The sequence below is a fragment of the Amycolatopsis sp. NPDC051903 genome, from assembly GCF_044452505.1.
Classification (GTDB): domain Bacteria; phylum Actinomycetota; class Actinomycetes; order Mycobacteriales; family Pseudonocardiaceae; genus Amycolatopsis.
Window position 1 is genome coordinate 1 of record NZ_JBITBT010000049.1, and the last position, 57350, is coordinate 57350.

50 protein-coding genes, 1 pseudogene and 1 riboswitch (1 of these 52 running past the window's edge) are annotated in these 57350 nt (G+C 71.7%); of the genes and pseudogenes, 27 read left to right on the forward strand and 24 right to left on the reverse strand.

The features are described from left to right. Positions 1 to 236 precede the first annotated feature (236 nt). From ACIA77_RS46870 to ACIA77_RS46895, 6 genes are all read right to left on the reverse strand, one after another. The gene (locus tag ACIA77_RS46870; protein WP_395892679.1) at positions 237 to 992 is read right to left on the reverse strand and encodes a S1 family peptidase; all 756 of its coding nucleotides are present in this window, start codon (positions 990 to 992) and stop codon (positions 237 to 239) included. 16 nt (positions 993 to 1008) lie between these two features. Further along, a complete protein-coding gene (gene glpX / locus ACIA77_RS46875) occupies positions 1009 to 2064 on the reverse strand; it encodes a class II fructose-bisphosphatase (protein WP_395892680.1) in 1056 nt (351 codons plus the stop codon). Between the two features lie 88 nt (positions 2065 to 2152). Beyond that, positions 2153 to 2383, reverse strand: a complete 231-nt coding sequence (locus ACIA77_RS46880) for an exodeoxyribonuclease VII small subunit (RefSeq protein WP_395892681.1) — start codon at positions 2381 to 2383, stop codon at positions 2153 to 2155. A gap of 73 nt (positions 2384 to 2456) precedes the next feature. Then, positions 2457 to 2921, reverse strand: a complete 465-nt coding sequence (locus ACIA77_RS46885) for a hypothetical protein (protein WP_395892682.1) — start codon at positions 2919 to 2921, stop codon at positions 2457 to 2459. Beyond that, the gene (xseA, locus tag ACIA77_RS46890; protein WP_395892683.1) at positions 2918 to 4177 is read right to left on the reverse strand and encodes an exodeoxyribonuclease VII large subunit; all 1260 of its coding nucleotides are present in this window, start codon (positions 4175 to 4177) and stop codon (positions 2918 to 2920) included. Before xseA ends, ACIA77_RS46885 begins: the two co-directional genes overlap by 4 nt. Then, positions 4174 to 4842, reverse strand: coding sequence for a lipid droplet-associated protein (locus tag ACIA77_RS46895; RefSeq protein ID WP_395892684.1), 669 nt, complete (start codon positions 4840 to 4842; stop codon positions 4174 to 4176). The genes xseA and ACIA77_RS46895 overlap by 4 nt, the downstream gene beginning before the upstream one ends. 151 nt (positions 4843 to 4993) lie before the next feature. Here ACIA77_RS46895 and ACIA77_RS46900 point away from each other — a divergent pair, with 151 nt between their 5' ends. Then, entirely contained in the window at positions 4994 to 6004 is a 1011-nt protein-coding gene (locus tag ACIA77_RS46900) for a 4-hydroxy-3-methylbut-2-enyl diphosphate reductase (protein ID WP_395892685.1), read from the forward strand. A 1128-nt stretch (positions 6005 to 7132) separates the two neighbouring features. Here ACIA77_RS46900 and ACIA77_RS46905 read toward each other — a convergent pair. Together ACIA77_RS46905 and rmuC are read right to left on the reverse strand one after the other, a co-directional pair. After that, a pseudogene (locus ACIA77_RS46905) lies at positions 7133 to 7726 on the reverse strand (DUF6542 domain-containing protein); the annotation flags it as partial. 700 nt (positions 7727 to 8426) lie between these two features. Continuing rightward, positions 8427 to 9341 (reverse strand): DNA recombination protein RmuC, encoded by a 915-nt coding sequence (gene rmuC / locus ACIA77_RS46910; protein WP_395892686.1) that lies wholly within the window; start codon positions 9339 to 9341, stop codon positions 8427 to 8429. 249 nt (positions 9342 to 9590) lie between these two features. Between rmuC and ACIA77_RS46915 the strand changes: the two genes are divergently transcribed. Both ACIA77_RS46915 and ACIA77_RS46920 read left to right on the forward strand, forming a co-directional pair. After that, positions 9591 to 10745, forward strand: coding sequence for an exonuclease SbcCD subunit D (locus tag ACIA77_RS46915; protein WP_395892687.1), 1155 nt, complete (start codon positions 9591 to 9593; stop codon positions 10743 to 10745). Then, complete coding sequence (locus ACIA77_RS46920) at positions 10742 to 13705, forward strand: AAA family ATPase (protein WP_395892688.1); 2964 nt, start codon at positions 10742 to 10744, stop codon at positions 13703 to 13705. Before ACIA77_RS46915 ends, ACIA77_RS46920 begins: the two co-directional genes overlap by 4 nt. Here the strand turns inward: ACIA77_RS46920 and ACIA77_RS46925 are convergent. Further along, positions 13702 to 15120, reverse strand: coding sequence for a DNA-3-methyladenine glycosylase 2 family protein (locus ACIA77_RS46925; protein ID WP_395892689.1), 1419 nt, complete (start codon positions 15118 to 15120; stop codon positions 13702 to 13704). The genes ACIA77_RS46920 and ACIA77_RS46925 overlap by 4 nt on opposite strands. 102 nt (positions 15121 to 15222) lie before the next feature. On the opposite strand from ACIA77_RS46925, the gene ychF reads away from it, so the two are divergent. After that, on the forward strand, positions 15223 to 16305 hold the full coding sequence (gene ychF / locus ACIA77_RS46930) for a redox-regulated ATPase YchF (RefSeq protein ID WP_395892690.1): 1083 nt from the start codon (positions 15223 to 15225) through the stop codon (positions 16303 to 16305). 135 nt (positions 16306 to 16440) lie between these two features. Next, positions 16441 to 17370: a class I SAM-dependent methyltransferase gene (locus tag ACIA77_RS46935; RefSeq protein ID WP_395892691.1), complete on the forward strand. Its 930-nt coding sequence runs from the start codon at positions 16441 to 16443 to the stop codon at positions 17368 to 17370. Between the two features lie 14 nt (positions 17371 to 17384). Here ACIA77_RS46935 and ACIA77_RS46940 read toward each other — a convergent pair whose 3' ends face one another. Continuing rightward, complete coding sequence (locus ACIA77_RS46940) at positions 17385 to 17807, reverse strand: hypothetical protein (RefSeq protein ID WP_395892692.1); 423 nt, start codon at positions 17805 to 17807, stop codon at positions 17385 to 17387. Positions 17808 to 18360: 553 nt separating this feature from the next. After that, entirely contained in the window at positions 18361 to 18654 is a 294-nt protein-coding gene (locus ACIA77_RS46945; RefSeq protein ID WP_395892693.1) for a 4a-hydroxytetrahydrobiopterin dehydratase, read from the reverse strand. A gap of 32 nt (positions 18655 to 18686) precedes the next feature. Continuing rightward, a riboswitch (TPP riboswitch) is annotated at positions 18687 to 18799 on the forward strand. Between the two features lie 16 nt (positions 18800 to 18815). Between ACIA77_RS46945 and ACIA77_RS46950 the strand changes: the two genes are divergently transcribed. The 3 genes from ACIA77_RS46950 to ACIA77_RS46960 are packed head-to-tail and all read left to right on the forward strand — an operon-like array spanning position 18816 to position 22541. Next, a complete protein-coding gene (locus tag ACIA77_RS46950) occupies positions 18816 to 19874 on the forward strand; it encodes a thiamine ABC transporter substrate binding subunit (RefSeq protein WP_395892694.1) in 1059 nt (352 codons plus the stop codon). Beyond that, a complete protein-coding gene (locus ACIA77_RS46955; RefSeq protein ID WP_395892695.1) occupies positions 19850 to 21514 on the forward strand; it encodes an ABC transporter permease in 1665 nt (554 codons plus the stop codon). Before ACIA77_RS46950 ends, ACIA77_RS46955 begins: the two co-directional genes overlap by 25 nt. A 1-nt stretch (position 21515) precedes the next feature. Continuing rightward, positions 21516 to 22541, forward strand: coding sequence for an ABC transporter ATP-binding protein (locus ACIA77_RS46960; protein WP_395892696.1), 1026 nt, complete (start codon positions 21516 to 21518; stop codon positions 22539 to 22541). 7 nt (positions 22542 to 22548) lie between these two features. Here ACIA77_RS46960 and ACIA77_RS46965 read toward each other — a convergent pair whose 3' ends face one another. Genes ACIA77_RS46965 through ACIA77_RS46975 form a run of 3 tightly spaced genes read right to left on the reverse strand, consistent with a single transcriptional unit; the run spans position 22549 to position 25548 of the window. Beyond that, on the reverse strand, positions 22549 to 23427 hold the full coding sequence (locus ACIA77_RS46965) for an ABC transporter permease (RefSeq protein WP_395892697.1): 879 nt from the start codon (positions 23425 to 23427) through the stop codon (positions 22549 to 22551). Positions 23428 to 23461: 34 nt separating this feature from the next. Next, complete coding sequence (locus tag ACIA77_RS46970) at positions 23462 to 24466, reverse strand: ABC transporter ATP-binding protein (protein ID WP_395892698.1); 1005 nt, start codon at positions 24464 to 24466, stop codon at positions 23462 to 23464. Further along, on the reverse strand, positions 24463 to 25548 hold the full coding sequence (locus ACIA77_RS46975; protein WP_395892699.1) for an outer membrane lipoprotein carrier protein LolA: 1086 nt from the start codon (positions 25546 to 25548) through the stop codon (positions 24463 to 24465). The genes ACIA77_RS46970 and ACIA77_RS46975 overlap by 4 nt, the downstream gene beginning before the upstream one ends. 156 nt (positions 25549 to 25704) lie before the next feature. Between ACIA77_RS46975 and ACIA77_RS46980 the strand changes: the two genes are divergently transcribed. Genes ACIA77_RS46980 through ACIA77_RS46990 form a run of 3 tightly spaced genes read left to right on the forward strand, consistent with a single transcriptional unit; the run spans position 25705 to position 28150 of the window. Further along, positions 25705 to 26403, forward strand: a complete 699-nt coding sequence (locus tag ACIA77_RS46980; protein WP_395892700.1) for a response regulator transcription factor — start codon at positions 25705 to 25707, stop codon at positions 26401 to 26403. Continuing rightward, complete coding sequence (locus tag ACIA77_RS46985; RefSeq protein WP_395892701.1) at positions 26400 to 27734, forward strand: sensor histidine kinase; 1335 nt, start codon at positions 26400 to 26402, stop codon at positions 27732 to 27734. The genes ACIA77_RS46980 and ACIA77_RS46985 overlap by 4 nt, the downstream gene beginning before the upstream one ends. A gap of 23 nt (positions 27735 to 27757) precedes the next feature. Next, complete coding sequence (locus ACIA77_RS46990; RefSeq protein WP_395892702.1) at positions 27758 to 28150, forward strand: (deoxy)nucleoside triphosphate pyrophosphohydrolase; 393 nt, start codon at positions 27758 to 27760, stop codon at positions 28148 to 28150. Between the two features lie 65 nt (positions 28151 to 28215). On the opposite strand, the gene trpS is transcribed toward ACIA77_RS46990, so the two are convergent. After that, positions 28216 to 29181: a tryptophan--tRNA ligase gene (gene trpS / locus ACIA77_RS46995; protein WP_395892703.1), complete on the reverse strand. Its 966-nt coding sequence runs from the start codon at positions 29179 to 29181 to the stop codon at positions 28216 to 28218. A gap of 206 nt (positions 29182 to 29387) precedes the next feature. Here trpS and ACIA77_RS47000 point away from each other — a divergent pair, with 206 nt between their 5' ends. After that, on the forward strand, positions 29388 to 29699 hold the full coding sequence (locus ACIA77_RS47000) for a YciI family protein (protein ID WP_395892704.1): 312 nt from the start codon (positions 29388 to 29390) through the stop codon (positions 29697 to 29699). Positions 29700 to 29704: 5 nt separating this feature from the next. Here the strand turns inward: ACIA77_RS47000 and ACIA77_RS47005 are convergent, their stop codons facing one another. Next, positions 29705 to 30151, reverse strand: coding sequence for a hypothetical protein (locus ACIA77_RS47005; protein ID WP_395892705.1), 447 nt, complete (start codon positions 30149 to 30151; stop codon positions 29705 to 29707). A gap of 227 nt (positions 30152 to 30378) precedes the next feature. After that, on the reverse strand, positions 30379 to 30546 hold the full coding sequence (locus tag ACIA77_RS47010) for a hypothetical protein (protein WP_395892706.1): 168 nt from the start codon (positions 30544 to 30546) through the stop codon (positions 30379 to 30381). Between the two features lie 229 nt (positions 30547 to 30775). Here ACIA77_RS47010 and typA point away from each other — a divergent pair, with 229 nt between their 5' ends. Both typA and ACIA77_RS47020 read left to right on the forward strand, forming a co-directional pair. Then, complete coding sequence (typA, locus tag ACIA77_RS47015) at positions 30776 to 32704, forward strand: translational GTPase TypA (protein WP_395892707.1); 1929 nt, start codon at positions 30776 to 30778, stop codon at positions 32702 to 32704. Positions 32705 to 33011: 307 nt separating this feature from the next. Further along, a complete protein-coding gene (locus ACIA77_RS47020; protein WP_395892732.1) occupies positions 33012 to 34736 on the forward strand; it encodes an ABC transporter family substrate-binding protein in 1725 nt (574 codons plus the stop codon). Between the two features lie 61 nt (positions 34737 to 34797). Here ACIA77_RS47020 and ACIA77_RS47025 read toward each other — a convergent pair whose 3' ends face one another. The 5 genes from ACIA77_RS47025 to ACIA77_RS47045 all read right to left on the reverse strand — a co-directional run bounded on the left by ACIA77_RS47025 (position 34798) and on the right by ACIA77_RS47045 (position 40786). Further along, positions 34798 to 35829, reverse strand: coding sequence for an ABC transporter ATP-binding protein (locus ACIA77_RS47025; protein WP_395892708.1), 1032 nt, complete (start codon positions 35827 to 35829; stop codon positions 34798 to 34800). Beyond that, positions 35829 to 36920: an ABC transporter ATP-binding protein gene (locus tag ACIA77_RS47030; protein ID WP_395892709.1), complete on the reverse strand. Its 1092-nt coding sequence runs from the start codon at positions 36918 to 36920 to the stop codon at positions 35829 to 35831. Before ACIA77_RS47030 ends, ACIA77_RS47025 begins: the two co-directional genes overlap by 1 nt. Then, positions 36917 to 37876: an ABC transporter permease gene (locus ACIA77_RS47035; RefSeq protein WP_395892710.1), complete on the reverse strand. Its 960-nt coding sequence runs from the start codon at positions 37874 to 37876 to the stop codon at positions 36917 to 36919. Before ACIA77_RS47035 ends, ACIA77_RS47030 begins: the two co-directional genes overlap by 4 nt. Further along, positions 37869 to 38849, reverse strand: coding sequence for an ABC transporter permease (locus ACIA77_RS47040; protein ID WP_395892711.1), 981 nt, complete (start codon positions 38847 to 38849; stop codon positions 37869 to 37871). Before ACIA77_RS47040 ends, ACIA77_RS47035 begins: the two co-directional genes overlap by 8 nt. Before the next feature lie 188 nt (positions 38850 to 39037). Next, entirely contained in the window at positions 39038 to 40786 is a 1749-nt protein-coding gene (locus ACIA77_RS47045) for an ABC transporter family substrate-binding protein (RefSeq protein WP_395892712.1), read from the reverse strand. A 771-nt stretch (positions 40787 to 41557) separates the two neighbouring features. On the opposite strand from ACIA77_RS47045, the gene mshB reads away from it, so the two are divergent. From mshB to ACIA77_RS47060, 3 genes are read left to right on the forward strand one after another with little or no spacing between them, the layout of a single operon-like run. Then, entirely contained in the window at positions 41558 to 42400 is an 843-nt protein-coding gene (mshB, locus tag ACIA77_RS47050) for an N-acetyl-1-D-myo-inositol-2-amino-2-deoxy-alpha-D-glucopyranoside deacetylase (RefSeq protein ID WP_395892733.1), read from the forward strand. Next, a complete protein-coding gene (locus tag ACIA77_RS47055) occupies positions 42397 to 42801 on the forward strand; it encodes a hypothetical protein (RefSeq protein WP_395892713.1) in 405 nt (134 codons plus the stop codon). Before mshB ends, ACIA77_RS47055 begins: the two co-directional genes overlap by 4 nt. Then, the gene (locus ACIA77_RS47060) at positions 42794 to 43570 is read left to right on the forward strand and encodes a hypothetical protein (protein WP_395892714.1); all 777 of its coding nucleotides are present in this window, start codon (positions 42794 to 42796) and stop codon (positions 43568 to 43570) included. The genes ACIA77_RS47055 and ACIA77_RS47060 overlap by 8 nt, the downstream gene beginning before the upstream one ends. Positions 43571 to 43573: 3 nt before the next feature. Here the strand turns inward: ACIA77_RS47060 and ACIA77_RS47065 are convergent, their stop codons facing one another. Continuing rightward, the gene (locus ACIA77_RS47065; protein WP_395892734.1) at positions 43574 to 44332 is read right to left on the reverse strand and encodes a site-2 protease family protein; all 759 of its coding nucleotides are present in this window, start codon (positions 44330 to 44332) and stop codon (positions 43574 to 43576) included. A gap of 308 nt (positions 44333 to 44640) precedes the next feature. Here ACIA77_RS47065 and ACIA77_RS47070 point away from each other — a divergent pair, with 308 nt between their 5' ends. Together ACIA77_RS47070 and ACIA77_RS47075 are read left to right on the forward strand one after the other, a co-directional pair. Further along, positions 44641 to 44898: a WhiB family transcriptional regulator gene (locus ACIA77_RS47070; protein WP_395892735.1), complete on the forward strand. Its 258-nt coding sequence runs from the start codon at positions 44641 to 44643 to the stop codon at positions 44896 to 44898. A 792-nt stretch (positions 44899 to 45690) separates the two neighbouring features. Beyond that, positions 45691 to 49116 carry a glycosyltransferase gene (locus ACIA77_RS47075; RefSeq protein WP_395892715.1) on the forward strand — a complete coding sequence of 1142 codons (3426 nt, stop codon included), beginning with the start codon at positions 45691 to 45693 and terminating at the stop codon, positions 49114 to 49116. On the opposite strand, the gene ACIA77_RS47080 is transcribed toward ACIA77_RS47075, so the two are convergent. After that, positions 49077 to 49541, reverse strand: coding sequence for a metallopeptidase family protein (locus tag ACIA77_RS47080; protein ID WP_395892716.1), 465 nt, complete (start codon positions 49539 to 49541; stop codon positions 49077 to 49079). The two genes, ACIA77_RS47075 and ACIA77_RS47080, sit on opposite strands and share 40 nt — an antisense overlap. 79 nt (positions 49542 to 49620) lie before the next feature. On the opposite strand from ACIA77_RS47080, the gene ACIA77_RS47085 reads away from it, so the two are divergent. The 8 genes from ACIA77_RS47085 to ACIA77_RS47120 form a co-directional block, all read left to right on the forward strand. Further along, positions 49621 to 49974, forward strand: coding sequence for a DUF3499 domain-containing protein (locus tag ACIA77_RS47085; protein WP_204093559.1), 354 nt, complete (start codon positions 49621 to 49623; stop codon positions 49972 to 49974). Positions 49975 to 50050: 76 nt separating this feature from the next. Further along, positions 50051 to 51406, forward strand: a complete 1356-nt coding sequence (locus ACIA77_RS47090; protein ID WP_395892717.1) for a phosphomannomutase/phosphoglucomutase — start codon at positions 50051 to 50053, stop codon at positions 51404 to 51406. Positions 51407 to 51492: 86 nt separating this feature from the next. Then, entirely contained in the window at positions 51493 to 51729 is a 237-nt protein-coding gene (locus tag ACIA77_RS47095) for a Trm112 family protein (RefSeq protein WP_395892718.1), read from the forward strand. Continuing rightward, positions 51704 to 52807, forward strand: a complete 1104-nt coding sequence (locus ACIA77_RS47100; protein WP_395892719.1) for a hypothetical protein — start codon at positions 51704 to 51706, stop codon at positions 52805 to 52807. Before ACIA77_RS47095 ends, ACIA77_RS47100 begins: the two co-directional genes overlap by 26 nt. A 101-nt stretch (positions 52808 to 52908) precedes the next feature. Further along, entirely contained in the window at positions 52909 to 54138 is a 1230-nt protein-coding gene (gene manA / locus ACIA77_RS47105) for a mannose-6-phosphate isomerase, class I (RefSeq protein WP_395892736.1), read from the forward strand. Positions 54139 to 54252: 114 nt separating this feature from the next. Further along, entirely contained in the window at positions 54253 to 55167 is a 915-nt protein-coding gene (locus ACIA77_RS47110; protein ID WP_395892720.1) for a cation diffusion facilitator family transporter, read from the forward strand. A gap of 84 nt (positions 55168 to 55251) precedes the next feature. Next, positions 55252 to 56793 (forward strand): amino acid permease, encoded by a 1542-nt coding sequence (locus ACIA77_RS47115; RefSeq protein WP_395892721.1) that lies wholly within the window; start codon positions 55252 to 55254, stop codon positions 56791 to 56793. A 334-nt stretch (positions 56794 to 57127) separates the two neighbouring features. Continuing rightward, positions 57128 to 57350, forward strand: partial view of an LPXTG cell wall anchor domain-containing protein gene (locus ACIA77_RS47120; RefSeq protein WP_395892722.1) — the 5' portion only. The gene runs 482 nt beyond the window's last position; the window shows 223 of its 705 coding nt (coding positions 1–223); its start codon is at positions 57128 to 57130; its stop codon lies beyond the right edge, outside the window.

Consider the following 57350-nt stretch of genomic DNA (forward strand, 5'->3'; position numbering starts at 1 on the left):
TCTGGATCACCTTGTCAAGGCTGGAAAGCGTGCCTTGACAAGGTGATCCAGACCGCGTGGGGGCTTCGGATCGAGGTGCAGGGCGGAGTCTGGGTGCAAGTCTTGTTGGGCGTGTCCGTGGCGGTTTCGTAGTGGCGGGCCGTCGCGGGTTTGAGGGTGCGGGGCGGAGTCTGGGTGCAGGGTCCCGTGGTCGTTGCCGTGGCGGTTTCGTCGTGGGCTTCGAAAACGGGCTGGGGTCAGCCGGTTTTCGAGGCGATCCAGGGGGCGTAGGCGACGACGGACGTGTAGATGGAGGGTGCTGTGGCGCAGGTGGGTGAGGCGTTGCCGGGGCGGCTGGTCAGGCCGATGAGGGTCCAGCGGTCGCCGTCGCGGGTGAGTTCGGGGGAGCCGGAGTCGCCGTAGCAGGAGCCGGCTGTGCCGTGGGGGTTGTCGGTGCAGAGTTCGGCGGTGCCGTCGAAGTTGGTGGTGCAGCGGGAGCCCTCGACGAGTTGCGTGTCGAGTTGCTGCAAGGACTTCGACGGGTCGCCGCAGCCGGGAGTGGGGCAGGTTTGGCCCCAGCCCAGGACGCGGGTGGCGGTGCCGGGCGCGGCGGCGCCGCCGAGGGCGATGGGGGCTTCCTTGGCGGGGGCGGACAAGCGAACCAGCGCGAGGTCGCCCGTTTGCGTCGAGGAGTTGAAGTGCGGGTTGAGCACGATCTCCGCGGGCTGGGCCGTCTCGCCGCCCGAGTCGCTTTCGTTGGTGCCCAAGCGGAACGCGAGCGTCGCGGGGTCCTTTCCGGACACGCAGTGCGCGGCGGTGGCGACCCAGGTCGGCGAGATCAGCGCACCCGCGCAGAAGAGCTCACCCGACGCGGTGTGCAGGGACACCGCGAACGGGTACGGCTCGTCCGCGTCGGCGCCGCCGACGATCGCGGGCCCGGCGGTCGCGATTCCGGTGGCGAGCGCTGCGGTGGCGAAGATCGTCAGCAGCAACGCGAGCAACCGCTTGGGCACCGGATGACTCCTCGGGTCAGGGCAGGGGCGGGACGGTGTCGTCGTCCTCGCGCAGTTCGAAGTTGCCGTCGAAGTTCACGGACGAGTACGCCCGCAGCTTCTCCAGCCGGTGGTAGCCGTCGATCATTCTGACGGTCCCGGACTTGGAGCGCATCACGATCGACTGCGTGGTGGCGCCGCCGGCGCGGTAGTGCACGCCGCGCAGCAGGTCGCCGTCGGTGACACCGGTGGCGCAGAAGAACACGTTGTCACCGCGGACGAGGTCGTCGTTGGTGAGCACGCGGTCCAGGTCGTGGCCCGCGGCCAGCGCCTTCTCGCGCTCGGTCTCGTCCTTCGGCCACAGCCGGCCCTGCAGCTCACCGCCGAGGCACTTCATCGCGCACGCGGCGATGATGCCCTCGGGCGTGCCGCCGATGCCGAGCAACATGTCGACACCGGTCGACGGGCGCGCCGCCGCGATGGCGCCCGCCACGTCGCCGTCGGAGATGAACCGGATGCGGGCACCCGCCTCCCGGACCTCCTTGACCAGCTGCTCGTGGCGCGGCCGGTCGAGGATGCACACCGTCACGTCGCCCACGCTGGAGTTCTTCGCCCTCGCCACGCGCCGGATGTTCTCGTCGATCGGCGCGGCCAGGTCCACCTTGCCAGCGGCGTCGGGGCCGACGGCGAGCTTCTCCATGTAGAACACGGCTGACGGGTCGAACATCGCCCCGCGCTCGGCCACCGCCAGCACGGCCAGCGCGTTGGGCATGCCCTTGGCCATCAGGGTGGTGCCGTCGACGGGGTCGACCGCGACGTCGCAGTCGGGGCCGTCGCCGTTGCCCACCTCTTCGCCGTTGAACAGCATCGGGGCTTCGTCCTTCTCACCCTCGCCGATCACGACGACCCCGCGCATCGAGACGGTCGAGACGAGCTGGCGCATGGCGTCGACGGCCGCGCCGTCGCCCCCGATCTTGTCGCCGCGCCCGACCCAGCGGCCGGCGGCCATCGCCGCGGCTTCGGTCACGCGGACCAATTCCATGGCGAGGTTGCGGTCGGGTGCTTCGCGTCGTGGGTCACTGACGGTGCTCATGCGGGCCTCCCGGATCGCTGAACTCGGCGGGAGAACAGTCTCTCAGATGACGGCGTCACCTGACCGATTCAGTTGCGCATGGTGCACATCACTGTGCGTCGTCGTCGTTCTCCACGGATGCCAGGGCGGCCTCGATCCGCTCGCGCGCACCTTCGAGGTGGCGCTCGCAGACCTTCGCGAGCTCCTCGCCCTTCTCCCACAGCGCGAGCGACTGCTCGAGGGACAAGCCACCCGCCTCGAGCTCCTTGACCACCTCGACCAGCCGGTCGCGGGCCTGCTCGTAACCGAGTCCGGCGGTTTCGCTGCCTGCTTCGCTCACGCTCGACGCTCTCCGACCTTCCGATGCACAGGGCTGTCCGCGCACACTACCGCGCCGGGCGCTCCCGGCCCGGTCACGGCTGGTGATCGACTCGGTGGTGCCTGCCCGCTCGCGGCGGCGGGACCACGGCCCGGTCCTGGTGCGCGTCCGGCACCTGGCTCCGCGCTTGTTCCCGGCACACGAGTGCGCTGGCCATCGCGTTGTCGTAGCCCACGAACGCGAGGGCGAACTCCTGCCCATCACCGTCCGCGATCGCGTCTTCGAGGTTCTCCTGTGCGCTGGCGACCCGGCGGCGGTGGCCGGCGCCCTCGGCGAACCACCAGCGCGCGCCGACGTGCAGCGACGTCGCTTCCGACAGCCGCCGCAGCTGCGGGCTCAGGTCGCGGCGGGCGGCGGTGCCGCAGCCGGCGAGCAGGGCCGTCCAGCATTCGGCGGCGGCGCGGTCGGTGGCCAGGGCCTGGTGCACCAGGGGACCGGCGTCGAGCCGGGCGGCAGCGTCCACGGTGAGCGGGAGGAACGCCGGTGCCCGGTGTGTCACGGCCCGCCTCCTTCCGTTTCTCGCGTCTCGGTGACGGCGTGGACCGCTCCGTCGGCGACCCGAACGCGCAGGCGCGCGCCGTCCTCGATCTGGGAGACGGAGCGAAGCACCTGGAGGTTGCCTGCGTCGTCCGTGAACTGCACGACGGCGTAGCCGCGGGCCATCGTCGCGGCCGGGCCGAGCGCCGTCAGCCGGCCCCGCGCGTTCGCGATCTCGGCCTGGTCCCTCGCCAGCAGGCCGAGCATGGCGCGGCGGCCGCGTTCGCGGTGCACCTCGACGTCGTCGGAGCGGCGCTGGATCGGGCCGAGCGGGTCGGCCAGCGACGGGCGGCTGCGCAGCTGGGTGAGCAGCCGCGTTTCGCGGTCGACCCAGCCGTGCAGCGCGCGGCGGCCGCGATCGCGCATCTGGCGCACGCGGGAGGTCTCCTCGCGCACGTCGGGCACGATGCGCTTGCTCGCGTCCGTCGGCGTTGAGCAGCGCAGGTCGGCGACGTGGTCGAGCAGCGGCGTGTCCGGTTCGTGCCCGATCGCGCTGACCACGGGGGTCCCCGCGCCCGCGACGGCCCGGCACAGGGCCTCGTCGGAGAACGGCAGCAGGTCCTCGACGCTGCCGCCGCCGCGGGCGATCACGATCACGTCGACCTCCGGGTCTTTGTCCAGTGTGGACAGTGCGCGGAGGATCTGCGGCACGGCCTGCGGGCCCTGCACGGCGGTGTTGACGACCTTGAACAGCACGTGCGGCCAGCGGGCCTGCGCGTTGACGAGCACGTCGCGTTCCGCCGCCGACGCGCGGCCCGTGATGAGGCCGATTCCCTTGGGGAGGAACGGAATCGGGCGTTTGCGTTCAGGGGAGAACAGGCCTTCGGCGGCCAGCAGCTTGCGCAGCCGTTCGATGCGCGCGAGCAGCTCGCCGATGCCGACGGCGCGGATCTCGTCGGCGCGCAGGCTGAGCGTGCCGCGGCCGAAGAAGAACGACGGCTTCGCGTGCACGATCACGCGGTCGCCTTCGCGCAGCGGCGTGCCGAGCTCGCGCACGAGCCACATCGGGGCCGTCACGGACATCGACACGTCGGCCGACGGGTCGCGCAGCGTCAGGAACGCCGTCTGCGTGCCGGGGCGCGCGTTGATCTGCGTGACCTGGCCTTCGACCCACACGGCGCCGAGGCGGTGGATCCAGTCGCCGATCTTGCGCGCGACGGTGCGGACGGGCCAGGGGTGTTCGGCGGTGGTGCTGGGGGTGCCGGATTCGCTGCTCACTGGCCTTCCGCGTCGTCGCCCGGCTGCCCGGCCTCTTCTTCCGCCTTGCGCGCGTTGCCGATCCGGCGCGCGAGCATGCCGACGAACGACGCGCGGTCGGCGTTGGCCTTCTCGTACTCGAGCAGCTCCTCGAGCTGCGGCACGGTCAGCCGGCGCAGGCGGGCGCGCAGCTGCGGCAGGGTGAGCTCGTCGTAGTTGGCCAGGCTCGCGGGGCCGGCACCGGCGCTGTCGTTCTCGCCGTCGGCGTGGTCCTCGGCGAGCGCGCGCTCCTCCTGAGACCAGGGGTCGTCGATCTCCGCGGGTTCTTCGGCGTCCGGGGAGTCCGTGAGCGGCGGCAGGTTCGGCCGGTGGCCGTTGGCCTGGGGCTCGGGCAGGTCGTCCACCGGCACCAGCGTCGGGCGCGGGAGCGGCAGGTCGGGCTCCACGTCCTCGTCGAACGTCGCCCAGCTCGGGGTGTCCTCGACCGGGCGCAGGGCGGAGAGGGCGCCGTCGCCCTTGATGGCCAGCTCGGTGACCTGCTGCTGCACCCGCATCGAGAGCTGGAGCACCTGGCTGACGACGGTCACGGGCAGTCCCGTGAGCTGCTTCGGGAGCTCACGAACCCGCTCGGCGGTGGTGACGGCGAGGCCCGCGGCGACCCGGAGGGGGAGCGGGAGTGGCTTCATGCCGTCTAGCGTGCCGCATGTGGGCCATCCTGCCCAACCGAACGGGTGGGTTGGCGTACCGGACGTGACCCCCGGCACAGCCCGGACGGCCGCCGAGGTCATCCGAAAGAGGACTTCGAAGCGGGTCCGGGACAGCCCGTACCCTGGAGGCATGACTTCTGCGAGTCCCGGAACCGACCCCGCCGGTACCCCGACGATCCCCCGGTCCGGCGCAGCCAAACGCGTGCTGCTCGCGAAGCCGCGCGGCTACTGCGCCGGCGTGGACCGCGCGGTGATCGCCGTCGAGAAGGCGCTGGAGCTGTACGGCGCGCCGGTGTACGTGCGCAAGGAGATCGTGCACAACCGGCACGTGGTGGAGACCCTGCGCGAGCGCGGCGCGATCTTCGTGGACGAGACGTCGGAGGTGCCCGAGGGCGCGCTCGTCGTCTTCTCGGCCCATGGCGTGTCCCCGGCGGTCCACACCGAGGCGGCGGACCGCAACCTCCGCACGATCGACGCGACGTGCCCGCTCGTGACGAAGGTGCACAAAGAGGTCAACCGCTTCGCCAAGGACGATTACGACATCCTGCTCATCGGCCACGAAGGCCACGAGGAGGTCGAAGGCACGTCCGGCGAGGCGCCCGACAAGGTGCAGCTCGTGGACAAGGCCGAGGACGTCGACAAGGTCGAGGTGCGCGACCCGTCGAAGGTGATCTGGCTTTCGCAGACCACCCTGTCGGTCGACGAGACGATGGAACGCGTCGACCAGCTGCGCGAACGCTTCCCCGGCCTGGCCGACCCGCCCAGCGACGACATCTGCTACGCCACCACCAACCGTCAGGTGGCCGTGAAGGCCATGGCCCCCGAGTGCGACCTCGTCCTGGTGGTCGGCTCGAAGAACTCGTCGAACTCGAAGCGCCTCGTGGAGGTAGCCCTGAAGGCCGGCGCCCGCGACTCGCACCTGGTCGACTTCGCGTCGGAGGTCGACGAGGCGTGGCTGTCCGGCGTGTCGACGGTGGGGGTGACCTCGGGTGCCTCCGTGCCGGACGTCCTGGTGATGGACCTGCTGTCCTGGCTCGCCGACCGCGGCTACGGCCAGGTCGACGAAGTGACGACGGCGAACGAGAAGATCGCTTTCGCGCTGCCGAAGGAACTCCGGAAGGCCACGAAGCCGGAGTCCTGACCCCACGCGTGTCCCGCGGCGGTCGCTGTTGTCCGGCGGCCGCCGCGGTTTTTTGTGTCCGGGTGGCGAGCCCGTCTGGCCGAACGCTGCGCGGCTGGGTCCGCTGGCCAGCCGCGCGCTGCGCTCGACGGATGGGGTATTGCCCTGGTCAGGCTGCCTGATCGGCGAGCGTTCCGCACCGCCTGATCGCCGGTGCGGCGTCGCCGGCCGGCATGGGTGACTGCGGGGTTCTGGTGCCACGTCGGGGAGTTGAGCTCGCGGCGCCTTCGCCAGCGGATGGTCGGTAGCGCTGTTGGCCGCGTGCTGCGCGTTCCGTTGCCCCTGGTTCGCGCGCGGCAGTTCGTTGACTGGAGCTTTGGCTTCCTGGCCGCGCGGGTTCCTGTCGTCGCCTCGTGCCTTCCCGGCTGCTCGGGCGTGGGCGGGTGGAGGTGGCGAAGGCCGCCGATCCGGGTGGGATCGGCGGCCTTCGTGGTGTCCGGGATCAGCCTTCGTCGTCCCAGGGACGGGGGCGGCGGGGTGGCTCGCGGCGCGGCGGCCGCGGGCGGCCGGGCGGTGGTTCGTCGCCGCGGGGGCGGCGGCGGGGTGGGGGCGCGGGGGCGCGGGGGTGGGCGCCGCGCCGGGGGGGGCCGGGCCCCCCGGGGGGCGGGGGGCGGCGCGCGGGGGGGGGGGGGGGGGGGGGGGGGGGGGGGGGGGGGCGGGGGGGGGGGGGGGGGCGGGGGGGGGGGGGGGGGGGGGGGGGGGGCGGGCCCGGGGGGTGCCGCCGCGCCCCCGGGGGTCGCCGTCCACCGGGGGGCGAGGGCGGCGGCCGTCGGGCGGGGGTTTGCGGGTGCCGCGTGGGTCGGCGAGGTCGCGGCGGGGGCGGCCGCCGGGGTCCGCGGGCGGGCGCGGGCGCCGCGGCGGCGGGGGGTCGAGGTCCCGGTCGCGGGGCGGGCGGCGGCCACCGGCGGGCGGCGGCGCCTGGCCCGGCCGGCCCGAACCCGGCGGGCGGGTGCGCGGGCGCGCGGGCGGTTCGTCGCCGTCTTCGCGGGGGCGCTTGCCGTCCTTGAGCTTCACGGCGGCGTTGGGGTCGCGTTCGCGGAAGATGCGGACGAAGCCGAACAGGAGCGTGACGCCGGTGGTGACCGCCATCGTCGGGAAGCCGTTGATCAGCGGTGTGCCGATGTTCAGCAGCTTCGACAGGGTGTCGCTGCCGGAGCCGGAGCCGCCGGTCACGAGGACCACGCCGGGCACCGTGACGGCCAGCACCAGCGGCGGCTGGACCATCGGCCCGAACAGTGCGCGTCTCTGCACCGCGCCGACCGCGATCACGGCCCCGAGGAAGTAGCCCGCCTTGAAGACGAAATCGAGGCTGCCCTTGGTCTTCTCGTCGATGATGGCGCCGAGCACGGCCAGGCCGAAGCCCACGAGCACGGCCGCCCACCAGGGCAGGCCGCGCCTTTCGCCGACGACGAGACGCTCGTCCCAGGGCACGGTGGCGTCTTCGGCATCAGGATCGCTCTGGCGATCGCGTATCGCGGTCACGAGGCAACACCGTAGCCCGTACTTGTCACGATCTTGCCGCCACTGCCGAAGACTGCCTTGACCTGCCACCCGGCAGCGTGACGCGGGTGGCTGCCGGGCGGAACACGGGCCGTCTCGCGGACGGCCCGGGCCCGGCCGGTGGGCCGCGAGTGGTCTGGTCACCTGACCTGCGAATACGGACCAGTGGTCTGGTCCGAGCACCCGGCCTTTGCCCGGCGGACGGCTGCGCGATCGGCAGTCAGGCGAGCCTCGCAGGCATGAATCCGGAACGTTCCCGCTCCCCGGAAGCCCTGCTGAACCTCACTCCGACCTCACCAAACCTCGGGCCTCACGGGTGCCCCAACCGCCTCACCAGTACCCCTGGCCGCACGCGCCGTGATGGTCCATACGTAGCGGCTCCCGCCGCGCTCGTGCCGTCCTGGCTGAGCGGGCCACGCCGCCGGGTGCCGACCCGGTTCGGCCGGCGAGGTTGCGCTGCTCGGCTGGGTGAAAAGAATCGGTAGGAACTCGGCGAGCGAGTAGGGCCGGTCCTGCCGAGCTGTGCCGAGGTCAGAGCATCGTGCCGCCGGTTGGCGACTGTTCACGTCGGTGCGGCCTGGCGGGTGGTGCCGGTTGGCGACTGTTCACGTCGGTGCGGCCTGGCGGATGGCGCCGGTTGCCCACCGCCCACGCCGGAGTCACGAGGGCCGAGACCCGTCGGCTGGATCGTCCGAGGCCCGGGCTTTGCGCCGGTCCCTCCAACCGGCTCGACCGCCCCGCACAGCGGGCCCCGTAGCCCGGCCCGATCACCCGGGCCTGGTGACGCGGACCGCGCCCATCCGAACCGGCCGTCGAGATCACCCGGCCCGACGGCGCCCGGCCATCAACTCCCGGCAAGCGACCGACCCCACCCAGGCCCCGCTCAGCCTGCTGCCACTTCGTCCCCCCTCCGCACCTCCGGCACGGCCGCCGGGCTGCCCGACGCGTCGGTCAGCGGCGCGACCGTCGCGCGGAAGTTCTCCATGGCTTCCAGCTCACGCCGCCGCGCGGAGACGAAACGCTGCAGGTGCGTGCTCGACAGGTTCAGCGCCTCCACGGCGTTCCCGGCCGCGCGGTGGGCTGCCGCGGCGCCCGCGCGGACCTGTTCCACGTCCTCCACCAAAGCCCGGTCGCTCGCGGCGAACAGCGCGGCCGACGCCAGGACGCCGAAGCCCGTGGGACCGCAGAGGAAGACGCGGCGGTCGATGAGCCAGCGCAGCAGCTCGGGGTCCGTGTCGAGGGCCGCGACGACCGCGGCGTCGGACGGGACGAACATGATGGTGCCGTAGATCGCGTCCGCCCAGCGCTGATAACCCTTGCCGGCCAGCTCAGCGGCGCGGGAGCGGATCTGGCGGACGTGGGCGCGCAGCGCGTCGAGCCGTTCCTCCGGGTCGTCGGTCTCCACGGATTCGGCCCAGATCGCCATCGAAGCCTTCGCGTCGACGGGCACGGTGCGGCCGCCGCCGACGCGCAGCACCATGTCCGGCTTCACACTGCCGCCGCCGGCCAGGTCGGTCTGCAGCGTGAAGTGCAGCTCCTCGCGCAAACCCAGCGCGCGGGCGGTCTCGACGAGCACCTGCTCACCGAGCTCACCGCGGCCGCTGATCGACGCGAACGCCACCTCGTACCGCCGCAGCGCCAGCTGCTGCTGGTCGTTCTTCGCGCGCTCGGCCGCCACGAGCCGCGCCGCCGCGTCGGCGCGGCGCATGCCGTCGCTGTAGAGCCGCCACAGCAGCGCCACCGCCACGCACAGGAGCAGCGCGAGGACGACAGCCGCCGTGGTGATCACCGTCTCCACCCGGTCCTCCTTCCGAAGTCCGCAGTCCAGTCCAGTCCAGCCCACAGTCCGGACCAGCAGGTGGCCATCATGGCGGACCCCACCGACAAAAACCGGCCGGGCCGGTCGCGCTGCGTAGCTGACCAGCACGTTCACCGGTTCGGCGGTCGGCGTGTCCGCCAGCGCCTCGATCGGCTTCGTACACACGTTCGAGTGGCGCTCCGGCGAGCCTCCGCGATTTCGTCGTGATCGCCTTTTAACGTGGTCGCCGTGAGAATCCTCCACACCTCCGACTGGCACGTCGGGCGCACGTTCCACGGCGCCGATCTGCTCGCCGAGCAGGAGGCCGTCCTCACCCGCGTCGCCGAACTCGTCACCGCCGAGTCCGTCGACGTCGTGGTGGTGGCGGGCGATATCTACGACCGCGCGGTCCCCTCGGCCGAAGCGGTCCGCGTCGCGACCAAGGCCATGAGCCGCATCCGCGAGGCCGGCGCGCAGCTCGTGATCACGCCCGGCAACCACGACTCCGCTGCCCGGCTGGGCGCGTTCGCGGACTTCGCGGCCGCGGGTGGTCTGCACCTGCGCGCGACCGTCGCGGGCATCGCCGAACCCGTGCTGCTGCACGACGACCACGGCGAGGTCGCGTTCTACGGCATCCCGTACCTCGAACCCGAGCCGTCCCGCCACGCGCTGGGCGTGCCCGAAGCGCGCGGGCACACCGGCGTCCTCACCGAAGCGATGCGCCGCGTCCGCGAAGACTTGGCCGCACGCACGGACACGCGGTCCGTGGTGCTGGCCCACGCGTTCGTCACCGGTGGCTCGGCCAGCGATTCCGAACGCACCATCGCGGTCGGAGGTGTCGAACAGGTCCCGGGCGACGTCTTCGACGGGGTGGACTACGTCGCGCTCGGCCACTTGCACGGCCCGCAGACCCTCGCCGAGCACCTGCGCTACTCCGGCAGTCCGCTGGCCTACTCGTTTTCCGAGGCGCGCCAACGGAAATCGGTTTGGCTGGTCGACCTCGACGCGCGGGGGCTGGCCGAGGTCCGCCGCCACGAGCTGCCCGTGCCCCGGCCGCTGGCGACACTGCGCGGCGAACTTCAAGACCTCCTCACCGTGCCGGAGCACGACGAGTGGCGCGACCACTTCCTGTCCGTCACGGTCACCGACCGCGTGCGGCCCGTCGACGCCATGCGCCGCCTGCGCGAACGTTTCCCGTACGCCGTGCACCTCGACTGGGAACCCGAAGGCGGCCACGCGGGCGCGGAGCTGAGGTACGCCGAAGCCGTGCGCGGCCGCACCGACATCGAGATCGCCCGCGGCTTCCTCGACGACTGCCGCGGCGCGCCACCCAGCGAAAGCGAGGAACGGCTGGTGTTCCTCGCGCTCGAAGCGGCCAACCGGGCGGCGGTGGCGAAACTGTGAGGCTGCACCTGCTGGAGGTCGAGGCGTTCGGTCCGTACGCGGGCCGCGAAGTGGTCGATTTCGACGCACTCGGCGCTGACGGCCTCTTCCTCCTGCACGGCGACACCGGCGCGGGCAAGACCACGCTGCTCGACGCGATCGCGTTCGCGCTGTTCGGCGTGGTCCCCGGCGCGCGCGGCGACGTCAAGCGGTTGCGCTGCGACGTTGCCCAGCCCGATCAGCTCACCGAGGTCGTGCTGGAGCTGACCGTGCAGGGCCAGCGGCTGCGCATCGTGCGCAGCCCCGAGTACCAGCGCCCCAAGAAACGGGGCGACGGCTTCACCACGCAGCAGGCCAAGGTGTCGCTGACCTGGGTCGGTGAGCCCCCGGCCGGCCTGCCGCCCGACGGGATCATCCGGATCGACGAGGTCGCGCGCACCGTCGAACGGCTGCTGGGCATGACCGCGCCGCAGTTCTTCCAGGTCGTGCTGCTGCCGCAGGGCGAGTTCGCGAAGTTCCTGCGCTCCGACACCACCGAGCGCGAGAAACTGCTCGAACGGCTCTTCGGCACCGAGCGGTTCTCCGACGTCGAGCGCTGGTTCGCCGACCTGCGCGCCGAACGTGGGCGGACGCTGGAAAAGCGGCAGCAGGAGCTGCGGGAGCTCGTGGCGCGCTACGCTCAGGAAGCGCAGCAGGAGCCGCCGGAAGAAGAGCAGGCGGAGTGGGTCGACGCCGTGCTCGCCGAGGTCGCGGCCCGCGCCGAAGCGGCGGAAACCGAAGCGGCACAAGCACGTTCGGCCGCGAAGGCGGCGGAAACCGCTCTGCGCGAAGCGGAAGAGGACGCCGACCGCATCCGGCGCGTCCGCACCGCCCACACGCGGCTCGCGCAGATCTCCGAAACCGCCGGCGAACGCGCCGAGTGGACCGAAGAGATCGCGGCCGCGCGGCGGGCGTCGGCCGTGGTGCCCGAGGTCGAGCTGCTCGAACGGCGGACCGCGGAACTCGGCGACGCGCAGGTCGCGGAGGCCGACCACACGCGCGCGCTCGCGGAGCTGGGTTTCGACTCCGTCGGCTTCGCCTCGGCGGACCTCCGGGAACGCGCCGGGTCCCTGCGGGAAGAAGCGGGCGCGCTGGCCGAACTCGTCGCGGAGGCCGAACAGCAGCGCGTCGACGAGGCCCGGCGCGACGAGCGGAAGACGGCGGCGAAGACCGCGGCCGAACGCGTCACCGAACTCGAAACGCGGCTGGCCGAGCTGCCCGAGCGGCTCACGGGGTTGCGCGGCGAAGCGGCGTCGGCCGCCGAGGCCGAGGCGAAGCTGGACGGCGCGAAGGCCCGCGTCGAGGAACTGACCACGGTCGCGCGGGCGGCGGCGGACCTGCCTGAGGCCGAAGCGAAGGTCGGGCGCGGCGAGGCGAAGCTCCGAGAGGTCGTCGACTCGCACCAAGCCGCGCGACAGCAGCGGCTCGACCTGCGCGAACGCCGGCTGGAGGGCATGGCGGCCGAACTGGCGGCGAGCCTGGCCGACGGCGCGGCGTGCCCGGTGTGCGGGTCGGCGGAGCACCCGTCGCCCGCGGAACACGGACCGGAACCCGTGGACCCCGCCGAGGAACGGGCTGCCGAGGAAGCCGAGCAAAAGGCGAGTGCCCTGCGGCAGCGGGTGGTGTCGGCGCTGGAAGAGGCGAAGGCGCGGCTGGAGTCGTTGCGGGAGCGGCTCGGTGAGCGCACTCCGGAGTCCGTGCGAGCCGAGCTGACCGAGGCGCGGGCGAGTGTCACCACGCTGTCCGAACTGGCCGCACGCAAGAACCCGCTGGCCCGACAGGTCACCGCGCTGGAACGGGAAACCGAGCAGCTGGCCGAGCACCGGCGGCGGGCCGACCAACTCGTCACGGAGGCGCACGCGGAGGTCCGCGCACTCGAAGACCGGCTGGCCGAACGCGCGAAACGGCTGCTCGAAGGCCGTGGCGAGTTCCCGGACGTCACGGCGCGCCGCCGGCACCTGCTCACGCTGGCGGGCGCGCTCGACGCCGTCGCCGAGGCGCGCACGGTCGTCACCGGGGCGGAAGCGCGGCTCAAGGAGCAGCGCGGTCTCGTCGAGATCTCCTTGCACGCCAAGGGGTTCGCCACGCTCGAAGAAATGCGCGGCGCCGTCCGTTCCGATGAGCAGGTGACCAAGCTCGAACAGGGCCTCGCCGAAGCCGAAGCGACCGCGGCCGGCGCGCGCGAGCTGCTGGCCCAGCCCGAGCTGTTCGGCATTTCGCCCGACGACGTCGTCGAGGTCGCGCCGAAGGTCGAGACCGCGAAGGGCGCCCGCGAACGGGCCGACACGGCGTTCGCGGCGCTGAAGTCCGTCTCCGCGCAGCACACCGAGCTCGCGAAGCTCGCCGGGCGGATGCGCACGGCCCTGGCGGAGTTCGCGCCGGTCGAAGCGGAGTACAACGAACTGCGCGCACTGTCCGAAGTGGTCAACGGCCGCGGCCAGAACGCGCGCAAGATGTCGTTGCGCTCGTACGTGCTGGCCGCGCGGCTGGAGGAGGTCGCGCTCGCGGCAACCGCCCGGCTGCGGACGATGAGCCAGGGCCGCTACTCGTTCGTCCACTCCGACGCGGCCGGCGCGCGTGGCACCCGCGGTGGCCTCGGCCTCGACGTGCTCGACGACTACTCCGGCGCCGTCCGGCCCGCGAAAACCCTGTCGGGCGGGGAATCCTTCCTGGCGTCGCTCTCGCTCGCGCTGGGCCTGGCCGACGTCGTCGCGGCCGAAACCGGCGGCGCGCTGCTCGACACGCTCTTCGTCGACGAGGGCTTCGGCACGCTCGACGCCGAAACCCTCGACGTCGTGATGAACATCCTCGACGAGTTGCGCGCCGGCGGCCGCGTCGTCGGCCTCGTGTCGCACGTCGAGGAGCTCCGTCAGCGCATCCCGACGCGGCTGCGGGTCCGCAAGTCCCGCACGGGTTCGCGGATCGAGCTGCGGACGGCTTAGGCCGCGAAGCTCTGGAGGTGGCGGCTGGCGTACGAACTCCACGGCTGCCAGCGCGCGGCGTCCGCGAGGTCGAGGCCGAGCGCGTCGGCGGCGCGGTGGACGGCGGGGTCGCCGGTGAGCAGCACGTCCGGGGCGCCGAGCACTCGCATCAGCACGTAGTCGGCCGTGCCCGCGTCGACCCCGCACGCGAGCAGTTCGGCTCGCAGTTCGCCGGGGTCACGGCCGACGTGCGGGTCGAGGCTGCCGTCCACGATCGCTGCCGCAACCGTCTTGACCAGCGGTTTCACGTCCGCGGCGGCCACCACCTCGGGCGCCGGGAACAGCGTTGTGAGCGCGTCCATCGGTGGTTCGGCGGGCGGCACGGGCTCGCCGAGCGCGGCGACCTCGGCCGCGGCCTCGCCGAGCAGCGTGCGCAGCACCAGCTCGGGTCCGTCGACGGCGCCCGGCACCCGCAGGCCGGGGGTGCCCGCGACCAGCGGGGCCAGCGTCGGGTCGGCCGACAGCACCCGCGCGACGGCTTCGGGGTCGGCGTCCAGGTCGAGCAGCCGCCGCACCCGGGTGACGGCGCTGCCCAGGTCACGCAGGTCCGTCAACGCCAGGTCGCAGCGGACGTGGTCGGGCTGCGGGCTCAGCCAGACGAGCCCGGGGCCGTCCGCGAGGCGCAGCGTGCGGCCGTAGCCCGTGATGCCGCCGGCGTTCTCCTCGACGGCCTCGACGCCCGGCAACGCGCGCGAAGCGTGATAGCGCAGCACGCCCTGTGCGTCGAGCGGCGCGCGGAACGGCAGCCGCAGGCTCAGCCGCGTCGAACCGCTCTCGGTGCGGCGGCCGCGTCGCAGCGAAGCCGCGCGAAGCTGCGAAGGCGTCGCCGCGAAGACTTCGCGGATCGTCTCGTTGAACTGCCGGATGCTGGAGAACCCGGCGGCGAAGGCGACGTCGGTCAGCGGCAGCGCGGACAGCTCGATCAGCAGCCGCGCGGAGTGCGCGCGGTGGGCGCGGGCCAGGGCGAGCGGACCGGCGCCGAGTTCGGTGGTGAGGACGCGGCCGAGCTGGCGTTCGGAGTAGCCGAGCCGCCGGGCCAAGCCGGGCACGCCCTCGCGTTCGACGAGGCCGTCGGCGATCAGGCGCATGGCGCGGGCGGCCAGGTCGGCGCGGACGTTCCAGTCGGGCGAACCCGGCACGGCGTCGGGCAGGCAGCGGCGGCAAGCGCGGTAGCCGCCGGCCTGCGCGGCCGCGGACGTGGGGAAGAACCGCACGTTCTGCGCCTTCGGCGTGATCGCCGGGCACGACGGGCGGCAGTAGATGCCGGTGGTGCGCACGGCCATGATGAACTGGCCGTCGAACCGCTGGTCGCGGGCGGTGACGGCGCGGTAGCAGCGCTCGGTGTCGCGCCAGATCGGCAGGGTCGCGGTGGCCATGTGTCCGATGGTGCCAGCAGGTGAGCGGCTCGACTGGCGGAAATCCGACACCGCGTTACCGGGTCGGCCGGGGTGCCGGACCGGCACGTAGACTCACCGGTCGTGAGTCTCACCCTCGGTATCGTCGGCCTGCCCAACGTCGGCAAGTCCACCCTGTTCAACGCGCTGACCCGCAACGACGTGCTCGCGGCGAACTACCCGTTCGCGACGATCGAGCCCAACGTCGGTGTCGTCCCGCTGCCGGACCCGCGGCTGGGCAAGCTCGCGGAGATGTTCAGCTCGGAGAAGGTCGTGCCGGCTGTTGTGTCCTTTGTGGACATCGCGGGCATCGTGAAGGGCGCGTCCGAGGGTGCGGGGCTGGGCAACAAGTTCCTCGCGAACATCCGTGAGGCCAATGCGATCTGCCAGGTCATCCGCGTGTTCGACGACCCGGACGTGGTGCACGTCGACGGCCGCATCGACCCGTCGAGCGACATCGAGACGATCAACACCGAGCTGATCCTCGCCGACCTGCAGACGCTCGAGAAGGCGTTGCCGCGGCTCGAGAAGGAGGCGCGCACCAAGAAGGAGGCGCGTCCGGCGCTCGAGAACGCGCAGCAGGCCAAGGAAATCCTCGACTCCGGCCGCACGCTGTTCCAGGCGCAGAAGGAAGTGGACGTCGACGCGCTGCGCGAGCTGAGCCTGCTCACGACGAAGCCGTTCCTGTACGTCTTCAACGCCGACGAGCCCGTGCTGACCGACCAGGCGCGGCGCGAAGAACTCACCAAGCTCGTCGCGCCCGCCGACGCCGTCTTCCTCGACGCGAAGGTCGAAGCGGAACTGCTCGAGCTGGACGACGAGGAGTCCGTGCGCGAGCTGCTGGAGTCCGTCGGCCAGGAGGAGCCGGGCCTCAACGCCCTCGCCCGCGCCGGTTTCCACACGCTGGGCCTGCAGACCTACCTCACGGCCGGCCCGAAGGAGTCCCGCGCCTGGACGATCCCGCAGGGCGCCACCGCCCCACAGGCCGCCGGCGTCATCCACACGGACTTCGAGCGCGGCTTCATCAAGGCCGAGATCGTCTCGTACGCCGACCTGATGGAAGCGGGCTCCATGGCCGCCGCGCGCGCCGCCGGCAAGGTCCGCATGGAGGGCAAGGACTACGTCATGTCCGACGGTGACGTGGTGGAGTTCCGCTTCAACGTCTGAGCTCGACCAGGCGGTTTCTTCGGGTGGAAGGCGGCTGAGCGCTTTCGAGAACCGGCCCTGCCCGAACGGGCTCGACAACGCCTCGCTGTTCCTCGTTCTCCCCTGTGGAGGATCACGAACAGGCGAGGAGTTCCGATGCCGATGTCACCCGAAGCCGATCCGGTGAGCGCGCTGGAAGCGGCGGCGTGGGCGTACGCCGCGGTGGTGGCGACCCAGCGCGAGGCCGCGGATCGGCCGTGGGCGGACGTGTTCGCGGCGGCGCCGGGGCGCACGGCGGTGCTCGAAGCGGCCGGCCTCGTGCGGCGGGACGGCGGCGAACTGGTGCCGCACCCGGCGCTCGGCACGGCTGAGCCGGTTGGGGCGGCCGCGGCGAAGCTGAGCTCCCTGCGTCAGGCGGTGGCCGCGGCGGCCGGCGAGGATGGCGGGCCCGTCGGCTGGTCGGCGCAGAGCGACGCGGTCCTGCTGAACCAGGGCCGCGCTTCGGCGGTCACCGGGCGCGCGCTCGCGACGAAGATCGTGCCGCGGCTGGCTGGGCTGCCACAGCGCTTGGCGGCGCCGGGCAGCCGGGTGCTCGACGTCGGCACCGGGATCGGCGCGCTGGCGCTGGCCCTCGCGCGCGAGCTGCCGCACGCCGAGATCACCGAGATCGACGTCCTGGAACGCGCGCTGGAGCTGGCCAAGACGGAGCTCGCCGACGGTGGCGCGGCGGCGGACCGCGTGACGGTCCGGCACCAGGACGTCGCCGATCTGGCCGACGCAGCCGTCTACGACCTGGTCTGGCTCCCCGCGCCATTCCTGGCCGAGGACGTCGTCCTGCGCGCGCTGCCGCGCCTGATCACCGCGCTCGCCCCCGGCGGCTGGGTCGTCGCCGGCACGAACCCGGCGCCGCAGGAGCCGCTGCGCGCCGCCGTGGGCCGCTGGACCGCCCTTCGCAACGGCGGCAACACCTACGACTCCGCCCGCATGGCGACCGCCCTCGGGACCGCGGGCCTCGGAGACGTGCAGCAATTCCCGACGGTGCCGGGCGGCCCGGTGCTGGTCGCCGGACGCCGGCCCGTCGAGTGAGGCGACGCGCGGAGTCAGCACTCGTCCTTCGGCAGGTAGCCCTGTTCGCACGCCCAGTCGTGCTGGAGGTCGCCGGAGGTTTTGCCGCGGCCGGGGCCGCCGGGGTCCAGGTAGCCCTGGTACTCCTTGCAGTTCGGGTTGAACTTGCCCTTGGTGACGGCTCGCTGTCCGCAACCAGGGCCGGTGTCGCGGGCCGCGGATTTCCGCGTGGGGGTCGGTTTGCGGCTGCTGGAGGACGCCTTGGAGCTCGGTGGTGCCTGCGTGGCGGTCCAGCTCGGCGTGGCTGACGTCGACGTGGGTGCGCTCGTGTGGACCGGCGCCGCGGGTGCGACCGAACTCGTCGGGGGAGCGGCGGGCGCCGGATCAGCGGGCCGTCCGCACGCCCCGGCGGCCACACACAGCGCGGCCGCGACGGCGACGGCCGACAGATACCTCATACCGATGGGTCGGCACGAGACGACCGGCTGTTGCGAACGGTGAAACAGCCGAGGTCGCAAGACCATCAGGTGAAAGCGCCCTTGACTTGAGATCGACGTCAGGCCAAGGGCTCACGCGCCGCGGCAACCAGGCGCAGAGTGGGTGCCGCGGCGACGGCTGGGGGTGGAGCTCAGCCGAGCAGGCCGAGGACGATCAGGGCGGCCAGGGTGAACGCCGTGGCGAACGTGGTGATCCAGGCGCGCTGGGTGGCGGAGAGGGCGGCGGACGAGTTGTTCATCGCATGTCCTAGCGGGGCGAGTGCCGAAGATTCCGCTGGGATAGCGCCTTGAGCTACGCCGGTGTTACTGCCTGTGCTCCAGATCACGCCGGCTGCGCGCGGTGTGCCACAGCACGCCGCCGGCGGCGGTCACCATCAGGCCGAACGAGATGGCCCCCACGACGATTGCCTGGGTCATTCCTTGCTCCCCTCGAAAACGCGGTACGCAAGGGGAGACGCGCGACGCCGGGAACGGTGTCGCCGGGGTTGCCGGGATCACACCGGATCACACGGGATCACACAGCGGCCGCGAGCACCCGGTCGATCTGCCCGGCCAGCGCGAAGTCCTTCGCGGTCAGCCCGCCGGCCGAGTGGGTGCTCAGCCGGAACGTGACGGTGCGCCAGCGGACGTCGATGTCCGGGTGGTGGTCCGCGGCTTCCGCGAAGAACCCCACGCGCGTGACGGCCGCGATGGCGGCCGCGAAGGACGGGAGGTCGGTCGTGCGGACGATGGAGGCGCCGTCGAGCTGCCAATCGGGCGCAGCAGACAGCGCTGAAGTGACTTCGGAGTCGCTCAGGAGTTCCGCCATGTCTCCATGGTGACGCCCGCTGGACTACGCTGCACCTTTGCCACGGGAGTCCGGTGCGGCCGGGCTGAGAGGCGGGTGTGCGACCCGCGACCGTTCGCACCTGATTCCGAATCATGCCGGCGCAGGGAGGCCCGCTCTCCCGCACGGCGACAGGAGGGCTGATGATTCCGCGGACCGCACGCACGGTGCTGGGCCTGGCCACGGTCACGGCGCTGGCGAGCGCGTGCTCGCTGTCCGGCGCCGGCACGGGTGGCGACACCCAGCAGACCCCGACCGTCACGCTCGTCACCCACGACTCGTTCGCCGCGCCGCAGGACGTGCTCGACGCGTTCCAGCGCCAGTCCGGCATCAAGCTGAAGATCCTCAAGTCCGGTGACGCCGGTGAGCTCACCAACAAGCTGGTGCTCACCAAGGCCAACCCGATCGGCGACGTCGCGTTCGGCGTCGACAACACGTTCGCCTCGCGCGCGCTGAGCGAGGGCGTCTTCCAGGCCTACACGAGCCCCGAAGCCGACCGCGGGCCGCAGCGCTACTCCTTCGACCCGCAGCACCGCGTGTCCGCCGTCGACGTCGGCGACGTGTGCGTGAACATCGACACCGGCTACTTCGCGTCCCACCACCTCCCCGAGCCGAAGAGCTACGAGGACCTCACCGACCCGAAGTACAAGGACCTCACCGTCGCCGAGAGCGCCGCGACCGCGTCGCCGGGGCTGGCGTTCCTGCTGGGCACCGTCGCGAAGTTCGGCGAGCAGGGCTGGCCGGGCTACTGGTCGAAGCTGAAGGCCAACGGCTTGAAGATCGACAGCGGCTGGGAAGAGGCCTACACGAAGGACTTCTCCGGCTCGTCGGGCAAGGGCCCGCGCCCCATCGTCGTGTCCTACGCGTCCTCGCCCGCCGCGGAACTCGGTGACGACGGCAAGCCGCGCACCAAGGCCCTGCTCGACACGTGCTTCCGCCAGATCGAGTACGCCGGCGTGCTCGCGAACGGCAAGCAGGTGCCGCAGGCGCAGAAGGTCGTCGACTTCCTGCTGTCCCAGCAGTTCCAGACGACGGTCGCGGCCAACATGTACGTCTACCCGGCCCGCGAGGGCGTCGACCTGCCCACCGGCTGGGCCACGGCCGCGCCGCTGCCGCAGGACCCGGCGACGCTGCCCGCCGACCAGATCCAGGCCGGCCGGGAGAAGTGGATCGGTGCATGGCGCTCGCTCATGGGGGCGTGACACCGGCCCGGCTGCGCACCACGGGGCTGGCGCTGCTCGGCCTGCTGCCCGTCGCGTTCCTGGTCGTCTTCTTCGCCTGGCCGGTCGTCGCGATCCTCGGCCGCGGCTTCTCCGCGGGCGGCGTCGACACGGTCCTGGCCGACGCGCAGACGTGGCAGCTCGCCGCGTTCACGCTCGTCAGCGCCGCCGCGTCGACAGTCGTTGCCCTGGTCGCGGGGCTGCCGGTCGCGTACGTGCTCGCGCGCGTGAAGCTGCCCGGCGTCGCGCTCGCGCGGACGCTGGTGCTGGTGCCGTTCGTGCTCCCGACGGTCGTCGTCGGCCTCGCGTTCCGCGCGCTGTGGCCCGACGGCGGCGTGCTGCCGCTGGTGCTGGCCAACGCGTTCTTCAACGTCGCCGTGGTCGCCCGGACCGTCGCCGGGCTGTGGGCCCACCTCGACCCGCGTGCGACAGAGGCCGCCCGGGCACTGGGCGCCTCGCCGTGGCGCGCGTTCCGCACGGTGACGCTCCCCGCGCTCGCCCCGGCCGTCACGTCGGCCGCGGCGGTCGTGTTCCTGTTCTGCGCCACCAGTTTCGGCGTGGTGCTCATCCTCGGCGGCGGCCGCTACCGCACGCTCGAGACGGAGATCTACCTGCGCACGGTCGACCTCCTCGACCTCTCCGGCGCCGCCGCGCTGTCGCTGATCCAGTTCGCCGCCGTGCTCGCCGCGCTGGCCGTCGGCGCCGTCGCGCGCCGCCGCCGGGAGAACGCCGGGAAGCTGAAGCAAGCCGCGCCCCGCCGTCCGCGAAAAGCCGAGTGGTGGACGGTCGGCGCGGCCACGCTCGTCGTCGCCCTGCTGATGACGCCGATCGTCGCGCTGCTCGTGGAGTCACTGTCCACACCGGACGGCTGGAGCCTCGCCGGCTACCGCGCGCTCGCCACGACCGGCACGAACGACGCGCTGCAGGTGTCGGGCTGGGTCGCCGCGCAGAACTCGCTCGCCGCGGCCACCGACGCGACGCTGCTGGCGATGGGCGTGGGCGTCGTCGCGAGCGTGGTCCTCGTGGCCCTGCGCCGGTCACCGGGACGGCTCGCGCGCGGGATGGGCGAGACGATGGACGCGGCGCTCATGCTGCCCCTCGGCGTCTCCGCCGTGACGGTGGGCTTCGGTTACCTCGTGACGCTCGACGCGCTGCCCGGCGACCTGCGCACGTCGCCGATGCTCGTGCCGCTCGCCCAGGCGCTCGTGATCATCCCGCTGGTCGTGCGGATGATCCTGCCGGTGCTGCGGGCCGTCGAGGTGCGGCTGCGCCAGGCCGCGGCGACGCTCGGCGCGAGCCCGGCGCGGGTGTGGCGCGAGATCGACCTGCCGCTCACCGCGCGCTCGCTCGTCGCGGCCGCCGGGTTCGGGTTCGTCGTGGCGCTCGGGGAGTTCGGTGCCACGAGCTTCCTCGCCCGGCCCGACGCGCCGACGCTGCCGGTGGCCGTCGCGACGCTCATTTCGCGTCCGGGCGAGCTCAACAACCAGATGGCGTACGCCGCGTGCACGCTGCTCATGGTCGTGACCGTGGCGGCCGTCGCGCTGATCGACCGGTTCGGGTCCGTGCGCGGACGTTTGCGGGGACACGGTTTTCGGGGACACAGCTCGGTGGGGGAGTTCTGACGTGGCTTTGACCGTCCGGGACCTGACCGTCCACTACGGTTCGTTCGCCGCGGTGCGCGAAGCGCGCCTCGACATCACCGACGGCGAGGTGCTCGCCCTGCTCGGCCCGTCCGGCTCGGGCAAGTCGACGCTGCTGCGCGCGATCACGGGCCTCGAACCCGCCACCGCCGGCTCCGTGAGCTGGGACGGCACCGACCTCGCCGACGTCCCCGTGCACCGCCGCGGCTTCGGGCTGGTGTTCCAGGACGGGCAGCTCTTCCCACACCGCGACGTCGCCGCCAACATCGCGTTCGGCTTGCGCATGCACGGCGTGTCGAAGGCCCGGCACGCAGCGCGGGTGAAGGAGCTGCTGGAGCTCGTCGGCCTGACCGGGTACGAACACCGGCGCGTCACGGAGCTCTCGGGCGGTCAGGCGCAACGCGTCGCGCTGGCGCGCGCCCTCGCGCCCGAACCACGCCTGCTGCTGCTCGACGAACCGCTCTCCGGTCTCGACGCGGGCCTGCGCGAGCAGCTGGCCATCGATCTCGCGGACCTGTTGCGGCGCAGCAAGATCACCGCGCTGCTCGTGACGCACGACCAGGAGGAGGCGTTCACGCTGGCCGACCGGGTCGCCGTGCTCGACGCCGGCGAGATCCGCCAGGAGGGCGCGGTGCGGTCGGTGTGGCGAAACCCGGCGGACGACGACGTGGCCCGGTTCCTCGGCGCCACGTCGTTCGTCTCCGGGGTCGCGGCCGGCGGCGTGGTGCACACGGGCCTCGGTGACGTCGCGCTGCCCGACGTCGAAGACGGGCCGGTCCGGCTCGGCCTGCGGCCGCACGCGTTGCGCGTGGCCGCGGCCGGCGTCGCGGGCGAAGTGACGGCCGCCGTGCACCGGCGTGAACACGTGCGGCTCGTCGTGCGGCTCGAAGAGTCCGAAAAGGACACAGTGGGCACGGTGGACGCCGTCGCGCCCGTGACCGCGGACCTGCGCGCCGGCGATCCCGTCCGGCTCGAGCTCGAGCCGGACGGGATCGCCGTCGTCGGCTGAACCCCCGTCAGCCGTCGCGCGTGGCGAGCCGTCCGTACGCGATGGACAGGCCGACCACGATGTAGCAGGCGGCGCGCAGCGCGCCTTCGCCGAGCATCGACCCCGAGATCGGGTCCATCAGGACTTCCGTCGGCGCCTCGCTCCAGTTGTGCGTCAACAGGAACGGGTGCAGCCAGTCGAGCGAGGTCAGGAAGCCGAGGATCGTGAACAGGATGTCGCCGGCCAGCACCGAGGCCACCACGAGCATCGGGTGCTCGGTGAAGCTGGACACGGCCAGCGCGACCGCTCCGACGGCCCACAGCTGCAGCACGATCCAGCCCGCCACGAGCAGGATCCGCACCAGCGCCCCGCCCAGCGACAACGTCGTGCCGGACAGCGTGAACAGCGAACCGGTGCCGTTGATGATCAGCCCGGTCACCACGCCCGTCACGCACATCGCCAGCACCGCGACCACGGACACGGTCGCGACGCCGAAGGCCTTCACCACCAGCAACCGCCCGCGGCTGACGGGCGCGACGAGCCAGCCCCGCAACGTGCCGTGGGCGGCTTCGCCCGCGATCGCGTCAGCGCCGGCCATGGCCGAAGCCAGCGGCAGCAGCAGGGCCAGCGTCATCACCAGCGCCGCGATGGGCAGCACCAGCGCGTTGTTCACGGCCGACGCGAGCAGGGCGGCGTCGCCGTCGGCCGGTCCGCCGTCGGGTCCGCCCTCGCTGACCAGCGTGAGGCCGATGCCGATCACGATGGGGATGACCGCCAGCAACCCGAGCACGGCCAGCGTGCGCGGGCGCCGGAAGATCCAGCGCAGCTCGGCCGCGAAGAGCCGTGGCATCGGCACCGCGTCGTGGCCGGTGCGGCTCACGGGAGCCGTGAGCGTCGCGGTGCTCATGCCGCCTCCCCGGGAGTGAGTACGTCGGCGGTGCTCATGCGTCCCCCTCGTCTTCGGCACCGTTCGCGCCCTCGGTGAGGCGCGCGAACAGGTCCTCCAGCCCGGTGCGGGCGCGCGTCGCCTCGTGCACCTCGACGCCGCCGCCGACGAGCACCTGCAGCACCCGCGGCGCAGGCGTGGCGGTGAGGTCCGCGCGGACGCCGTCGGGCGTCAGGCGCGCCCCGATCCGGTTCTCCCGCAGCACTTCCACGGCGTGTTCGGCGTCGGGCGTGCGCACGAGCAGCGCCGCGTTGCCCGACTCCAGCAGTTCGGCCAGCTCGCCCTGCGCCACGACGGTGCCCGCTTGCAGCACCGCGACGTGCGTGCACGTCGCCTCGACCTCGGCCAGCAGGTGCGACGACACGAGCACGGTCACGCCCTCGGCGTGCAGTTCGCCGATGATCCGGCGGATCTCGCGCGTGCCGGCGGGGTCGAGGCCGTTGGTCGGCTCGTCGAGCACCACCATCTTGCGCGGCACCAGCAGCGCGGACGCGAGCCCGAGCCGCTGCTTCATGCCGAGCGAGTAACCCTTGTACCGGCGCCGCGCGGCGACGGTGAGGCCCACGCGGTCCAGCGCCGCGTCCACGGCCTCGTCGATCGCCGACGACGCCAGGCGCGGCTCGGCGGCCGCGAAGCGCAGCAGGTTGTCGCGCCCGGAGAGGAACGGGTGGAACCCCGGGCCCTCCACCAGCGCGCCGACGTCGGGCAGCGCGTGCGCCGCGCCGTCGGGCATCGGGCGGCCGAGCAGCTCGACCTCGCCCTCCGTGGGCCGCACCAGGCCCAGCAGCATGCGGATCGTCGTGGTCTTGCCGGAGCCGTTGGGCCCGAGCATCCCGAGCACCGCGCCTTCGGGTACATCCAGGTCGACGTGGTCCACCGCGACCGTGCCGCGGTAGACCTTGCGCAGCCCGCGGGTGCGCGCGGCGAGCGGGACCGCCGGGGCGGACACCTCCTCGGAGATGCCCGCCCCGGTCAGGACCACGTCGGTCGTGTCGGTCACTTCTGGCCCAGAGCTTCGTAGAGCACCTGCTCCGGCACCGCACCGGCGGCGAACCGGCCGTCGTCGGTCAGCACGGCGCCGCCGACCTTGGTGGTGAACAGGTAGCCGCTGCCCCAGGTGCCGCTCACGCGCTTGCCGAAGCGGCTCAGCAGCTGCTGCGGGTCGACGTTGCGGCCCTCGCCGGCGTTGGCCTTCTTCGGCGCGAGCGCGTCGGCCGGTACCTTGCCCGTGATGACGGTGTCCCAGCCGTCGCCGACGAGCTTGGTGTCCTGCTTGGCCTCGTTCGCCATCGCCTTGGCCTGGTCGTCGACCTTCGCGGTCTTCTCGGTGACCTTGGCGCCCTGCGGCGGGGTGAAGCTGAACAGGTCGGCCGGCTGCTGCGCGAACCGGATGTCGCTGAACGCGACCTGCAGCGCCGGTGAGGTGGTTCCGTTGCTCAGCACGGAAAGCCGCAGCGGCATGCGCGTCTGCGAGTCGACGGCCACGCGGATCTCACGCAGCAGCGTGCGCTCCGTCGGCTTCGGCGTGAGCACGAGTTCGTACGCCGGGCGGTCGGCCACGTTGGCCGTGCCGTCGACCGACACCGTGCTGCTCTCACGCACCTTCGCGAGCAGTTCCTTCGTCGCCGTGGCCGGGTCGGCCATCTGGTCGGCGCTGAGGTCGTGCTTGGTGGCGACGTCGGCCGGGATGGTCGTCTTCGTGGCGGAGTTGGTGGCGGACTTGTAGTCCCACACCGTCGTGCCGTCGCGCACGATCGTCTCCTGCGACGCCCCGTTCGTGAGCGACACCTTGGCCTTGCCCGCGCCGTCGGTGTAGACGTGCGCGGAGTCGACGTTGAGCGCCCCCGCGCCCGGGATCGCGGAACCCACGGCAGGCAGGCCGAGGTCGTTGCTCACGCTCACCGTGCCGTCGAACGGCCCGGGGTTCGCCGTCATCACCGACTGCACGAGGTCCTCGGCGCTGATCGACGGCAGCTTCGGCGCGTCTCCCGCCGAGGCCGGCATCGCGACCACGACGAGCCCCCCGACCCCCAGCGCCGTGCCGACGACGGCCGCGGTGATGGCCTTCTTCTTCGGATCCATGTCGTCTCTCCCTGTGTTCCCGAGCCCCAGTGTGCTCGGCTCCCGGAACCGAGGCTTCACTCCCGAGGCTGAGATACCCCTGAATGCTCGGCCCCCGCGGCTGAGATCGCGCTGAGAGGCGCGGCACCACCTGCGCGAACCGGTCATGATGAACCTGTGAAACCTCGGGTGCTGGTGGTCGACGACGAGCCGGGCGTGCGCAAGGCGCTGCACCGCGGCCTGCGCGCGGAGGACATGGACGTGGTCACGGCCGCCGACGGGCCGAGCGGGCTGCAGCTCGCGCGCACCGGCGCGTTCGACGTGGTGCTGCTCGACATCATGCTGCCCGGCTTGTCGGGTTATCGCGTGTTGCAGCAGCTGCGCGCGGAGCACGTGACGACGCCGGTGCTGCTCGTGTCCGCCAAGGACGGCGAAATCGACCAGGCCGACGGCCTCGACCTCGGTGCCGACGGCTACGTCGTGAAGCCGTTCTCCTTCGTCGTGCTGGTCGCGCAGCTGCGGGCCGTGCTGCGCCGCGCCGGGCCGGACGCGTCGCGCGGCCCGCTGCGGCTGGGGGCGCTGGAGGTGGACCGCGCGCTGCGCCAGGTCCGCTGGGACGGTGCGGAGGTGCCGCTCTCGCCGCGCGAATTCGGGCTGCTGGAGGTGCTCGTGAGCCGCGCGGGCACGGTCGTCACCAAGGACGAGCTGCTTCGCGCGGTGTGGGGTGAGGAGCAGGCGGTGACGCGCAACCTCGTCGAGGTCTACGTGGGGTACGTGCGGCGCAAGCTCGACGCCGTCGGTGCCGGGTCGCTGCTGCGGACCGTGCGCGGCCACGGTTACCTCGCGTCCGATTCGCAGCTCGACGAGGTCAGGTGATCGGCTCGCCGTCGTGGTGGCGGGGCCGGTCGCTGCAGGTCCGGATCACCGTCCTGGCCACCACGATCACCCTCGCCTGTCTGCTCGGCCTCGCGGTGCTCGCCGCCAACCAGCTCGAGCCGCTGCTCGTCGACTCGGTGGACCGCGAGCTCACCTCCGCGCTCGGTCCGGCGACGGCGGACGTCACGACCGGCCGTCCGCTCGCCGCGGCCGACCCGGTTTCCGTGCGCGTGCTGGACATTTCGGGCGCGCCGGTCGACGGTCGCGCGCGGCCGCAGCTCGACGACAACGCGGTCCGGCAGCTCAAGGCCGGCGTGCCGGTGCAGGCCGACGGCTCGCGCTGGCGCGGCCAGGTCGTGAGCGCGCCGGACGGCACCCAGCGGCTCGTCGTCGCGGGTGCCGGACTGGTGGGTTTCGCGGCGGCGGTGCACTACGGCGGGTTGTGGCTGGTCGTCGTCGCGCTCGCCGGGGCGGTGGTGGCGGGACTGGCGACGTGGCTCGTGGTGCGCTTCGCGCTGCGGCCGGTGGCGCGGATGCGCGGGCTCGTGCGCTCGCTGCCGCCGGGTTCGCGGCTGCCGCTGCCGACGTCGCACGACGAACTGCGCGCGCTGGCGGAGGAGTTCAACGCGCTGCTGGTCCGCCAGGACGAGGCCAGCGGCCGCCTGCGCCGCTTCACCGGCGACGCGGCGCACGAACTGCGTTCGCCCGTCGCGTCGATCCGGGTGCAGGCCGAGGTCGCCGTCGCGAACCCGGATCCCGAGCTGGCACAGGAAACGCTGACCGACATCCTCGCCGAGGCCGAACGCCTGTCGGCGCTGCTCGACGGCCTGCTCTCGCTCGCGCGCTCCGACGCCGGCGAGGTGCCGCCCGCCGAACCGGTGGAGCTGGTCACGGAGGTGCGCGCGGCCGTCGACCGGCTGCCGGCGGGCGCGCCCGAGACGCGGGTGAGCGCGGCCGTGGCGCAGGCGTGGGCGCTCGGGAACCACTCGGAGGTCGAGCTGGTGCTGGACAACCTGCTGCGCAACGCGTGCCGGCACGCGGCCGGGCAGATCGTGGTGTCCGTGCTGGCCTCGCGTTCGCACGTGCGGGTCGTGGTGGACGACGACGGGCCCGGCATCGCCCCCGAGCACCGGGCGAAGGTGTTCGACCGCTTCTACCGCGTCGCCGACGACCGCGCGCGGTCCTCCGGCGGGACCGGGCTCGGGCTCGCCATGGTCGCCGAGACGGTGCGCCGCCGCGGCGGCCGCGTGCGCGTGGGCGAATCGCCCGAAGGCGGGGCCCGGTTCGAAGTCGCGTGGCGCGCCGCACAGGGGGATCGGGCGGAGGGCTGACCCCCGTGCGGGAGACTGGGCGGATGGACGGGGTCATCGTGGGAGCGGCGCTGGTGCGCGAAGGGAAGTTGCTCGCCCAGCAGCGGGCCTGGCCGCCGCACCACGCGGGCCAGTGGGAACTGCCCGGCGGGCGCGTCGAGGAGGGGGAGACCGACTCGTACGCGCTCGCCCGTGAGTGCCAGGAAGAGCTCGACGTGGCCGTCACGATCGGCTCCCGCGTCGGCGCCGAAGTGCCGCTGCCGGGCGGCAAGGTGCTCCGCGTGTACGCGGCCGCGCTGATCTCCCCGGGAGACGAACCGCGGGCGGTCGAGCACACCGCCCTGCGCTGGGTCGGCCCCGACGAGCTCGACGACATCGACTGGCTGCCCGCGGACCGCGGGCTGATCCCCGATCTGCGGGCCTTGCTGACGCACTGACCCTTGGTTGCGCAGGGGGTGGATCGTCCTTCTGCCCCAAGGAAAACCCACCCCCACGGCCCCCTTCAGCCGGCGCCGATCAGCCGCAGCGCGGCGGAGAGGCGGTGGTCACCGCGTTCGGCGGCTCGCACGGCACCCGCCTTGCGGACGCGTTCGAGCTCGGCGGTGTCGGCGAGCAGCGCCAGGGTGCGTTCGCGCACCGGGCGCAGCTCTTCGATCACGGCGTCGGCGACGGCGTCCTTGAGCACCCCGTACGACGGGTACGCGTCGGCCAGCTCCGCGGGGTCGCCGCCGGTGCAGGCGGCGAGGATGTCCAGCAGGTTGGCGATCCCGGGGCGCGTTTCGGGGGAGTACGCGGGGACGGAGCCGCCGTCGGTGCGAGCGCGGCGGATCTTGCGGCGCACCTGGTCCGGCTCGTCGAGCACGAACACCACCCCCGCGGCGTCGTGCGCCGACTTGGACATCTTGCGCGTCGGGTCGGCCAGGTCCTTCACGCGCGCGCCCGCCGGCGGCAGCGTGGCCTCCGGCACCGTGAAGACCTCGCCGTACGTGGTGTTGAACCGGCGTGCGAGCGCGCGGGCCAGCTCCACGTGCTGGCGCTGGTCCTCACCGACCGGCACCTTCGACGCGCCCTGCAGCAGGATGTCCGCGGCCATCAGCACCGGGTACGTCAGCAGGCTCAGGCGCACTCCGGCCTGGCCCTTGGACTTCTCCTTGAACTGGATCATCCGCGCGGCCTCGCCGTAGGAGCACGTGCACTCGAGGACCCACGTCAGCGCGCCCAGCTCCTTCGCGATGTCGGACTGCACGAACACGCGTTCCGGCGCGATGCCCGTCGCCACGAGCACGGCGAGCTGCTCCGTGGCCAGGGCGCGCAGCTTCGCGGGGTTGTGGGCGTTGGTCATCGCGTGCAGGTCGGACACGAAGAACAGGTCGTCGGGCCTGCCTTCGGCCGCCCAGCGCCGCAGGGCGCCGAGGTGGTTTCCGAGCTGGACGTGACCGGACGGCGTGATGCCGGACAACTGGACCACTGCGGGTTCCTCTCCTGGTTGTTGCCCCGGGAGGAGACCCGCCTGAGAAAGCGAGAAGGCCGCCCACCGGGGCGGCCTTCGCTGGTTTCAGCGCAGAGCTACGGGGCCGCCGGAGGGCGGCCACCACTGGGTGCTGTGCGCGTGCATGGCGGCAGTCTAGAACAGTTGCGGGTGCCGTGGGGCGGAACCGGGACTACCGTCGTGACATGTATGTCGTCTTGCTCACGTACACCGCGCCCATCGAGGAGATCGACCTGGCGCTGCCGGACCACGCCGAGTGGCTCGCGAAGCAGTACGAGCACGGGCACTTCCTGGCCTCCGGACGGCAGAAGCCCCGCACCGGCGGCGTGATCATCACGCGGCCGATGGCCCGGGGCAAGCTGGACGCCGTCCTCGCGACGGACCCGTTCGCGGTCCAGCACCTGGCGAGCTACGAGGTCATCGAGTTCTCACCGACCAGAACGGCGCCCGAGCTCAGGCTGGTCAACGAGGCGGTCGAGCACACGCACGCGTCCTGACGGGTTCAGGACAGGACGAGGGCCAGCCGGTCCGAGACCGGGTGGCACCGCGTCGTGGTCCACGCTGGTGTCGCCAGCAGTTCGGCCACCCGGGCCTGCAGGACGGACGACGTCAGGCGGTCGTCCACGTCCCATCCTGTGACATCGGTCACCGGCAAGTAGGTACGCGCCGCGGCCTCGTCCGAAGGCCACTGGAACGCCACCGCGATCGCGGAGCCGACCGCCGTCGCGCCGAGGAACCGCGTCCGGGCCCAGCCCTGGTGGTCGGTCACCACGGGCCGCGGTTCGCCCCGGGGCCAGTAGGGCACGCGGTCCTGGTGCGCATAGCGCGGGTCGATCGCGGGAGGCCCACCGGGCACCGCCTCCGCGCCCCCGCCGCCGGGCGGTTCGCGAAACCCGGCCCAGTCCTGGTTGAGGTACGTGACGGCGGTTCGCGTCTCCGTTTCGTCCACGACGTGACCGTAGGCCGGGCCGGCTCAGTGATCAATTGGTGGAGGAAGCGGCGCGCAATGGTTTTCGATCGGCGCGTTCTGATCTCCGCCGCGGCCTTCGGATCATTGCCGGCGACGATCATCGTCGTAACCGGAAATGCGATTTCCGTTTGTGGACAAGGGTTGTTCCACTGCAGGGCTCGATGATCGGAACGGCGGCGGCGATCATGAGGAAGGGGTGGAGCCGCTCAGGCCGCCTTCGCCAAATCGGTTTTCGCCCGCTTCAGCGCGAGCACCGGGCACTTCTTGCAGCGCGACGACGACCGGCAGCACTTCTTCTTGACCTTGCCCGCCTTCATCAGCTTGCGCACGACCGCGCGCGGGTCGTCGGGCTGCTTCTTGTCCTTCTTGCCCAAGGCCGGGCTCCCGGGTGACTCGACGGCGTAACCACCCTTAGGTTAGGTGAGCCTAACCGATCATGGGGCGTGGCGCTCCTCACACCGGAGCACCAGGTATTCTGGTGAGGTCCGCGTGTGGCCAAAGCCGGTCACGATGCCGGTGACGTGGCCCAGACGTATCCGCGCTGGCCACCCATCCGCCCGCGACGCGGCCACCCACCCGCCTTCGTAGTTCAGGAGTCTTCGCGTGCCCGCAGCCAGCGCCACCGCAGTCGAAACCGGCCGCGCGAGCGGCAAGACCCGGCCCGACCTGCGCAACGTCGCGATCGTCGCACACGTCGACCACGGGAAGACCACCCTGGTCGACGCCATGCTCCGGCAGTCCGGCGCCTTCGCCGAGCGCGCGGAGGTCGTCGACCGCGTCATGGACTCCGGTGAGCTCGAGCGCGAGAAGGGCATCACCATCCTCGCGAAGAACACCTCGATCCACCGCCAGACCCCCGGCGGCCAGATCACGATCAACGTGATCGACACCCCGGGCCACGCCGACTTCGGCGGCGAGGTCGAGCGCGGGCTGTCGATGGTCGACGGCGTGGTGCTGCTCGTCGACGCGAGCGAAGGCCCGCTGCCGCAGACCCGTTTCGTGCTGCGCAAGACGCTCGAAGCCGGCCTGCCCGTGATCCTGGTCGTGAACAAGGTCGACCGGCCCGACGCCCGCATCGCCGAGGTCGTCGAGGAGACCCACGACCTGCTGCTCGACCTCGCGAGCGACATCGAGGACGCCGACCTCGACGCGATCCTCGACCTGCCGGTGGTCTACGCCTCCGCGCGCGCCGGCAAGGCGAGCCTGGAGCAGCCGGCCGACGGCGGCCTGCCCGACAGCGAGAGCCTCGACCCGCTGTTCGACACGCTGCTGAGCCACGTGCCGGCGCCGGTCGCGGACCCCGACGCGCCGCTGCAGGCGCTCGTCACGAACCTCGACGCGTCCAACTTCCTCGGCCGCATCGCGCTGATCCGCATCCACGCGGGCCGGCTGCGCAAGGGCCAGACCGTCGCGTGGATGCGCGAAGACGGCTCGGTCCAGAACGTGCGCATCTCCGAGCTGCTCGTCACCGAGGCCCTCACCCGCGTGCCGGCCACCGAGGCGAGCGCCGGCGACCTGGTCGCCATCGCGGGCATCCCGGAGATCACGATCGGCGACACGCTCGCCGACGCCGAGGAGCCGACGGCGCTGCCGCGGATCACCGTCGACGAGCCGGCGATCTCCATGACCATCGGCGTGAACACCTCGCCGCTGGCCGGCCGCAACGGCGGCGACAAGGTCACCGCGCGGCTGGTGAAGGCGCGCCTCGACGCGGAGCTGATCGGCAACGTCTCGATCCGCGTGCTGCCGACCGAGCGCCCGGACACCTGGGAGGTCCAGGGCCGAGGTGAGCTGGCGCTGGCGATCCTGGTCGAGCAGATGCGCCGCGAGGGCTTCGAACTCACCGTCGGCAAGCCGCAGGTGGTGCTGCGCACGATCGACGGCAAGCTGCACGAGCCGTTCGAGCGCCTGTACATCGACTCGCCGGAGGAGCACCTCGGCGCGATCACGCAGCTGCTCGCCTCCCGCAAGGGCCGCATGGAGGACATGAGCGGCAACGGCACCGGCCGCATCAAGCTCATCTACGTGCTGCCCTCGCGCGGCCTCATCGGCTTCCGCACCGACTTCCTCACCGAGACCCGCGGCACCGGCATCGCGAACCACGTGTTCGAGGGCTACTTCCCGTGGGCCGGCGAGATCCGCACGCGGCACACCGGCTCGCTCGTCGCCGACCGCTCCGGGCCCATCACCGCGTACGCGATGATCCAGCTCCAGGACCGCGGCAGCTTCTTCGTCGAGCCCGGTGCCGAGGTCTACGAGGGCATGGTCGTGGGCGAGAACCCGCGCATGGAGGACCTCGACATCAACATCACCAAGGAGAAGAAGCTCACCAACATGCGCTCCTCCACCGGTGACGAGCTGGAGCGCCTCGCCCGCCCCCGCAAACTCAGCCTCGAAGAGGCGCTGGAGTTCTGCGCGAGCGACGAATGCGTCGAGGTCGCGCCGGAGGTTGTCCGCGTCCGCAAGGTGACGCTGGACATCGCGACCCGCGCGAAGGAGCGTTCGCGCGCGAAGAGCCGCGAGAACGGCTGACGCTTCCGATCCGAAGGGCGCCGCTCCACCCGGGGAGCGGCGCCCTTCGGCGTCTCCGGGGTTCGGCCGTGCCGCTCGCCGAACCGGGCCGGCTCCGCCACGGACCTCCACAAAACCCGCACCGCCGGAACCGGTTCCGCACACCGCCCGCGGGAACCGTGGCGGCCGCTCGCACGTCCACCGGTTGGCGGTATCCACTCCGGTGTCGGACGGCCTGGCCGGATGTGGGAATCTCGGTGCCGAGCAGGCGCCGGCATGGCAGCATGTCGGCTCGGGCCGTGGGGAAACGGGAGGGTTGCGCGTGCGGATGGGACGCAAGGCGGCGCCGGTGCTGGCGCTCGCGGGGGCGCTCCTCGCCGCGTGTTCGAACACCCCGCCGCCGCCCGTGGTGCCGTCCTCGGCGGCGACGAGCACTTCGGCGGAGCCCGCGGCGTCGCAGATCGTGGTGGGCATCGACGACGTGGTGGGCGGCTACAACCCGCACGCCATCGCCGATTCGTCCACGGTCACCACCGCCCTGTCGCAGCTGCTGCTGCCCTCGGTGTTCCGCCAGAGCGACGACGGCAAGCGCGAGCTCGACAAAACCCTCATGACCTCGGCCCAGGTCGTGTCGCAGATGCCGTTCACGGTCAAGTACGAGATCCGGCCCGACGCGTCCTGGTCCGACGGCGCGCCGGTCGCCACCGAGGACTTCATCTACCTCGCCGACGCCATGCGCACGCAGCCCGGCGTGATCGAGCCCGCCGGCTACCGGCTCATCAGCGACATCCAGCCCCGCGATGGTGGCAAGGGCGTGGAAGTCACCTTCAGCAAGCCGTACCCGGCCTGGCAGACGCTGTTCGACAACCTGCTCCCGCAGCACCTCCTGAAGGACGCTCCGGGCGGCTGGCGGGGCGCGCTGGCCACGAACTTCCCGGCCGTGGCGGGACCGTTCGCGATCAAGACCATCGACACCGCGCGCGGTGAGGTCGTGCTGCAGCGCAACGACCGCTACTGGGAGAAGCCCGCGGCCGTCGACACGCTGATCCTGCGCCGCTCCGACCCGGCCGGCATCGCGACCGCGCTGCGCAGCGGCAACGACCAGTTCTCGCTCACCCGCACCGACGCCAACGGCCTGCAGCTGCTCAACGAACTCGGCCCCGCCGTGAAGCTCACGACGGTGCCGCGGCCGGAGGCGGCCACGGTGCTGCTGCGGCCAGTCAGCGCGGCGCTGTCGGACAAGCAGGTGCGCCAGGGCGTCGCGGCCCTGCTCGACCGCGGCAAGCTCATCGCCGCGGGTGCCATGGGCGGCCCGTCGGCCGGGCTCAAGGCCGACGCGCAGGTGATCCCGCCGTCCGGCGCCGGCTACGCGCCCACGATCCCCGCGGGCCCGCCCGCCACCCCCGACCTCGCGAAGGCCGAGAGCTACTTCAAGGCCGCCGGCTACACGAAGGACGCCGGTGTGTGGCGCAAGGGCACCAAGACGCTGTCGCTGGTCATCGCGTCGCCGGGCCAGGAGGAGCCGTACGCGTCGATCGCGAAGGAGCTCTCGGACGAGCTCGTCGCCGGCGGCGTGCAGGTCAACACCATCACCCCGCAGCCGCGGGACCTGTTCTCGTCGCTGCTCGCCATGCCCGTGGTCAACGGCCAGCAGCAGGCGGGCCCGGACGCAGGAGGCAACGTCGGCGTCGACATCGCGGTGGTCCCGCAACCCGTCGGTGGCGACCCGGCGACCGCGCTCGCGTCGACCTTCGGCTGCGCGCCCGACCAGGCCACCGCGGACAAGACGAAGCCCGTCGTGCCCGCCAACTCCGCCGGCCTGTGCGACGAGAACCTCCAGGCCTCGATCGACTCGGCCCTCACCGGCACCACCCCACTGGCCGACGCGCTCAAGACCCTCGAACCCGAGCTGTGGTCGGCCAACGTCGTGATCCCGCTCTTCCAGGAAGCCGAGACCCTCGCTGTCGGCAAGGGCATCTCCGGCCTCACCCCGGGCCCGCCGATGCAGGGCCCGTTCGGCTCGGCCGTGAACTGGACCCGCGGCACGAACTGACGCCCGCAACGAGAAAGGGCTCCTCGAGCGAAATCCCCGAGGAGCCCTTTTTACGTGTCGCTCAGATCAGCTGCAGGCTCTCCGCGAAGTGGCACGCCGTCGGGTGGCCCTGACCGTGGTCGAGCAGCAGGGGTTCTTCCGTGGTGCACTTCTTGCGGCCCGCGTCGTCGAGTTCGTTCGCGAACTTCGGGCAGCGCGTGCGGAAGCGGCAGCCCGAGGGCGGGTTCGCGGGGCTCGGCACGTCGCCCGTGATCACGATGCGCTGGCGCGTGCGCTCCTTGCGCGGGTCCGGCACCGGGATCGCCGAGATCAGCGCCTGGGTGTACGGGTGGGCCGGGTTGGTGAACAGGTCCTCGGCCGGCGCGGTCTCCACGATCTTGCCGAGGTACATCACCGCGATGCGGTTGGACACGTGCCGCACCACCGAGAGGTCGTGCGAGACGAACAGGTACGACAGCCCGAGCTCCGCCTGCAGGTCCTTCAGCAGGTTGAGCACACCGGCCTGGATCGACACGTCGAGCGCCGACACCGGCTCGTCGAGCACGAGGACCTTCGGCTTGAGCGCGAGCGCGCGGGCGATGCCGATGCGCTGGCGCTGACCGCCGGAGAACTCGTGCGGGAAGCGGTTGCCGTGCTCCGGGCGCAGGCCCACGGTCTTCATCAGGTCGCGGACCTGCTGGCGGCCGCCGTTGTTGTACAGGCCGTGGATGCGCAGCGGCTCCGCGATGATCTCGTTCACCGGCAGCCGCGGGTCGACCGAGGCGTACGGGTCCTGGAACACGATCTGCATGTCGCGGCGCAGCCGCTGCAGCTCGCGCTTCGACATCTTCGCCAGGTCGCGGCCCTCGTAGGTGACCTTGCCGTCGGTGAGCGGCTGCAGCGCCAGCGCGATGCGGGCGGTGGTCGACTTGCCGCAGCCCGACTCGCCGACCAGCGCGAGCGTCTCGTGCGGGTAGATGTCGAACGACACGCCCGACACGGCCTGCACCGCACCCGTCGTGCGGCGGACGACGCCGCCGCCGCGGATGGGGAAGTGCTTGACCAGGTTCTGCGCGGAGAGGACGGGGGTCGTGCCCGCCGTGGCCTCGGTCATCAGTTCGTCTCCGTGTCGATCGCGGCGTCGACGGTGACCGGGATGGCAGCCGTGTCGGCCGAAGTGGCGCTGAACAGGTCGGCCGGGTCGTGTCCGACCACCTGCTCGGTGAAGTGGCAGGCCGCCCACTGCGTGCCGGGGCCGGCCACCAGCGGCGGCTCCTCCTCGTTGCAGATGTCCTGCGACAGCGGGCAGCGCGGGCTGAACGGGCAGCCCGGCGGCATGTTCGTGGTCGCGGGCGGCGAGCCGGTGATCGGCGTGAGCCGTTCGGTCTTCACGTCGAGCCGGGGCAGGCTGCCCAGCAGACCCAGCGTGTAGGGCATGCGCGGCGTGTAGAAGATCTCGTCGACGGTGCCGGACTCGACCACCTTGCCCGCGTACATCACGTGCACGCGGTCGGCCTGGCCGGCGATGACGCCGAGGTCGTGGGTGATCAGCACCATCGCCGCGCCCGTCTCCTTCTGAGCCGCCTGCAGCGCTTCGAGGATCTGGGCCTGCACGGTCACGTCGAGCGCCGTGGTGGGCTCGTCGGCGATGATCACGTCCGGGTTGTTCGCCATGGCGATGGCGATGACGACGCGCTGGCGCATCCCGCCCGACAGCTGGTGCGGGTACTCTTCCGCGCGCTGCTTCGGGTTCGGGATGCGGACCAGGTCCAGCAGGTCGATCGCCTGCTTCTTCGCCACGTCCTTGCGCACGTTGTGGTGCGCGGTGATCGCCTCGGCGATCTGGTCGCCCACGGTGTACACGGGGTTCAGCGAGGTCATCGGGTCCTGGAAGACCATCGAGATGCCCTTGCCGCGGACTTTGTTGAGCTCCTTCTCGCTGGCCTTCAGCAACTCGACTCCGTCGAAGCGGATCGAGCCGGAGATCTTGGCGGTGCGCGGCAGGAGACCCATCACGGCCATCGACGTCACGGACTTGCCCGAGCCGGACTCACCGACGATGCCGAGCACCTCGCCGCGCTGCAGCTGGTAGCTCACGCCGCGCACGGCGTTGACCACGCCTTCGCCGGTCGGGAACTGGACGGTCAGGTCCTCCACCACGAGGACGGGGTCGCCGCCGCGGGTGTTGGAGTCGTAGTCGGTCATGCGCGCACCTTCGTCTGCTGGGGGTCGAACGCGTCCCGCAGGCCGTCCCCGATGAAGTTGATCGTCAGCGCGATCAGGATGATGAAGACACCCGGGAAGTAGAACAGCCACGGGCGGGTGTCGACCGCCGTCTGCGCTGTGCTGACGAGCAGGCCGAGCGACGTGTCGGGCGGCTGGACACCGAAGCCGAGGAACGACAGCGCAGTCTCGAGCAGGATGCCGATCGACACCAGGATCGTCAGGTTGACGATGATCGCGCCGAGGGCGTTGGGCACCAGGTGCCGGAAGATGATCCGGGCGTCGCTCGCTCCGAGGGCCTTGGAGGCCTCGACGAACTCCTTTTCGCGCAGCGACAGCACGACACCGCGGGCGACCCGGGAGACGTACGCCCAGTACAGGCCGGCGATGACCACCGCGATCAGCCACCACGTGCCACCCACCTGGTGGGCCAGCACGGCGGCGACCGCGAGCAGCGGCAGCGTGAGCACGAGGTCGGCGATGCGCATCAGCAGCGTGTCGATCCAGCCGCGGTAGTAGCCCGCGACCGAACCCCAGATGGTGCCGACGACGGTCGCGAAGATCGCGATGAGGACCGAGATCTGCAGCGAGATCTGCGTCCCGCGCATCACCTGCGCCAGGGTGTCGTGGCCGACGGCGTCGGTGCCGAACGGGTGCGCGCCGGACGGCGGCGCCGAGTTGTCATCGGTGATGTTCCCCGGGCCGTACTTCCAGACCAGCGGGCCGACGTAGGCGAACAACACGATGAGGACGAACACCACGAGGCTGATCATGGCCAGCCGGTGCTGGAGGAAGCGGCGGAAGACCAGCTGGGCCTGGCTGCGTTCCTTGACGGTGAACTCCCGCTCGGGGGCGCCCTGCGGGGTCTGCGGGTCGTCCGGGGCGAAGCGGGAAGAGCCCAGGGTGGTGGGCGTGGCGGAGATCGCGTCGTCAGGCATAGCGGATCCTCGGGTCGAGCAGGCCGTAAAGCAGGTCGGCGATGAGGTTGAGCAGGATGATGAACGTGGCGGCGATGAGCAGCCACGCCTCCACGGCGTAGACGTCGCTCTGCTTGATCGCGTTCAGCAGGAACGCGCCCGCGCCCTGCCATTGGAACACGGTTTCGGTCACGACCGCGCCGCCGAGAATCGCGCCGATGTCCAGTGCGGTCACGGTGGTGAGCGGGATGAGTGCGTTGCGCAGCGCGTGCCGGCGGGTCACCGTCCACCGGGGCAGGCCCTTCGCGCGGGCCAGCCGCACGTAGTCGCTGTTGAGGACCTCGAGCATCGACGCGCGCTGGAAGCGGCTCCAGGCCGCGTACGAGGTCAGCGCCAGGGAGATCGTCGGCAGGATCAGGTGGCCGAAGACATCGCCGACTTGGGCCCAGAACCCGCCCGTCGTGATGATCGACGAGGACCCGATCGTGAAGAAGATCTGATCACCGACGGACGTGTTGATCCCGATGCCGATCTGCTTGAGCACGATGGCGAACCAGAACGACGGCATCGACAGGAACAGGAAGCCGAAGAAGGTCGCGGTGTAGTCGAACTTCGAGTACTGGCGGGCCGCGCTGATCACGCCGATGAGCACGGCGAGGATCAGGGCCACGATCATGGCCAGCACGATCAGCCGCAGGGTGATGCCGAAGCGGCCCCAGATCTCGTGGCCGATGTTGAGGTTCGACTGCACCGACGGGCCGAAGTCGCCGCGGAAGATGCCGACGATCCAGTTCCAGTAGCGCTCGAAGATGGGCTGGTCGAGGTGCAGCCGGATGCGCTCGAGCTCGATGACGCGCGGGGGCGGCGGCGGGTTTCTCTGGATCAGGTAGCTCAGCGGGTTGGCCGACAGGGAAACCATCACGAACACGACGAACGTCGAGACGATCAGGATCGGCACCGAGACGAGGAGCCGGCGCAGTGCGAAGGCAAGCATGGAGGTCTTCCTGCTCTGGACGGTGTTTCTGCCGGCGCCCGCCGCTGGTGGTGGCAGGGCCTGGCGACGAGACGGGGCAAATCTGGAGTTCGGGACGAAGCGGTCAATCTGACATGAACATACGGTGGGGGGCCGGCAAACCTGCCGGCCCCCCACCGGTTGTCCTGCGGGAATCTACCGGGTGGTGATCACTTCCGGATGCCCCACTCCGCCATGTTGTACACCGGCGCGTCCAGCGTCGAGTTGTTGCGGATGTTGGCGATCTTGTCCGAGGACGCGATGAAGGTCGGCTTCTGGTACAGCGGAAGCACGTACGCGTCGTCCGACATGATCTGGTCGGCCTGGTTCAGCAGGTCCGCGGCCTTGGTCTGGTCGGTCTCGGCGTTGGCCTCGCCGATCAGGTCGTCGACCTGCTTGTTGCTGTACTTGCCGTAGTTGCTGCCCTGACCGGTGACCCAGTTCTGGACGGCGCCCGCGAACGGGAACGGCGAGGCGACCCAGGCGAACACGATGATGTCGTAGTCGCCGGTGGTGGTGGTGTCACCGAGGTCGTCGGTGGACTGCACGTTCACCGTCACGCCGAGCTGCTTGGCGGCCTGCGCGAACAGCTCGCACTCGTCCTGGCGGATCTGGTTGCCGACGGTGTAGCGGATGCGCATCGGGGCGACGTTCTTGCCCGACGGGTCCACCAGCTGCGTGCCGTTGATCTTGTAGCCCGCGTCGGTCAGGATCTTCTTGGCCTTCTCGATGTCACCCGAGCCCTGGCCGGTGGACGAGACCACGTCCTTGTAGCCGGCCTGCTGCGGCATGAAGTTGTGGTTCTCGAGCGGCTGCACCTTGTTGGTGAACTGGCCGACCGTCTTGGCGATGATGTCCTTGCGGTTGATCGCCGTGAACAGGGCCTGGCGCAGCGGCTTCTGGGCGAGGAACTGGTTCTTCAGGTTGAAGTCGTAGTGCTCCCAGGTCAGGCCGAGGCCGATGAACGAAGAGACGTTCGGCATGTTCTTGACCTGGTTCACCAGGTCGACCTGCGGCTGCGGGTAGATGACCTGGACCTCGTTGTTCTGCAGGGCGGTGGGCTCCTGCGTGGCGTCGGTGATGACGCGGAAGATCACGCTCGACAGCTTGGGCTTGGCACCCCAGTACTTGTCGTTCGGGACCTCGGTGACCGACTGGTTGTTCACGAACTTCGAGATCTTCCAGGGGCCGCCGGACCAGGTCGGCACGGTGTCGCCGAACCACTTGTACGACGACGCGAGGCCGGCCGGGGTGTTGATGTCACCGTGCGCCTTGGCGAGGTGGGCGGGGTACATCGCGCCCGAGGAGCTCCACAGCTGGCGCCAGTCGGTGAACGGCTTGGAGAAGGTGACCGTCACGGTCTTGCCGTTGTCCGAACCTTCGACCTTGGACACCTGGTCGTAGCCCGAGGTGCTGGCCGCGGCGCAGTCGGGGCAGTCCTTGCCGTTCTGGACCTTCCAGTTGTAGACGAAGTCGTCCGCGTTGAACGGCGTGCCGTCGTCCCAGACCGCCTTCGGGTTGATCTTGTAGACGACCACCTGCGGGTTGGTGCTGGTGACGTCCGCGGACTCGACGAAGTCCTTGTTCAGCACCGGCTTGAGGTCGGGCGTCGAGTAGAAGGTGTAGGGCAGGATGCCCTTGGTGACCATGCCCGTTTCGAAGACGTTGCCCTCGGCCGAGGTGACGTTCCAGTTCGGGATGTTCTTCTCGATGGCGAACGTGACGTCGCCGCCCTGCTGCAGTTGGTCGGCCTGCGCCGAGTTGCAGCTGTTCGGGTTTTGGTCGCAGTCGGCGAATGCCTGCCCGGTCTGCACAGCACTGTTGCCGCCCCCACCGCCGCCACAGGCGGAGAGCAGAAGGGCCGCGCCCGCGACGAACGCACCGAGCTTCGCGGCGCGCGACCTAGTCGTCACTAACATTCATTCTCCTTGCTCGACGCCGTCGCGGGTTTGCGAGGCGACCTCTTCCTGACCGCGAGCTTCGATGTAATCGAGTTAGCTCACCGTAGTCGTGCAACCTAGGCAGTGGACAGCCGTCAAAACTATCGATCCGGACACGCTCAGTGAGATCGTGATGGAACAGCAATCTCGTCTTGCCTAGGCCCACCTTGGTTTCTGCGGTTGATCGACTACAGCGAGTAGCTGATCGTCGATCAGTGCAGTGCCCGGTCGGGGGACAGCCACGGCTCGGTTGGTCATTCGGCTCGGGGGACAATAACCGACGCGTTCCGCTTTGTGGACCCCGCGAATGGACTAGTCACACAGCCGTGACAAACCGGAAGTGAACAGGAATTGACCTGATCTCGTGAACGCCCGCGACCGTTTACCCGAGTGCGGGCCGGAGCGCCTGTCGGCCGGTATTCCCGACCCCGGCGCGGCCGGGGCGGAACCCGGTGAGCGGAACGTTCCGGGGCTCGGAACGCCAGGCCCGTACGGCCGCAGCGGGCTCATCCGTGCGGATCACGTCGTCCACGGCGCGTCGCGAAGACGGCTTCGCAGCGATTCGGGCCGTGCGCTGCGGCGCGGTTTCGCCCGGGCCGCAGCGCCTCGAACCGGTGCTTCCGGCTGCGGGGAGTACAGCTGATCTTCCGTCGCGCGTCCGGCGCTCGCGCGCGAACGGGTCCGGACCACTTCCCGGGGTCGCGGGTTCGCGGGCTCCGGCGCAGGGCGGCCGTGCCGGGGTTCATTAACCTGGAGGCCGTGATCCGGAAGCTGCTGCTCGTGCACGCCCACCCCGACGACGAGTCCATCACGACCGGCGGCGCGATCGCCCGGTACGCCGCCGAGGGGGCCGAGGTCTTCCTCGTCACGTGCACCCTGGGCGAGGAGGGCGAGATCGTCCCGCCGCGACTGGCGATGCTCGCTTCGGACGCGGCGGACCAGCTCGGGGGGTACCGCTCGGGTGAGCTGGCGGCGGCGTGCGCGGCGCTGGGCGTCACGCGGCACGAATACCTGGGCGGGATCGGGCGCTGGCGCGATTCGGGCATGGCAGGCACGCCGGCGGCGGACCACCCGCGGGCGTTCGCCGGGGGTTCGGCCGAGACGCAGGCCGCGCAGCTGGCAGAGCTGCTCGACGAGCTGCGTCCCCAGGTCGTGGTCACCTACGACTCCTTCGGCGGCTACGGGCACCCCGACCACATCCGCGCCCACGACATCACCATGGCCGCCGCGCCCCGCGCGGAATCGGTGCGGCGCGTCTTCCACGTCGTGCACTCGCGGGCCGCGGTCGACGCCGGGCTCGCCGAAGTGCGCGACCACGGCTCACCTTTTCGGATCCCGGCCGCCGAAGAGCTTCCGGGCACGCCGGATGAGAAGGTCACGACCGTGCTCGACATCGCGGCCCACCTCCCGGCGAAGTACGCCGGCCTGCGTGCCCACGAAACGCAGCTGACCGTCTCCGGAAGCACCGACGGGAAGGTCACGCACTTCGCGCTGACCAACGACGTCGCGCAGCCGATCCCGCCCGCCGAGTACTTCGTGCTCGCCCACGGGGACGCGGCCGGCGCGGAGACCGACCTGTTCGGCGGGCTGTGACGATGGCCGAGCCGCTCACCGCCGACCAGCGCCTGATGCTGGGCCTGCTCAGTTTCGACGCCTTGCTGCTCGCCCTGCTCGAACTGTTCTTCCTGCCGTTGCGCGTCGGCTCGCTCGGGCAGGTGCCGCTGCCGGTGACGGTGCTCGTCGGCGCCGTCGCCACGCCGTGGCTGGTGCTGACGGCCGCGAAGCTCGTGCGGCCCGGGTTGTCGTGGGTGCCGCTCGCCGTGTGGGTCGTCGTGATCTTCGGCGTCGGGCTCACCGGGCCCGGCGGCGATCTCGTTCTCGTGCAGGACTGGCGCGCGATCCTGCTCCTCGGCGCCGGCGCGCTGCCCGCGGCGCTCGTCCTCGGCGGCGGGCTCGGCCGCGCGGCCGGCGCGAGGGGACGCCGTCGTGGGTGAGGCCATTTCGGACCGGCACATCGTGGCGGTGCTGCGCCCGTTCGTCCGGGCCTGCGCGCCGGTGCTCGACGCGCTGCGCGAAGCCGACCCGTTCGGCCTCCGCGCCCGCGCCGTTCAGGAGAAGCTGGACGCCGGTGCGAAGAAGAGGGTGCTCGACGCGCTCACGTCGGTGAAGGTGCCCGGCACCGCCGCGTGGGGCGCGATGGACATCGACCAGCGCGCCGGCTGGTGGATCAACCGCGTCGGCAGGCTCACGGCGGCGCTGACCTCCGTCCCCGGCCTCGGCGGCGCGCTCGCCGACCGGCTGCCGGTGCAGGACGCGCTCGGCGCAGCCTCACAGGGCTTGCTGCTGTGCGCGATCGCGGGTGAGTACGGCGTGACCGACGTCGGCAGCCGCGTCCGGCTGATCGCGGCGGTGCTGTTCGACCGCGACATCGACCCGGCGCTCGCAGGCGGCAGGAACGCCGACGAGTCCGCAGAGGACAGTGAAGCCGCGCGGCTCACCGAAGAGCTCACCGAGTCCAAGCGGACCCGCGGCAAGGTGACGGTGCGGGCCGTCGCCGGCACGCTGTGGCGGCTCGGCCGCTCGTTGCTGAGCATCACCGACGAACTCGAGAAGCGCCCACGCGGCCGCTTCTACCACCGGGCCCTCGGGCTGGTGCCGGTCGTCGGCGCGGCGGGCGACTACTTCGGTGAGCGCTCCGGGCTCAAGGTCGTGTGGAAGCGCGCGCACGAGTGGCTCATGGCCAACTCGTTCTGGGCGCGCTAGCCGTCACCGCCAGAACAGGAACGCCGCTTGCCCGATCTGCGCGGCGACGTCGCTGCCGCCCAGTGCGTCGAAGATCAGGCCCGCGACGTACCAGAGCGCGTCGGCGAACGGGCGGAACACGAAGAGCAACGCGAAGAGCACGAGCGGCGCCCACGGCCGCACGCGAGCGCCGAACGCCCGCGCCTGCGGCGAGAGGTACGGTTCGAGCGCGCCCCAGCCGTCGAGACCCGGGATGGGCAGGATGTTCAGCAGGAAGGTCATCACCTGCAGCAGCGCCAGGTAGGACAGTCCGTAGAACAGGCCTGCCGCCATCGGCACCGTCGCCGCGATGAGGCACAGCGCGGCACCCACGGCGAGGTTCGACAGCGGGCCGGCGAGCGAGACCCACGACGACGTCGCACGGCTGCGCAGCGCGCCCCGGTTGATCCACACCGCGCCGCCGGGCAGCGGGATGCCGCCGATGAGGAGGAAGATCAGCGGCAACAGGATCGACAGGACGGGGTCGGTGTAGCGCCGGACGTCGAGCGAGAGGTAGCCCTTCTGAGCTACCCCGGCGTCGCCGCCGCGGTAGGCGACGAACGCGTGCCCGAACTCGTGCAGCGTCAGCGAAGCGATCCAGCCGCCTGCCACGAGGAGAACGACGCCGGTGATGAAGAGCGGGTCCCGGTCGCCCAGGAGAGTCGAAGAATCACCGTATGCCGCGAGGAAACCTCCGAGGACGGCGACTGCGAGGATGCCGATGAAGACCGGGCTGGGCCGCACTGCTGATCTCTGCACCCCACCAGTCTTCCGTATGCCCGGTGTGAAGTCTTCGGCGTGTCCCCTTGCGCGATCGGCCCGAGGTATCCCCCGAACTCGCTACTCCGCTTGACCTGACCGCACTACACGGGTGTAATCACAGTGATGTCATTCGCTGTCGAGAGGGGACAGCGGATGTCGTTTCACCACCGCCAGCCTGGGGAGTGCGTAGGAGCGAGGAGGCGGACGTGCGGTTGGAAGCAGAAGGCTCGAGGGCCGAAAACAGGGAGTGGGGGCACGTCGTGGGTTGGGGCGAGAACCCTGAGCAGCAGCTGGGGGATCTGACCGACCTGTTCGACGTCCCCGAGGAAGAGCAGGACTGGCAAGAGCGCGCCCTGTGCGCGCAGACGGACCCCGAGGCGTTCTTCCCCGAGAAGGGCGGCTCGACCCGCGAAGCCAAGCGCATCTGCCTCGGCTGCGAGGTCAAGGACGAGTGCCTCGAGTACGCCTTGGCGCACGACGAGCGCTTCGGCATCTGGGGCGGCCTGTCCGAGCGGGAACGGCGAAAGCTGAAGAAACGCGCCATCTAGCGGGGCCTGCGCGAGGGGTGGGGTGTGTCCGCGGAAAGCGCGGACCATCTCGCTCCGGCGGTGTTTTCAGGGGGTGCAACCCCCAGACCCCGCCCGGGGGCACGCCCCCGGGCCCCCACGTGTGGTCGCCGTGGTGAGGCGCGGTTGCCCTGAGGGCAAGCTGCAGAAGGCAATCGAGGTGCCCGGCGGGACCTGTCACGTGGTCGTTTGGGGCAGGTTTTGGGGACCAGTTTTTCAACGGTGATTTCCCGGGCTGCGGCGCTGGCGGCGGGTTGTCGGGTAGGTCGCCGTGGGCGGGCGCTGGTGCGCCGAATTCGGTGGTGTTCCGTGGGATGCGGCGCTGGTGGCGTGGCTGCGGCGTGCCGGCGGGGTGCGTTGCGTGCGGGTTTGAGGTGCCCGGTGTGCGGGCCGCAGCAGTCCTGAACCGATCGAGGCGCGGGGGTGGGGCGTCGGGTGTTTGGGGTGCGGGTGCGGTGGGTACTCGGCGGGCACTCCAGGTTGGCGTGTGGTTCGGGTGCGCGGGATTTCTGTTGTGGCAGGGGATTTCGCGGTGGGAAAGTGCCGGGTGGCGGTAGTTGTGCCGTCCCGGTGGGTGTCGCATGTGGTCGGTCGGGGGCCGGCGTCCCGAGGGGTGGACGGGGGTTCGCCCGGTGTGGCGCAAACGTCACTGTGATGAGGTTCGCGGAACGCGAGCGCGTGAGACGGCGGAAAGGGCTGCGTGGGTCCGCCGTCGCGGGCCGGGGCGAAGCCGTAGGGTGACCGCACCCGCCCAGCCCTGACCAGGAGTGGTTGTTGACCCGCACCGTCGCTCCGTCCGCCGTGAGGACGTTGCCCGTTCTGGCCATTGTGGTCTGTCACGACGGCGAAGAGTGGCTGCCGCTCGCCCTTTCTTCCTTGCGGCGCAGCACAGTCCGGCCCCGGCACGTGCTGGCGGTCGACACCGGCTCCACCGACCGGACGGCGAAGCTGCTCGCCGAGGCCGCCGAACCCGGCGGCGTCGCGGCGGGACCCGACGCGCAGCCGGTGCTGTCCGGCGTCATCACTCTTTCGAGTGAAACCGGCTTCGCGGCGGCGATCGCGGCGGCCGTGGAGCACGCCGTCGAACGGTGGGGCGACCCCGGATCGTGGCTGTGGCTGCTGCACGACGACTGCGCACCCGAACCCGACTGCCTCGACCAGCTCTTGCACGCCGCCGAGGAGAACGCGTCGGCGAAGGTGCTCGGGCCGCTCGGGCTCGACTGGGCCGAACCGCGGCTGATCGTGGAGGCGGGCCTGTCCACGGACGCGTCCGGGCACCGCCAGCAGATGGCCGCGCCGGGCGACGAGCCGAGCGAGGTGCTCGCCGTGCCGAGCGCGGGATCGTTGGTGCAGCGGGAACTCTGGACCGAGCTCGGCGGCTTCGACCCCGAATTCCCCTTGCTGCGCGAAGATCTCGACTTCGGCTGGCGCGCGAACGCCGCCGGCGCCCTCGTGCTGTCGGTGCCCGCCGCGCGCGTGCGCCACGCCCGCGCGCTCTCGACCGGCCACCGCGCGCCCGACGCGGCCGGCCGCGCGCTCGCGGCCGTCAACCGGTCCCACGGGCTGCGCGTGTTCCTCGTGAACTGCCCGGCGCCCTCGTTCTGGTTCGGGCTCGTGCGGCTGCCTGTGCTCCTGTTGCTGCGGGCACTCGTCTTCTTCGTCCTCCGGCGCACGAGCGAGGCCGGCGCCGAGCTGTCCGCGCTCGCGTACCTGACGAGCGGCCGCGGCCGGCTCCGCGAGGCCCGCGCGCAACGGCGGCAACAGCCCCGGCCCGGCACCGTGAAGGGACTTTTCGTCGGCCGTCTCACACGGCTGCGCAACGCCGTGCGCGCCGGTGTCGTCGGGCTCGTGCGCCGAGGTGTGGAGAGCGACGTCGCGCTCGGCACCGTGCCCGAAGACGTCACGGACGAGCCCGCGTGGATCCCGCCGGAAGCACTGGGCGCCGCGCACCGCCGGCCCGTCGGGCCCGAAGCGCTGCCCGCCGGTGCCCTGCGCGGCCTCAGCTCCCGCGGCTCCGGGCTGCGGCGGCCGGGCACGGTCGTCGCCGTCACGGTGCCGGCCGCACCCGGAGCGACAACGCCAGACGCACCGGAAACCCAAGCGGCAGCGGAAAAAACCAGCCCGGACCGCACCGACGAGGCTCCCCGGCCGTCGCCCGCCCCGCGCCCGGCGCCCGCCCGCGAACCCGGCCTCGTGTTCGTGGCGGTCAACCGCCGCCGCGTGCTGGCCGCGACGGTCTTCGCGCCGCCCTTGGTGCTGACAGTCCTGCTCACCGCGCTCGCGTTCGCCGTCAACCGCGGCCGCCTCGGCCTCGACCTGTCCGGCGGCGCGCTGCTGCCCGTCGGCGGGCTCGGTGAGGTCTGGTCCACGTACCTTTCGCCGTGGCACGCGGTTTCCGGCGGTACGGGCGCGCCCGCCCCGGCGACGCTGCCCGTGCTCGGTTCCCTCGGCGCGATCTTCACGCCGCTCGGCGGTCCCGCGGCGCTCGTGGCGATCCTGCTCATCGGTGATCTCCCGCTCGCGTTCCTCAGCGCGTACGTGGCCACCCGCAGGCTGCCCGTGCGCCGCTGGGTCCGCGCGATCGTCGCGGCGACGTACGCGCTGCTGCCCGCCGCCACCGCCTCGGTCGCGCAAGGCCGGCTCGACGTGGTGGTGGTCCACCTCGTGCTGCCGCTCGTCGTCGCCGGGATCGCGCGGCTGCTCACGCGCCCGGGCACGCGGTGGTTGCACGTCTCGGCGCTGTCGGCGTTCGGCGTCGCCCTGCTCGGCGCGTTCTCCCCGCTCGCGCACGCTCTCGCGCTCGTCGGCCTGCTCGTCGGCTTCGTGGTGCTGCCCGCGCCGACGGGGCTCGGGCGCCGGGTCGCGTCGGTCGGGATCGTGGTGATCCTGCCGCTCGTGCTGCTCCTGCCGTGGCCGACGGTGCTGCTCGAACACCCCGAACTGCTGCTGCACGGCCTGGGTGGCCCGGCCGCGCCCGTGTCCGGCGCCAACCTGGCGGGGCTCACGCCGGGCGGGCCCGGTGCGTGGCCGATCGGCGTCGCGGTGCTGGCGGCCACGCTCGTCGCGCTCGTCGTGCGGCCGACGAAGCAGGTGGCCGGCGGGCTCGCGCTGGCGGTGCTCGGTGTGGCCGGTGTAGTGCTCGTGCGCCAGTTCCCGATCGCTCCGATGCAGGGTGGCGCGCCCGAGCCGGGGTTCACCGGCGTGCCGCTGCTCGTCGTCGGCGCGGGCCTGCTGTGGGCCGTGCTCGCGACGTGGCAACGCGGCGGCGCGGCGAGCGTGCCGGCGCCGTGGCTGCCGAAGGTCGCCGGCGTCGCCGGGATCGTCGTGCTGGCGGCGCTCGCCGCGAGCGCGGCCGGCACCGGCACCGAAGGCCCGCTGACCGCACGGCCGCGCCCCGCGCTCGCCCCGGAGGTCGCCGCCGACGTCGCTGCGTCCGGGCGCGCCGTGCTCGACCTGACCGAGCCGCAGCCCCGCCAGGCCGGTGGCCGGCTCGCGCGCTACGGCGACGACCAGCTCGCCCCGACCCCCGGCACCCCCGCGCGGCTCGCCGGCTGGCGCACCGCGCTGCTGACGGGCGACGCGAACGCCGTGAAGTCCGCGGTCGCGGCCGCCGCGATCTCCGGCGTCGAGTACGTCGTCCTCCCACCCGGCAGCAACGCGCAGGCGCTGGGTCAGCTCGCCGGTGACCTGGTCGCCGGCGCCGCCCCGATGTCCGACGGGCGCCCCGTCGTGCGGCTGCTGCCCAAGGCGGGTGCGGTCACGCTGATCTCACCCGAGCTGGCCAAGGCGGCCGTGACCGGCGGCGGCGCGCCCGGCGCGGCACCCGGCGTCTCGCCCGTCGACGCGCAGCTGCCCGACGTCCGCGTCCGCGCGTCCGACGGCCCCACCGGCCGGCTGCTGGTGCTGGCGGCCGAGCAGGAGGCGGGGTGGCAGGCGAGCGTGAACGGCAAGTCCGTGCCGATCGTGCCCGCGTGGGGGCACCAAGTCGCGGTGTCGATCCCGGCGGCGTCCTCGGAGGTCTCGCTCGCGTTCCCGGGCACCGAACGCAGCCTCCTGCTGCTCGTGCAGCTCGCCGCCGTCCTGTTCACGGCCCTGACGGCGGTCCCGTCCCGGCGGCGGATCCCGCAGCCGGGCGGTCGCGCTTCCGCGACCGCCCGGGCTCACTCGCCTTCGATCACGTCCGGCTCGACGCCGAGGTAACCCGCGACCTGTTCCACCAGCACGTCGTGCACGAGCTCCGCCAGCTCCGACGGGTCCTTCGCCCGGGCCTCGAGCGGGCGCCGGTACAGCACGATCCGCGCGCGCGTGGGCAGGCCGGCGGGGTCGACCCCGGCCGGGACCAGCCGCGACAGGGGCACGGCGCCGTCGTGGAGCACACCCTCGGCCGGCGTGCGGCCGTCGGGGCGGACTTCGGGCACTTCGTCGACCGCGACGTCGAGCTTGGTCAGCTCGTGGCGCCAGCGGGCCTCGATGGGCTCGAGCGCGTCGAGGACCAGCGCGTCGAACTTCTCCGCGCGGCTCGAGGCGGCGGGCAGGGACGCCGGGTAGAGCGGTCCGCGCAGGCCGCGGCCGTGCCGGTCCCTCCGCAGTCGCTGCCGTTGTCGGTAGTCACGAGCCGTCGCCACCGCGCAAGTCTATGCGGTCGCCGGGGTCACGCGCGTGTCGCCGGGGCCCCCTTGCGGCGACGCGCTATCGTTCTGGATCGTGCGGAGCGTACGGAAATGTTCGCGGACCGGGTGTCCTGAGCCCGCTGTCGCCACGCTCACGTATGCGTACAGCGATTCGACCGCCGTCGTAGGTCCGCTCGCCACCGCGTCCGAGCCCCACTCGTACGACCTGTGCGAGGCCCACGCGCTGCGGCTGACCGTGCCGAAGGGCTGGGAGGTCGTGCGCCACGAGGGCACGTTCGCGACCCCCGAGCAGTCGGCCGACGAGCTGACCGCGCTGGCCGAGGCCGTCCGCGAGGCGGGCCGCTCGGACCGGCCGGCGCCGCCGCCCGAGCCCGAAGGCCCTTCGGGCAGGCGCGGGCACCTCCGCGTGCTCCCCGGGCGCGCCTGAACCCCGCTCCCGCCGGTAGGCTTTCCGCGCGGCGCGATCGGCGCCGTTGACGAGAAACTGACGGCGGGGAGACGGCGTGCCAGATCTTTCGGGCATCGTGAAGGCCTACGACATCCGCGGTGTGGTCGGCGAACAGCTCGACGCGGCGCTGGTACGTGATTTCGGGGCCGCGTTCGCGCTGCTCATCAAGACGGAGTCGCCGTCGGTGGTGATCGGCCACGACATGCGCGACTCGTCCCCGTCGCTCGCGGCCGCGTTCGCCGAGGGTGTGACGTCGCAGGGCCTCGACGTGGTGTCCATCGGTCTGTGCAGCACCGACGAGCTGTACTTCGCGTCCGGTTCGCTGAACATGCCCGGCGCGATGTTCACCGCGAGCCACAACCCCGCGAAGTACAACGGCATCAAGATGTGCCGCTCGGGCGCCAGCCCCGTCGGGCAGGACACGGGCCTGTCGGAGATCCGCGACACCGTCGAGCAGGGCGTGCCCGCGTTCGAGGGCAAGGCCGGCACCGTGACCGAACGCGACGTCCTGGGTGACTACGCCGCCTACCTGCGGCGGCTCGTCGACCTCACGCACTCGCGGCCGCTGAAGGTCGTGGTCGACGCCGGCAACGGCATGGGCGGCCACACCGTGCCCACGGTCTTCGCGGGCCTGCCGATCGAGGTCGTGCCGATGTACTTCGAGCTCGACGGCACCTTCCCGAACCACGAGGCCAACCCGCTCGACCCGAAGAACATCGTCGACCTGCAGGCCAAGGTCCGCGAGGTCGGCGCCGACGCCGGCCTGGCGTTCGACGGCGACGCCGACCGCTGCTTCGTGGTCGACGAGCGCGGCGAGCCTGTGTCGCCGAGCGCGATCACGGCGCTCGTGGCCGTGCGCGAGCTGGCCAAGGAGCCGGGCGGCACGGTCATCCACAACCTGATCACGTCGAAGGGCGTGCCGGAGATCGTCGCCGAGCACGGCGGCAAGCCGGTGCGCACGCGCGTGGGCCACTCGTTCATCAAGGGGGAGATGGCGCGCACCGGCGCGATCTTCGGCGGTGAGCACTCCGCGCACTACTACTTCCGCGACTTCTGGCGGGCCGACACCGGCATGCTGGCCGCGCTGCACGTGCTGGCGGCACTGGGCGAGCAGGACGGCCCGCTGTCCGCGCTCACCCAGGACTTCTCGCGCTACGCTGCCTCCGGAGAGATCAACTCGACGGTGTCCGACCAGGTCGCGCGGATGCTCGCGGTGAAGGACGCGTACGCGGGCAAGTCGGGCGTCGAGATCGACGAACTCGACGGCCTGACCGTGCAGCTCCCGGGCGGCGCGTGGTTCAACCTGCGCCCGTCCAACACCGAGCCGCTGCTGCGGCTCAACGTGGAGGCCGCCGACCGCGCCGCGGTCGAGGCGCTGACCGACGATGTTCTGGCAATTGTCCGGGCCTGAACCGGGCAGGCCGGAGGCACTTTCCGAACCGAACCGTGTCCGGAAGGTGCCTTATCCGGCTCACCTGCGCGTGGTATGGAGGAACCATGGCCATCACGCTTGACGCACAGCTGCTCGAGATCCTCGCGTGCCCGTCGCCGGATCACGCGCCGCTGCGCCCCGGTACGCCGGAGGACGCGGGCGCTGATGCGCTGACCTGCACCGAATGTGGCCGGGTGTACCCGGTCCGCGACGGGATCCCCGTGTTGCTGCTCGAAGAGGCCGTGTTCAGCGGCGACCACACCCCCGGCGAGCCGGATGACAGCCGTGCCGACAGTGCTTGACGATTCGCTCCTCGACGACCCCGCGCGGCTGGCCGAAGCCGACAGCGCGGGACTGCTGCGTGCCGCCGCGATGGCCGGCGCGCAGGTGCGGGCGACCGCCGAAGCAGCGGCCGAGCTGGAGCTGAGCGACCGGCTCGACCTGGGGCGCCCGCGTTCGCTCGTGCTCATCGACCGCCCCGGCGTCAGCCGCACGCTCACGCGCCTGCTGGCCGCCCTGCTCGCTCCGTCGTGCCCGGTGCCGGTCGTGGTGGCCGAGACCGTGCCGTCGTGGATCGGCGCGCTCGACGTGGTGTTCGCGCACACCGACGACGCGGGGGACCGCGAGCTGGCCGCTTCCCTGGAGCGGGCCGCCCGGTTCGGCGCGTCGGTGGTGCTGTCGGCGCCGTCGGAGGGCCCGGTCGCCGCGTCCGTGGCCGGCAAGGGCGTGCTGCTCGCGCCGCGCATCCCGGTGCCGCCGGAGCTCGCGTTCCCGCGCGGGCTCGCCGCCGGGCTGCTCGCGGCCAACGCGCTCGGCCTGCTCGTGGCCGACGTCCAGGCGCTCGCCGACCAGCTCGACCTCGAGGCCGAGAAGGACTACTTGGCCCGCGAGTCGTTCGCGAACCCGGCCAAGGCGCTCGCGCTGCGGGTCGCCGACCGGCTGCCGCTGCTGTGGGGCCTCGACCCGGTGGCCGTCGCCGTCGGGGAGCACGCGGCCCACGCGTTCGCGGCTCACGCGGCGCTCGTGTGCGACGTGGAGGATTACCGGCAAGCGCTTGCGCGACCGGCGCTTCGAAGATTGGTGCAATCGGGCGGCGGAGAGCGTGACATCTTCGCCGATCCTGACGACTCACCCGGTGGAACCGCCACGAGAGTGCTCCTGCTCTCGGTGCGGACCGGGCCTGCCGCCGAGGCGGCCCGCTACCAGGCCGAGGAGTTCCTCCCGGGTTCGGACGTGATCGCGCCCGCCGAGGAGATCGAGGCGGACGAGATCGTCCGGGCCGCGGTGCTCGCACTGCGGTTCGAGCTCGCCGCCGTCTACCTCGGGCTCGCGGCGGGCAGCATCGGCGGCGCCGGGAAGTTCGAACCGGCCAACGCCTGACGGCTCACGGAACCAGGGGGAGGAAGTGCGGACGGCTGCCGCGGGGCGGGAGGCGTGCGCACGACATCGGCTCCGGCCGATGGGAAGGATGGGGAGTGACAGTGGAGCTGTTGCGCAACGCCGTACGGCCCTACGCGTGGGGATCGCGCACCGCGATCCCGGAGCTGCAGGGCCGTCCGGTGCCTGCGCCACACCCTGAGGCCGAGTTGTGGATGGGCGCGCACCCGGGGGACCCGTCGCACGTGGTCGGCCCCGACGGCACCGAGCGGAGCCTGCTGGAGCTGGTGGAGGCCGATCCGGTCGGTCAGCTGGGGGAGCGCTGCGCCGGCCGGTGGGGTGGCCGGTTGCCGTTCCTGCTCAAGATCCTGGCGGCGGAGGAACCGCTGTCGATGCAGGCGCACCCGTCGGCGGCGCAGGCCGCGGAGGGGCACGAGCGGGAAGAGCGCCTCGGGATCCCGCGTGACGCGGCCAATCGCAATTACCCGGATCCGACGGCGAAGCCCGAGCTGGTGTGCGCGCTGACCGAGTTCCACGCGCTGGCCGGGTTCCGGGATCCGCAGCGCACGGTGAAGCTGCTGAAGGCGATCGAAACGCCGGGGCTGGCGAAGTACACCGGGTTGCTGGAGGCGCAGCCGGATCCGGCGGGGCTGCGGGCGCTGTTCACGACGTGGATCACGTTGCCGCAGGCGTCGCTGGACGAGCTGTTGCCCGAGGTGCTCGACGCGTGCGTGCGCCACGTCGCCGACCACGGCGAGTTCGCGGTGGAGTGCCGGACGATCCTGGAGCTGGGCGAGGCGCACCCGCGTGACGCCGGGGTGCTGGCCGCGTTGCTGCTCAACCGGCTGACCCTGCGCGCGGGCGAGGCGATCTACCTGCCGGCGGGCAACCTGCACCTGTACCTGTCGGGCACGGCCGTGGAGATCCTGGCCAACTCCGACAACATCCTGCGCTGTGGTCTCACGCCGAAGCACGTGGACGTGCCCGAGCTGCTGCGGGTGGTCGACTTCGCGTGCGGCGAGATGCCCGTGCACCACGGTGAGTGCGCCGGCGAGATGGCGGTGTACCACACGGACGCGCCGGAGTTCGAGCTCTCGCGCATGGAGTGGCAGGACGGCGACGCCGCCGAGCTGGTGGTCGACTGCACCGGCCCGCAGATCCTGCTCTGCACCGCCGGCGACCTGCTGGTCACCGCCGCGGACGGCGAGCAGGTCGAACTGCGCCGCGGCCAGTCGGTGTGGCTGCCCGCCGCGGACCCGGCCGTGGCCGTGCGCCCGCTGGACGGGGCCCGCGCGCAGCTGTTCCGCGCCACGGCGGGCACCTGCGAGGACTGACCCGCCTCCCCCGAGAAGTTCACGCGGCCGGAAACCGCCCGTAGGGCCTGGTCCTCTAGGCTCCCGATCGGGCATTTCGGGAATCCGTCCGCGCGAACAGACAGGGGAGCAACTGTGTCAGCTGGTGGCGGTACCAAGGCGATCATCGCTGCGCTCGCGGCCAACGCCGGGATCGCGGTGGCGAAGTTCGCCGGGTTCCTGGTCACGGGGTCGTCGTCGATGCTGGCCGAGTCGGTGCACTCGCTGGCCGACACGTCGAACCAGGGGCTGCTGCTGCTCGGGAAGAAGACGTCCCAGCGCGAGGCCACGCGGGAGCACCCGTTCGGCTTCGGGCGCGAGCGGTACTTCTACTCGTTCATCGTCGCGCTGATGCTGTTCACGCTCGGTGCCGCGTTCGCTCTGTACGAGGGGATCCACAAGATCCTCGAACCCGAGCCGCTGGAGTCGCCGCTGGTCGCGGTGATCATCCTGCTCGTCGCGATCTGCCTGGAGGGCTACAGCTTCTTCACGGCCATCGGCGAATCGCGCAAGATCAAGGGCCGCGTGACCTGGTGGCGGTTCATCCGCCAGGCCAAGGAACCCGAGCTGCCCGTGGTGCTGCTCGAGGACACGGGCGCGCTGATCGGTCTCGTGTTCGCGCTGTTCGGCGTCGGCCTGTCCGTGCTGACCGGCGACCCGGTGTGGGACGGCATCGGCACCGTGTTCATCGGCGCGCTGCTCGGGGTGATCGCCGTGATCCTCATCGTCGAGATGAAGAGCCTGCTCATCGGCGAGGGCGCGACCGACAGCCAGCTCGGCACGATCGTCGACGAGCTCGCCGCGGGCAAGGTCGAGCGCGTGATCCACATCCGCACGCAGTACCTCGGCCCCGACGAACTGCTGGTGGCCGCCAAACTCGCGTTGATCCCGGGCCTCGACACGGCCGAAATCGCCACCGCCATCGACGACGCGGAGGCGCGCGTGCGCGCGAAGGTCCCCGTCGCGTCGCTCATCTACCTGGAACCGGACCTCGACCGCGACGCACGGTGATCAACTCCTGGCGCGCAGGGGGGCCTTTGCCGCGTTAGGGTGATTCACCCGATTACGTGCAGGGGGCATCGCAGGAGGTTCACCGTGCCTGGGCAGGGCTTGTGGCGCACCAAGTCGATCGAGCAGTCCATCTCGGACACCGACGAGCCGGAAACCAAGCTCCGGAGAAACCTGAGCGCCTGGGACCTCACGGTGTTCGGCGTCGCGGTCGTCATCGGTGCCGGCATCTTCACGCTCACGGCGCGCACGGCGGGTGACTACTCGGGCCCGTCGGTGTCGCTCGCGTTCGTCTTCGCCGCGATCGCCTGCGCGCTCGCGGCCCTGTGCTACGCCGAGTTCGCCTCGACCGTCCCGGTCGCGGGCAGCGCGTACACGTTCTCCTACGCCACGTTCGGCGAGTTCATGGCGTGGATCATCGGCTGGGACCTCATCCTGGAGCTCGCCGTCGGCGCGGCCGCGGTGTCGAAGGGCTGGTCGGTCTACCTCGAAACGGTGCTGGGGTACCTGTTCGGCGCGGGCGCGAAGACGAGCGTCGACCTCGGCTGGGTCACGATCGACTGGGGCGCGCTGGTGGTCGTCGTCGTGCTGGCGACGCTGCTGACCGTCGGCACGAAGCTGTCTTCGCGGTTCTCCATGGTGATCACGGGGATCAAGGTCGCCGTGGTGCTGTTCGTGATCATCCTCGGCATCTTCTACGTCAAGGGCGCGAACTACACCCCGTTCGTCCCCGAGGGCGAGTCCGGTGGCACCGGTCAGAGTGGTGTGGACCAGTCGCTGTTCTCGCTCGTGGCCGGTGGCGGCAGCAGCTCGTTCGGTGTGTTCGGTCTCCTCGCCGGTGCCTCGCTGGTGTTCTTCGCGTTCATCGGCTTCGACATCGTCGCCACCACGGCCGAGGAGACCCGCAACCCGCAGAAGTCCGTGCCGCGCGGCATCTTCGGCTCGCTGGCGATCGTCACGGTGCTGTACGTGGCGGTGTCGCTCGTGGTCGTCGGCATGGTGCCCTACGCCGAACTCGCGACGTCCGCCGGCGACGGCAACCACAAGACCCTCGCGACGGCCTTCTCCGCCAACGGCGTCGATTGGGCCGCGAACGTCATCTCCGTCGGCGCGCTCGCCGGCCTCACCACCGTCGTCATGGTCCTGATGCTCGGCCAGGTGCGGATCATCTTCGCGATGTCGCGCGACGGCCTCATGCCGCGCGGGATGGCCAAGACGGGCGAACGCGGCACCCCGACGCGCGCGACGCTGCTCGTCGGCGGCCTGGTCGCCGTCGCCGCCACGTTCTTCCCGGCCGACAAGCTCGAGGAGATGGTGAACGTCGGCACGCTGTTCGCGTTCGTGCTCGTGTCCGCGGGCGTGCTGGTGCTGCGCCGGACGCGACCGGATCTGCCGCGCGAGTTCCGCGTGCCCGGGGTGCCGGTGATCCCGATCCTCGCGATCCTGGCGTGCCTGTGGCTGATGCTGAACCTGACGGTCCTGACGTGGCTGCGGTTCCTCGCTTGGATGGTGCTGGGCGTCGTCATCTACTTCGCCTACAGCCGCCGCCACTCGCTGCTCGGCGAGCGGACCGCCGCGGGCGGGGAACCGTCGGCCGTGGGAGCGAAACCGGCACCTTCAGAGGACTGAACCACTGACTGGGACGGCCCGTCACCCAAGCCCGGTGGCGGGCCGTTTTGTGTTGTCTACCAGGGGATTCAGCGAAGTTCGGGAAGGTTGCTCCACGTGGCCGACTTGTTGCCTAATTCAGAATGATCACAGGATGATCACTGGCAAATCTCGGTTCGGCTCGACCTCTCGAACGCAGGGTGATCGGACGAGCCGTATGCGATACCGTCCGGCTCTGCTTCCCTCTGACGGGTTAATCACTCGTGTGTGATTCATACGTTAAGTGGTTCCGATCCTCACTGGGAGTGCGCTGATCTTCGCTACGTATCCCCCGTTCGGTACAGGAGTTTTCTGAATGCCCTCCATTTCCAGACTTCGTGCGGGTGTCACGGTCGCCGCGGTGGCCGGTCTCGCTCTGATCGGGTCCGCGACTTCCGCGCTCGCGTGCACCTCCGACGACGGCCGCGCGAACCCGACCCAGGGCAAGGCACCCGACTGCTCCCACATCAAGGGCGTCAGCGGTGACAAGCTCGACGAGGGTGACTTCACCTTCACCGGTGGCGACAAGAGCAAGTCGC

What these genes read in the sequence shown, in the direction of transcription:
- glpX (WP_395892680.1), bottom strand. Translation starts at nt 2,064, where the DNA reads ATGAGCACCGTCAGTGACCCACGACGCGAAGCACCCGACCGCAACCTC.
- ACIA77_RS46895 (WP_395892684.1), bottom strand. Translation starts at nt 4,842, where the DNA reads ATGAAGCCACTCCCGCTCCCCCTCCGGGTCGCCGCGGGCCTCGCCGTC.
- ACIA77_RS46900 (WP_395892685.1), top strand. Translation starts at nt 4,994, where the DNA reads ATGACTTCTGCGAGTCCCGGAACCGACCCCGCCGGTACCCCGACGATC.
- ACIA77_RS46925 (WP_395892689.1), bottom strand. Translation starts at nt 15,120, where the DNA reads ATGGCCACCGCGACCCTGCCGATCTGGCGCGACACCGAGCGCTGCTAC.
- ACIA77_RS46935 (WP_395892691.1), top strand. Translation starts at nt 16,441, where the DNA reads ATGCCGATGTCACCCGAAGCCGATCCGGTGAGCGCGCTGGAAGCGGCG.
- ACIA77_RS46940 (WP_395892692.1), bottom strand. Translation starts at nt 17,807, where the DNA reads ATGAGGTATCTGTCGGCCGTCGCCGTCGCGGCCGCGCTGTGTGTGGCC.
- ACIA77_RS46945 (WP_395892693.1), bottom strand. Translation starts at nt 18,654, where the DNA reads ATGGCGGAACTCCTGAGCGACTCCGAAGTCACTTCAGCGCTGTCTGCT.
- ACIA77_RS46950 (WP_395892694.1), top strand. Translation starts at nt 18,816, where the DNA reads ATGATTCCGCGGACCGCACGCACGGTGCTGGGCCTGGCCACGGTCACG.
- ACIA77_RS46955 (WP_395892695.1), top strand. Translation starts at nt 19,850, where the DNA reads ATGGCGCTCGCTCATGGGGGCGTGACACCGGCCCGGCTGCGCACCACG.
- ACIA77_RS46965 (WP_395892697.1), bottom strand. Translation starts at nt 23,427, where the DNA reads ATGAGCACCGCGACGCTCACGGCTCCCGTGAGCCGCACCGGCCACGAC.
- ACIA77_RS46975 (WP_395892699.1), bottom strand. Translation starts at nt 25,548, where the DNA reads ATGGATCCGAAGAAGAAGGCCATCACCGCGGCCGTCGTCGGCACGGCG.
- ACIA77_RS46990 (WP_395892702.1), top strand. Translation starts at nt 27,758, where the DNA reads ATGGACGGGGTCATCGTGGGAGCGGCGCTGGTGCGCGAAGGGAAGTTG.
- ACIA77_RS47000 (WP_395892704.1), top strand. Translation starts at nt 29,388, where the DNA reads ATGTATGTCGTCTTGCTCACGTACACCGCGCCCATCGAGGAGATCGAC.
- ACIA77_RS47020 (WP_395892732.1), top strand. Translation starts at nt 33,012, where the DNA reads ATGGGACGCAAGGCGGCGCCGGTGCTGGCGCTCGCGGGGGCGCTCCTC.
- ACIA77_RS47025 (WP_395892708.1), bottom strand. Translation starts at nt 35,829, where the DNA reads ATGACCGAGGCCACGGCGGGCACGACCCCCGTCCTCTCCGCGCAGAAC.
- ACIA77_RS47030 (WP_395892709.1), bottom strand. Translation starts at nt 36,920, where the DNA reads ATGACCGACTACGACTCCAACACCCGCGGCGGCGACCCCGTCCTCGTG.
- ACIA77_RS47035 (WP_395892710.1), bottom strand. Translation starts at nt 37,876, where the DNA reads ATGCCTGACGACGCGATCTCCGCCACGCCCACCACCCTGGGCTCTTCC.
- ACIA77_RS47040 (WP_395892711.1), bottom strand. Translation starts at nt 38,849, where the DNA reads ATGCTTGCCTTCGCACTGCGCCGGCTCCTCGTCTCGGTGCCGATCCTG.
- ACIA77_RS47045 (WP_395892712.1), bottom strand. Translation starts at nt 40,786, where the DNA reads ATGTTAGTGACGACTAGGTCGCGCGCCGCGAAGCTCGGTGCGTTCGTC.
- ACIA77_RS47095 (WP_395892718.1), top strand. Translation starts at nt 51,493, where the DNA reads ATGGCCATCACGCTTGACGCACAGCTGCTCGAGATCCTCGCGTGCCCG.
- ACIA77_RS47100 (WP_395892719.1), top strand. Translation starts at nt 51,704, where the DNA reads ATGACAGCCGTGCCGACAGTGCTTGACGATTCGCTCCTCGACGACCCC.